Origin of the sequence: Blautia sp. MSJ-36, assembly GCF_018917985.1 — a bacterium.
GTDB lineage: Bacteria > Bacillota > Clostridia > Lachnospirales > Lachnospiraceae > Blautia_A.
On the sequence record NZ_JAHLPQ010000009.1, the window covers coordinates 57672 to 115342 of the forward strand.

A 57671-nucleotide genomic window follows, 5' to 3' on the forward strand; every position below is an offset into this window, starting at 1 on the left:
CTTTTCTGGCTGATTCCTATTATTATTGGCTAATATGTTTACGAACTATTTGTTCTAATTCATTATACCATATTTCAATACACAGAACAAGTGTTTTGATTCTGACAGAAAATAATAAATATATTTAAACACATTTAATATCTTTTTGTAATATATTCAGTTACTTGTATTTCAAGTTTGCCTTTCCGTCGGTGAGAATCACAAGAATTCCTGGTTCTTCCGGATTCTTCCGTTTTTCTGTTTCCAGAACCTCTATGGCTTTCCGGTTTTCAAACACCACCATACCGGCCCGTTCCCGTTCACTGTACACCCGCTCCAGAATGGACAGCACTGCGCTTTTTGCAAAAGTCTACTCACACAATACCTCTTTTGCCTGCGTACCATGCTTCCGGAAGGAATAACCGTAAAACAGATCCAGGATTGTCTGCTCATCCATTTCCGGATGGTCTTTTTGGAGTTTTTCGGCCATTTTTTCCGTATTTGCCGTAAAATAGTTCTGCTGCGGTGATTCCCCAAGAAGCAGGATCTGACGGAGCATGGCATTCAGATTGTCAATCAGGTATGGTTTCGCCCTGCCTTCTGTCCTCTCTCCCAGGCAGTCCTGGTTGGTATCAGTCTCGGGTCAAATTGCACCAGATTCCGGCCGGAAGGCAGGATGTCCGGATTTTTCACCACATCACCAGCTGTCCCCACCGGAACATATCTGCCGTTTAATCCATGGAGCAGCCCACTGATTTCTTCTTGGCTGATCTTATGAAGTCCGTCCGTAATCAGGCTGTTTTCATATTCATAGAGCTGTTCTTCCAGAAAATCCAGATCCTTCTCTGAGCAGCTTTCTCCTGCATTTCTTTTAAGAAAGCCACATTTTCCGGACTGCACCCCGATATTTTCCAGAAGATCCCCGCAGCGCTCCGGAGCACTCTGAAGGCTTTCCCGGTATTCTCCGATCATCTCTTTCAGCTCCTGAAAATCCCCGTACAGATCACTTTTTTTCAGTTCCGGCGCCCGGTAACTGATCAGGGTTGCCAGGGAACGGCGTTTGGCAATCATGGCCTCCGCCTCCTCACACCACTGTGGCAGATTGCAGTGTCCGCCTGTGACAAACAGCTCCTGAAGTTCTTCCCCGGAACGTTCCTCCGTATCATAACCGGCCTCTTTCAGCCCTTTTAACAGCTCCGCCGCCGATGCAAACGTATCCAGAAAAGCCCCTCCGAACACATTGCTCTCTCCCGGCGGATAATTATAGAACACAATGGCCAGATGTTTTTCACTGTTTTTCTTTTTCTGCAGAGCCAGAAGTCCAGAAAGTCTCCCATCCAGCGCCTGGATTCGCTCCGGAATGGGTACCATGCATGGAAGCAGAGGTCCTTTTTCCCCGTGGGTTCTATTTCCCATCACTCCTACAGGGAACGTCAGGGTTCCTCCATCCAGCTCCGGAAGAAGAATACTGATCAGGAACTCTCCTGGATTTACTCCGTCTGCCATCTGCCATTCTTCCCCGGAAACCCTGGTCAGGCAAAAAGGTTTCAGATATGGAACATCCAGTTCTTTCAGAATTTCCACGGCCTGATCCGCGTCACCGCCCATGGGACCTGCCCCAAGCCGGAAAGGCATCAGGCTGATCACTGCGGAAACCGTAATTCCCGGCTGGTTCAGAAAAGCTTTCAGTTTTTTCAGATCTCCGTCCTCATTCTGGGAAAAAGCCACCAGCAGAATATTATATTTTTCTCCCATTTTCTCTGCCACAGCCTGTACCACAGGGAGAAAATCATTGGGATAGGAATGGCCGTAAAAAAGAAGGGCTATGGTTTCCCGTTTCCGGTCATATTTTTTCTGTTTCCAGAACTTCGACGGATTATCCCAGGTTTCCAGAGAAAAAGGATCTTTCAGATAAATTCCGTATTCCATGGTACACGGCTTTTCTTTTGGAAGAAATTTCCGGCCGCCATACTACCTGAATCCCCCTGCATCCTGCTTTCTGTGCCAGGGGAAGCACCCGGCAGGACGAGGGGGAAAGTTAAACTTTATTTATTGGTTTTTCAGAAATTTATTTTACTTTTACAGTAACAAGAACGATCTTGCTTCCTGCATTGTACCTGGTGGTTGCTTTGGAATAAATTTTCACTTTGATCTTGTAAGTTCCTTTTTTCAGGCCCTTCTTCACGGTGATTTTTCCGTTTGTCCTGTTTACAGTGAAAGCGGAGCTTCCGGATGCTTTTGCATAAGTCAGGGTTCCTTTGCTGCTTGTGGAAGCGCCAAGTGTAAACACCTGGGATTTCTTACGCAGTGCGCTGTAGGAAATAGCCTTGGAAGTGATCTTTGTTTTCAGTACCGGAGTTGCCTTTGCAACCTTGATGGTTATGGTCTTTGTTGCTGCCTTGTAGCTTGTACTTGCCTTTGCGGTAATGGTAATCTTTACAGTTCCGACACCTTTGATGGTAACTTTACCTTTGCTGTCTACGGTAGCAATCTTTGTGTTGGAAGACTTGTAGGTCAGTCCTGTTTTTGCCTTTGCGCCAAGGTAGAATGCTTTGTCCCCGTATTTCTTGGAAACAACACCTTTGGTGTTCTTTACGGTAACAGTGATGGTCTGTGCTTTGATGGCTGACGGATCTGTCGGAGCTTTCTCTGTCTCTGCAAAATCCTTGTCATCTGCAGTTGTTTTCTTCAGTGTGGAGTAATCCAGTTTCAGGTAAACATTCTGCTTTCCGGTACCTGCGGTAATGGCATCCATAATCGGAACAAATACCTGCATCGGAACGTATTCCCCATTTTCTTCCGTCATAGCCTCCTGGCAGAGTGGGAATGTTACATCATTCGGATAATTGGTTCCGAAGTCATCTTTCAGAGTCTTTCCATTTGAGAACTTCTGAAGGGAATCTACCTGAACCGGAAGCAGTGTACCGCTTGGCTCACCGGTCTTGGAAACGGTGTATCCGGTTGCATAATAGTTCAGATCCTTCAGGTAACCTTTCAGGGAACCAACCGTCAGGCTGTTGAAGTTCATGCTGATGTATGGAAGTCCATCTTTCATTACCAGTTTTACATTGTGGTTGAAAGCATTGTTGCTCATGGACATATCCACTTTGTTTACCTTGACCATCTGGCCGTTTAATTTGTAAACGCCGTCGGAAAGTGTAGCAAGTTTGGCAGCGTTGGTACCCTCGGAAAGATTGTCAAGAGTATCCCAGTACAGGGTGATGGTAGAATTGATGTTAAATTTACCGTGGTCAAAGTTTACTCCGGAAACCTCGCCGTTGAGGTTTTTCATAGCTTCCACATAAAGGGATACGTTATTGACGTAAGTCTGGCTGATTCCGTCAAGGGGAACGGTGATATCTGTAACAACGGAGCAGTCACCGATGGTCGGTGCTGTCATCTTCTCTGTGGAATAAGTGACACCTTCCATGGAAAGAGCTTTGCTGATATCTCCGTTTGGATAGTATCCATTATAGCCCAGAACGTACAGCGGCTCGCCGGTTGTTCCGGAAACCATCTTGTAGGTCAGCCACATTTTTCCGGCATCATCTACACGAAGATATGCGCCGGCTTTTTTGCTCTCGCCTACCAGACCGTGGTCTACCACGTCAGTACGGTCTTTCATCTCAATGTAATAAAGTCCTGCAGCCGGTTTCTCAGACGGAGCATCCGGAATTACTTCCTGCTCGATCTTTACACCAAGTGCATTCATGGTTGCGTTTTTGATTGCGTTGGAAGAATAGGTAGCTCCGGTAACGGTATCCAGATCATTGAGTTTCTGGGCATCGTTCATGTAAAGGCCGGTAAGCTTCTCTTTCATTCCCTTTGTGCTTCCAAGGCCGTTGATTGCCTTGTTCAGGTACATCTGGTTATCATCTGCATGGGTTCCCTTGAAATCATTTCCTGCAAGAGCCACATCGGTAATTCGTCCGTCTTTTACTGTTACCTGGGAAGTTACGTTGTAGTTACCAAACTGCTCCACCTCTGCAGTGCTGACCTCGGTTGTAAAGTTCAGGGACGGATCGCCGGATTCTTTTTTTTCTGCATAATCAATCTGAAGGAAAGCGTCCGGCGCATAACCCATGGCATCTACATACATGCTTAAATACACGCCGTTATTGGAATAGGTATCTTTCGGGATGGTACCTGGGCAGCAAGCTGTTTCAGATAAGCCAGCACCTCCCGCCTGGTCATCTCCATCTGTCCACAGATCTCTGGGATGGTGATCTGTACACTTTTTTTCGCAAGAAAACAGAGCTCTTCCAGCATATCTTCCTCGGTTTCCCGCCGGGAAGAAGGCATACTGTGGCCCAGTTCTTCTGTAAACTCTTGATTCTTTTTCATTGTTTTTTCTTTTCTGAACTTCATTTATATTTGCGGATGTGTTAGTTCAGTCTAATTTATTATAGGAGATGGCCCACACCGCTGTCAAGAGGGTAAAAAAATCCCACCAGACAGATTACAGTGGAGGCTGTAATTTGACTGGTGGGTTTTTAATTATACTCTCGGCTTCACACCTTTGGTGTCTCTCTTGGCAAGTTTGACTTTATTCAGCACATACTGCTTGTCATGATAGGTAATAGCGTATTCCTGGCGGCTTTCCAGGAGGTAGGCGTGGTGGATACGGTCTTCGCCGGTAAGTTTCATGCCGCGGACGCCCATGGCGTTTTTCTTGGTAACGGAGATCTCGGTTTTCATGATGCGGAGGAAGTAGCCTTTTTCTGACTGGAATACTACCTGATCCATCTCGTCTGCCGCACCTACGAATACCAGGCGGTCATCTTCCATAAGCTTGGTGGAAACAATGGTACGTTTGGAAGCGCGGAACTCGTCACCTTTTACCAGCTTGCACATACCATTTTCTGTAACAAAAAGTACTGTGGAAGCTGCTACCTGGCTCAGCGGAGCCACATAGAGGATCTGCTCGGTAGTACTGTCATAATTACCCAGATTGTCCGCAGGAACTCCCTTGTCGCGGAAACGCACCAGCGGAATATCCTCTGCTTTCACTGTATGAAGCTTTCCGGTATCTGTAAAAATGCAGATCTTGTCTGTATTCATGCAGGTAAACACATACCGACTCTCTGCATGGGCAGCTTCTTTGTTTCGCTCATAGGCGTTCTTGTCAATGAGACGGATATATCCGAAACGGTCCATCAGGAAGCAGACTTCTGTCTCTTCCATCTTCTTCTCTTCGTAAACCGCTTCCTCTGCATTCTCTATGGAAGTCTTACGTTTGCTGCCGTATTCCTTCTTGATCTGATCCAGTTCTGTCATGATCACAGCTGCCATGGAATCATAATTGTTCAGAATATCCTCATACCTTGCAATATTCTTCATGGTCTCCTCATGCTCTTTCATCAGGGCATCGATTTCCAGTCCGATCAGTTTATAAAGGCGCATATCCAGAATGGCTGTGGCCTGCTTCTCTGTAAATTTCAGGGCTTTTGCCGCTTTTTCGGAGGTCTTGGTTTTAAATCTGATTCCCTCTGTAATACCATCTGTGAGACATTTTTTTACCTGGTCACGGCTCTTACTGCCGCGGAGAATCTCGATGATCAAGTCAATAACATCGCAGGCTTTGATAAGGCCTTCCTGGATTTCCCGTCTTTCCTGCTCCTTTGCAAGAAGCGTGGTATATTTCCTGGAATTGACTTCAAATACAAAGTCTACGTGATGGGCGATGATCTGCTTCAGTCCCAGTGTTTCCGGTCTTCCGCCTGCAACTGCCAGCATGTTGACACCAAAGGTATCCTCAAGCCTGGTCTTCTTGTAGAGCATGTTGGTAAGGTTCTCCACATCTGCGTCACGCTTCAGTTCCAGAACAATACGGATTCCCTCCTTGGATGACTGGTTGGAAATATCCACAATGTCCGTTGTCTTCTTGGCTTCTACAAGAGTTGCGATATCGTTGAGGAATTTTCCGATGTTGGCACCGATCATGGTGTAAGGGATCTCTGTGATCACCAGCTGCTGGCGGCCGCCTTTCAGCTTCTCCACTTCCACACGTCCGCGGATACGAAGCTTGCCGGTTCCGGATTCATAGATCTTTACAAGGTCGTCCTTGTTTACTACGATACCACCTGTCGGGAAATCCGGTCCTTTCAGATAGCGCATCAGGCCTCTGGTACTGATATCGTTATTTTTCATGTATGCCTTCACTGCATCCACCACCTCGCCCAGGTTGTGAGGCGGAATGCTGGTGGCCATACCTACGGCGATTCCGTCTGCTCCGTTTACAAGAAGGTTCGGGATACGCACCGGAAGTACCACAGGCTCTTTCTCTGTCTCGTCGAAGTTCGGCATAAAGTCCACAACGTTCTTATCCAGATCTTCCAGAAAGACTTCCTGTGTCAGCTTCTCCAAGCGGGCTTCTGTGTATCGCATGGCTGCGGCTCCGTCTCCCTCGATGGAACCGAAGTTTCCATGTCCGTCAACCAGTGTACGGCCTTTTTTGAATTCCTGTGCCATTACTACCAGGGCATCATAGATGGAACTGTCTCCATGTGGATGATATTTACCCATGGTATCTCCTACGATACGGGCACATTTACGGTAAGGGCGGTCGTACCGGATACCCAGCTCGTACATATCGTAAAGAGTACGGCGCTGCACCGGCTTCAGTCCGTCACGTACATCCGGCAGCGCTCTGGAAATGATAACGCTCATCGCGTAATCGATATATGATTTCTGCATGATCTCCGCATAGTCTGTGCGGATGATATTGTCCTGTTTCGTATTCATAGTTTATTCTCCCAATTTCTATCCGATCAGATATCCAGCTCTGCATCTGTAGCATGCTCGTAGATAAATGCCTTACGTGGCGGAACATCGCTTCCCATCAGGATTTCTGTCACATCAGAAGCCATGCGGGCATCTTCGATCTCCACACGTTTCATCATCCTGGTTTCCGGATTCAGAGTCGTCTCCCACAGCTGCTGGGCGTCCATCTCTCCCAGACCTTTATATCTCTGAAGGGTAAAACTTCCAGGTTTATGGCTCCGGCGGTATTTCTCCAGGGCCTTGTCATCGTAAAGATATTCCTCCTGTCCCTTCTTGGGCATTACTTTATAAAGAGGCGGCATGGCAATGTATACATGTCCCTCATAGATCAGTTCCGGCATAAAACGGTAGAATAATGTCAGAAGCAGCGTGGAGATATGTGCTCCGTCCACATCGGCATCGGCCATGATCACAATCTTATCGTAACGGAGTTTGGTAATATCGAAATCGTTTCCATATCCTTCGGAAAAGCCGCATCCAAAAGCGTTGATCATGGTCTTGATCTCCGCATTGGCCAGTACCTTGTCGATGGTGGCCTTCTCTACATTGAGGATCTTACCGCGGATAGGCAGGATAGCCTGATAGTTACGGTCTCTGGCAGTCTTGGCAGAACCGCCGGCGGAATCTCCCTCTACAATAAAGATCTCGCAGAGAGACGGATCTTTCTTCTCACAGTTGGCCAGCTTGCCGTTGGAATCAAAAGAGTATTTCTGCTTGGTGAGAAGATTGGTCTTGGCACGTTCTTCCGTCTTACGGATCTTGGCCGCTTTTTCCGCACAGGAAAGTACCGTCTTCAGTGTTTCCAGGTTTCGGTCAAAGAAGAGTACCAGCTGTTCCCCTGTCACTTTACCGGTGGCTCTGGACGCATCCTGGTTGTCCAGCTTGGTCTTGGTCTGGCCCTCAAAACGGGGTGCCGGATGTTTGATGGAGACAACGGCTGTCATACCATTTCGGATATCTGCTCCTGTAAAGTTGGAATCTTTATCTTTCAGTACACCGATCTCACGTGCGTAAGTGTTCATTACGGTTGTAAAGGTTGTCTTAAAACCGGTCAGATGTGTTCCGCCTTCTGCATTGTAGATATTGTTACAGAATCCAAGGACGTTCTCACGGAATTCATTGGTAAACTGAAAAGCTATCTCCACCTGGATTCCGTCTGCCTCTCCTTTAAAGTAGACCGGATCATGAAGTGGTTGTGCGTTCTTATTGAGATCACGGATAAATCCCACGATTCCCTCCGGCTCATGATACTGGATATCTTCGATCGTATCCCCTCTTCGGTCCTCAAAATGGATCGTAAGTTCCGGGTTCAGGTAAGCAGTCTCGTGAAGACGGCTCTTTACATCGGCTGCCCCGAATCTTGTTTTCTCAAAGATCTCCGGGTCCGGAAGGAAGTTCACACAGGTTCCGGTTCCTCTGGTTTTCCCCAGCTTCGGGAGAAGTCCTGCTTCCAGTTCAATGGTAGGGATTCCTCTCTCATAGTGGTCATGATGTACATAGCCGTCACGGCTGATCTTAATATCCAGATAGGTGGACAATGCATTTACAACCGAAGAGCCCACGCCATGAAGTCCACCGCTTGTCTTATATGCGGAATTATCAAACTTACCGCCTGCATGAAGAGTTGTAAAAACAAGTCGTTCCGCTGACACGCCCTTGGCATGCATATCTACCGGGATTCCTCGTCCGTTATCTTCTACTGTACAGGAACCGTCCTTCTCAAGAACTACATGGATCAGGCTGCAATATCCTGCAAGGTGCTCGTCTACCGCATTGTCTACGATCTCATATATCAGATGGTTCAGTCCCTTTCTGGATACGCTTCCGATGTACATACCGGGGCGCTTTCGTACGGCCTCGAGGCCTTCCAGGACAGAGATACTGTCCGCATCATAAGTGTCTTTTTTTGCCATTCCACTGATTCCTTTCTTTTTCTTTTCGAACATTTGTTTGTATTATATCAGAAATTTGCTTTTTCGTAAAGCAGACATTTATATTCCTACTATATTATATAGTTACTATATTGATTTCTGTAAAATATTCCTTTTTTCTTTTCACAGTATAGCAGCTCAGGAAATCTGTCTGTCCAGCAGGCAGATATTCGCACCCCCGCTGGGGACTTCTTTAATTCGGGTCAAGCAGGGGACTTACTTGATTTGGTTAAAAGACTGATTTCTTCAGCCGCCACAGCCTATCTATTCTATCAAACCCCCTTTAAAACTGCAAGTAAAATCCGGTTCCTGAAACTCCCCGAAAAATTTTTTAAAAAAAATGAAAAAAGTACTTGCATTTTGAAAAAAAGTGTTATATACTAACGAAGTCGGTTGAGGGAAACAATTTAAACGACAGAAACAAATGAATATGGCCAGTTGGTCAAGGGGCTAAGACGCCGCCCTCTCACGGCGGAAACACGGGTTCGATTCCCGTACTGGCTATCAGATGAAGCAGTTAGAAATCTTATTCTAACTGTTTTTTTCGTTGTTCCGGAAGTGATGAAAAACAGGGGTGTCATCAAAAGTGTAATCAACTATATGTTTTGATACTTTTTTGCATTTTTTTATTTTCTGTTTTATAATTTCCCCTGAAAAAAAACTTAAGATAAGGGGTGACTTCTCATGCATCACAAACTTTCTTTTCGCAGAAAGCTGCAGGCGTTTTTTCTTTCGCTGTTGCTTGTTCTGCTGACAACGGCAGGAGTTCCCTCTGCTGCTTATACAGCTGAGGCTGCTTCTGCTGACACGACGATGGCTGTCCATTTTCTGGATGTTGGACAAGGACTTTCCATCCTGGTCCAGTCGCGAGGTAAGAATCTTCTGTATGACGGCGGTGACCGGGGACATTCCAGTTTCGTGGTTTCGTATCTGCAGAAACAGAATATTTCCACCATCGATTATATGATCTCCTCCCATTATGACGAGGATCATGTGGCCGGTCTTGTTGGATGTCTGGACAGTTTTTCCATAAAAAACGTGATCGGTGCGGATTATGTGCAGGATACGAAGATCTATCAATCTTTCGAAAACAGCGTTGCCGCTCAGGGACTGACTGTGCAGCATCCGGAACCTGGAACGGATTTCTCTTTCGGAAGCGGGAAATTTACGGTTCTTTCTCCCCAGTCCATCAGCAGCAATGATAACGATAATTCTGTTGCGATCCGACTGGAAAACGGAAGCAATCATTTCCTGTTTACGGGAGATGCGGAGTCTGCCGGTGAGGAAGCGATCTGTAATCTGGGACTGGATCTTTCCTGCGATGTGATTGTTCCGGGGCATCATGGTTCTGCCACTGCTACTACCTGGGATCTGCTCCAGGAGACAGTTCCGGAATATGCAGTGATCAGCTGCGGCGCAGGTAATTCCTACGGGCATCCACATAAGGATACTATGGACAAACTTGCCGATATGGGAATCCAGGTGTTCCGTACGGATAAGCAAGGTACGGTGATCGCGGTCAGTGACGGAAATAACATTGAGTGGAACCAGAGTCCGTGTAATGATTATTCTGCGGGTGATGAATCAGATACTGGTACGCAGCCTTCTTCTGCTTATGATAATTCTGGTACATCCGGATATAGTTCTTCCAATGGGGCCGGGGATTCTCAGGCTGAAGTGCAGGCTGATCCGGAACCGGTCGGAGATATGGTATGGATCTCCGCTACCGGAAGCAAGTATCACCGGATCCCCAACTGCGGAAATATGAACCCGGATAATGCTACGGAGATGACCCGCGCACAGGCGGAAGCTGCGGGGTATGAGGCTTGTAAGAAGTGTTATTAGAAACGACAATGTATTTCAGGCCTGGTGAGTATTATGTCATGTTAACGTAATATGGATAATCTTTAAGAATATTATTTAAGGACAGCTGTATCATACATTGATATGATATGGCTGTCCTTTTCTTTATGTATCTTATTATTATCTCTTCTGTAGGGTCCTGGCTTATGCCTGGATAGATTCTGGCTGATTATTGTCTCTTATTCGAAGTTCAATTTCCAGCATTTCCTGATTGTCTTCAATTCTCGTTCCTACATTATTTTTCAATATCCTCCGCCGGCTCGGCCGGTACGAAGACTCTCTTCTTTTCTTTCTTCTCTTTTTTTGCGGCTTTGGCCCGCTCGGTGGCTTCCAGGCAGAATTCCATCTGAGAATTTATCAGGGTTTTTCCTCGTTTGTCCTGCTTCTCATAGAGACCGGAGGGATTAAGGATATGCGCTTTTACATTATCACGGAATTCCAGATCCAGCACATGTTTGATCTCGTCCTTGATTCCCTCATCTTCTACAGGGAAAACAATCTCCACACGACGGTCAAGATTACGTGGCATCCAGTCTGCACTTCCCATGTAGATCTCATCGGAACCACCATTGTGGAAATAGAAAATCCGGCTGTGCTCCAGGAAATTGCCGACAATGGAACGCACATGGATATTTTCACTGATACCCGGAATGCCCACTTTCAGACAGCAGATACCACGAACCAGAAGATCGATCTTTACACCGCAGGAAGAAGCGTAATACAGTGCCGCCATGATCGCAGGGTCACACAGGGAATTCATCTTCGCCACAATGTGGGCCTCTTCTCCGTCTTTCGCATGCTGTGCTTCTCTCTCGATCATTTTTACAAAACGGTCTTTCATCCAGATGGGCGCAACGATCAGACGATTCCAGCGTTTCGGCTCGGAATATCCGGAAAGCATGTTAAAGACAGCCGTTGCATCCTCACCAAACCGCTCATCACAGGTAAAAATACCGCAGTCTGTATAAAGTTTGGCTGTGGAATCATTATAGTTTCCAGTTGCCAGATGCACATATCTGCGGATTCCGTTTTCTTCTCTCCGCACAACAAGGGTGATCTTGCTGTGTGTCTTCAGTCCTACCAGACCATAAATTACATGGCAGCCTGCTTTTTCCAGCATTTTGGCCCAGACGATATTGTTTTCCTCGTCAAAACGTGCTTTCAGCTCTACAAGAACAGAAACCTGCTTGCCGTTTTCCGCAGCCTGAGCCAGCGCCGCAATAATAGGGGAATTGCCGCTGACACGATACAATGTCTGCTTGATTGCCAGTACATCCGGGTCTTTTGCCGCCTGGCGCACAAAATTCACCACCGGATCAAAACTCATATATGGGTGATGGAGGAACACATCCCCCTCCCGGATCACCTGGAAAATATCTTTATCATTCTGGAATGCCGGTACTGCCGCCGGTTTATACTTCGGCTCTTTAAACTGATCATATCCGTCAATACCGTAAACCTTCATCAGCATGGTCAGATCCAGCGGTCCGTTAATAAAAAAGATATCATCTCCATGAACCTGGAACTCCATCTTCAGGATATCCAGAAGCCTCGGGTCCATCTTATCTTCCACTTCCAGACGGATCACTTCGCCCCACTGACGCTTTTTCAGCTGTTTCTGGATCTCCACCAGAAGATCCTCCGCCTCATCCTCATCGATGGAAAGATCTGCATTACGCATGATCCGGTACGGATGTGCACAGATCACATCGTAGCTTAAAAACAGTTTGTCGATGTTCCGCTCAATGATCTGCTCCAGAAGCGTTACCGTTGTATGACCTTTTTTTTCGGAAGGGATGATCACCACTCTCGGAAGCACGGAAGGCACCTGCACGGTGGCAAAATCTATCTCTTCTTTTCCTTTTTTGGTATCTTTTCTGGAAAGAAGTGCTCCGATGTTCAGTGTCTTGTTACGGATCAGCGGAAATGGTCTGGAAGAATCCATTGCCATGGGTGTCAGAACCGGATATACATTATCCTCAAAATACCGGTCCACAAATTCTTTCTGTTTCTCGGAAAATACCTCATGCTCAAAGATCACATGAAGTCCTGCTTTTTCAAGGGCAGGAACCAGAGACCGGTTTAATGTACTGTACTGTACGTGAACCAGATCATGGGTCTGCTGGCTGATGGCTTTCAGCTGCTCTTTGGCTGTCATTCCCGCAATGTCCGTTTTTTTGTACCCTGCATGAACCTGGTCTTTCAGGGATGCTACACGGACCATATAAAATTCATCCAGATTGGATGAGGTAATACTCAAAAATTTCAGTCTCTCAAACAGAGGCAGATTTTTGTCCCTGGCCTCACTGAGTACGCGGTCGTCAAATTTGATCCAGCTCAGCTCTCTGTTTACAAAATATTCCGGTTTGTCAAATTCCTTAAATTTCATACAAAAACCTCCTCCGTTATCTTCTTCCTTTCCGTCTCATTACAAGCCGGATGCCAAACACCTCTTCAAAAAATTCCTTTTTATCCTTCAGAAGACCCAGTTCCAGGGAAACATCTTTCGCAGAATCCACTACCAGATAAAGAATTCTGTCCTTCAATGTTACATTGAGAGCTTTTACCTTCTGGTAATGGCTTCTGTCCATGGCATTGGCCAGACGGAGAATGGCTGTTAGCTTCGCTGTCAGGAGATAATTTTCCTTGTTCATGGAAGTTTCACGGTTGATTTCTTCGTAGCAGCCGAATTCTCTGGTATTATACCGCACCGCACTTGCGATCACCTGCCGTTCCTCTGTGGAAAGGCCTATGATCTCCGTCGCCATGATGATCCGGTAGGAACATTCTGCAACATCACTCATACTGATATATTTTCCGCAGTCATGAAGAAGAACCGCAATCTGCAGAAGAAGGCGTTCACGTTTTCCCATGCCATGGATTTTTTTTGTACTGTCAAAAATATCCAGTGCCAGATCGGTGGTTCCTGCAATATGATTCTTTCCACTGGAATACCTTTTGGCAATATTTGCGGACGCCACCAGGATATCATTTTCAAAATTGTGGGCGCTTTTCAGATATTTGTTTTTTTCCGCATAATCATAGGCAATTCCATCCAGAAGAGAAACACCGGGGATCCACAGCGCTTCTGCCTGAAAAATCTCTATGAAATTGCGGATGATAACCATGTTCGGCACGATCAGGGAAGCATATTCCGGTTCCAGCCCCATGGATTCTGCAAGATCATAGTCGGACATGTTTACGATAGTCTCGTATTTTTTCAGGAACTCTTCCTTTGTGATCATATTTTCCCCGGATCTGTCCTGAAAAATCGTATCTGTGAGAAAATCTCCCATCAGGATCAGATTGGAAATTTCTTTGTCCTTAAGATAAAGTCTCTGGAAACACATCAGGTCATTACGGATAAATTCCTCTACCAGCCGGTCATAATGTGGAGTCGTTTTCTCCAGTTCTTTCAGCCGTTCACGGATACGAAGACTTCCCATACGGATACTCTGAGTCAGTACGAGAGCATCTTTGTCAAAGAGAGAAATCTGCAGGTTTCCACCTCCGATGTCCAGAATTGCCGTGCCTTTCTGAATGGCTTTTTTGAAGCCGGATTCAATGGCCGCAATGGATTTATATCCCAGAAAATGCTGTTCCGCATTACTTAAGATCTCCACACGGATCCCGGTTCTCTGGAAAATCTGTTCCAGAATAATCACCGGATTCTCCAGTTCACGCAGGGAGCTTGTGGCACACGCACGCCAGCTTTCCACCCCAAAGTCAGCCATCATGCGTTTAAAATCATCAAGGATCCCACAGAGTTCATCCACAGTTTCCATCTCAAGCCGTCCAGCCGCATAAGTTCCCCGCCCCAGTTCCAGCTGGTAACGAACGTCATTAATCTCCCGGAAACCGGTCCGCTTTGACATTTCAAAAATCTTCATGCTGACTTCATAGGATCCTATATCAATTGCCGCAAAGGTTGTCACCGCCATAGTTCATCATCCTTTCCCCCAATACACAGGTGGACTATTTTCTCTTTTCTTCCTCTGTTCCCACAATATAATCAATAAACTGCTGTGCGGCACGTCCGGTCAGGCCACCATGAGAAAGTTCCCACTGGTTGGCTTTCAGAAGAAGCTCATCTTCCGGCATGGTAACGCCATAACGGGCTGCCAGTGTGCGGACGATCTCCTGGAACTGTTTTTTGTCCGGTTTGCCAAAATAGATACGGACTCCAAAACGATATACCAGGGAAAGTTTCTCCTGTACGGTATCGGAAGAATGCAGATCATCTTCATCTGCGATCTCCAGCTTGTCTGCCGCACGTTCACGCACAAGATTACGTCGGTTACTTGTTGCATAGATCAGGACATTGTCCGGTTTTTTCTCAAGACCGCCCTCGATCACTGCTTTCAGATATTTATATTCAATCTCAAATTCCTCAAAGGAAAGATCGTCCATATAAATAATAAAACGATAATTACGGTTTTTGATCTGGGCAATCACTTCATTGAGGTCCTGGAACTGATGCTTGTAGGCCTCAATGATACGGAGTCCCTGATCATAATACTGATTCAGGATACCCTTGATACTGGAAGATTTACCGGTTCCCGCATCACCGAAAAGAAGGCAATTGTTGGCCTTTCTTCCCTGGACAAACGCTTCTGTATTGTCGATGAGTTTTTTCTTGGCGATCTCATATCCTACCAGGTCATCGATCTTCACATGTGCGATCCTTGTGATAGGCTGGATCTCTACCTTGCCGTCCTCGTCATGACCAATACGGAATGCCTTGTGAAGGCCCAGCTTGCCAACGCCGAAATCTTTGTAGAAAGATACCATATCATCCATGAACTCTTCTGTTGTGGCAGCTGCTGCCAGAGTTTTGCTCATCTGGCAGATACGGTCACGGATCCTGGTATTAAAGAGCTTACTGTTCTCATCCGGTGTCTGATAGTCACAGATCACCTTGCAGCATGCTGTCCCGAACACTTTATCAAAGACTGTGATATCAAAATCGTACAGTTCCTTGAAGATCTGGAAATCATTTTTTGCCAGCTCATTGATGCTGCCTTTGATGGCTCCCCGGATCTCGCTTGCCATGCTGAAAGCGTTCTCATGATTTACCAGAAGGAATGTAAGATATGTATGCCAGATATTTCCGGAAAATCCATACATTCCTGCCAGTTCCACCAGCCCGTTGACACTTTTGAAAAACTGGTCTTCTTTTGCCTTGAGAGCTTCTTCATCAGATTCATAAAGATTGATAAGCTCTGTCATATCGTTCAGTATCTCACCGTTTGAAAAATTACGGTAAAGGATACATTCCTGAATTCTTGCTAACATAATAATAAAACTCCTCTGTATCTTAATAATTTCCAAGAACGCGGAGAACATTCGCCTCCGCCTCGATTCCTCTTAATGCATTCTCCACAGCGCTTTCGCCAAGTTTTCCTGTGAAGTCCACGAAGAAACGGTATTCCCAGGATTTTCCCGGGATCGGACGTGATTCGATCTTGGTCATGTTCAGTCCGTTGTAGATGATGTGGGAAAGCATGTTGTAAAGGGTTCCGCTTTCATGAGGCAGCTCAAAACAGATGCTGATCTTTCCGGCTTTTTCCTCGTACTCCGGCTTCCGGCTTACAATGATGAAGCGTGTGGAGTTTGCTTTTTCCCGGCAGATGTTTTCCGCAAGGACCTTAAGGCCGAATACCTCGCCTGCCTCACGGCTTGCGATGGCTGCCACACCTTTATCTCCCACTTCGCTGACCTTTTTGGCTGCGCCTGCGGTGTTTTCCACTTCTTTCTTTTTCCAGGACGGGTGCTCTTCCAGAAAGGCTTTGCACTGAGCAAGTCCCTGTGGATGGGAGCAGACTTCCCTGATATCTTCCACCGTTGCATCCGGCATTCCAAGAAGCACATGATCCACACGGATGATCTGCTCACCTACGATATAAAGTTTGTATTCCATGAGAAGGTCGTAGATATCAGCCACGATACCTGCGGTGGAATTCTCGATGGGAAGTACCGCATAGTCTGCTTTTCCGTGGGTTACATCTTCCATGGCTGTACGCCAGGTTTTTACGTGATAGCTTTCGATATTTTTTCCAAAGTACTGGCGCATGGCAGCATAGCTGTAGGCTCCCTCTACTCCCTGGAATACAACGGTTGCGTTTTCAAGGGGAACATGCTTTACAGTTGTAAAGTTACGTTCTCCGTAAATCCCATGTTCTGTAAGCAGCTGGTATTGTCTCTTGCGGCTGATAGCCATGATCTGGCGAAAAAGTTCCTGCACGCCAAGGCTGTTAAAGTCTCCGTGGGCTTTTTCTTTCAGGGTATGGATTTTCTGGCTCTCACGTGCCGGATCCAGTACCTGTTTGCCTGTTTTTATTTTGTATTCAGCGACTTCTTCACTCACCTTCATTCGTTTTTCAAAGAGACGTACGATCTCGCTGTCGATCTCATCGATCTCGTCTCTGTATCTTTCCAAATCTGTCATTCATTTCCTCCGTTATGTTTCCTGATAATTTCTGTAAGATCCCCCAAAAATGCCAGGGAACCAAAAGCAATGATCACATCCTCTTTTCCTGCCAGATGATAGGCCTCTGCCACTGCAGATTCGATGTCATCAAAAGGCCTTACATCGGAATGAAACTCCCGCACTGCGTCTGCCAGCTCCTGGGGCGTCAATGCCCTGGGGTTGTCCGGTGCCGCAATGGTGAGGATGGTATCTGCATATTTTTCTGTTTTCTGGATGACTTTGCGGTAATCTTTGTCACGGAACATTCCCATGATATAAATAATCCTTTTTCCCTTAAAATACCGCTCAATGGATGCAGCCAGCATGTCTGCCGCAGCCGGGTTATGAGCTCCGTCAACCACAAAATCCGGCTTTGTTCCAAGAAGTGCAAATCTTCCCGGCCAGGTAGTACGTTTCAGTCCATCCTGTCTCTGCTTTAGTGTGGTTGGGTATCCCTGCTCATTTAAGATCTCCAGTGCCCGAAGGGCTGCCACTGCATTTTCTTTCTGGTAAGCTCCTGCCAGGGATATCGTATATTTCTCTCCTTTATAAAGAAACGTCTGCCCTGTTATGGATGCTTCCAGTACTTTTGCACAGTCCCGGTCTGCTACTTCGTATGGTACATTCTGTTCTTCGCATACTCTTCGTATGACCGCTTCTGCCTCCGGCTGCTGTTTTACCGTCACCATATGGCTGTCCGGTTTGATGATGCCGGCCTTTTTTTCTGCTATCTCGCCCAGGGTATTTCCAAGAAATGCCGTATGATCCATACTGATGGATACCAGAATGGAAAGAACTGTGGTACGGATAATGTTGGTGGCATCCAGATCGCCACCCATACCAACTTCCATTAATACAAGATCGCATTTCTCATCCTGAAAATAAAGAAATGCGGCTGCTGTTTCAATTTCAAATACTGACGGATGCGGCTTGCCTTCTTTTACGATCTCATCGATCACTTCCGCGATCCTTGTCACATATGCTGCAAATTTCTCTCTGCTGACAGGCTCTCCGTTTACTTCCATCCTTTCTCTGTAGGAATAGACTGCCGGGGAAATATATCTTCCCACACGATAGCCCGCACCTGATAAAGCGGAATACAGATATGCGATCACAGACCCTTTTCCGTTGGTTCCCGCTACGTGAACGTACTTCAGTTCATCCTGGGGATTTCCAAGCCGCCTCATCAGCTCCCTCATATTTTCCAGTCCCAGAACAATCCCTTTTTTCAGTTCTGCGGCTCTGATGTAGGCACGACTTTCTTCATAATTCATCGTCTGTTTTCTCCTTCCGCATGTGTTGAAAATATAAATAATTTCGTTCATTATAACCCACGTGTATATTTTTTTCAAGGCAGGGGAGACTATTAAAGATGCTTTTCCACGTTAAATATATATAAAGTTAAACTTCCCATTTTCTGCTTTCGAAAAGAGAAGTTTTTTTGCTGATGAGAAGGAGCTTTGAGATGCAAAAGAAGGATTTTTTTCTGTGCGGTTTTACAGGCTGGTGTCTGGAAATTTTCTGGACAGGGCTGCACTCTCTTGTCACCGGCCATTTTACCATGATGGGCAAAACCTCTCTTCTGATGTTCCCGGTTTATGGTCTTGCGGCCCTGATCCGGCCGGCTTACCGTAAGCTCAAAGGTTTTCCGGTTATGGTACGGGGGATTTTTTACAGCTGCGGGATTTTTTTCGTGGAATTTTTAAGCGGATCTTTTTTTCAAAAGCTTCATATCTGTCCCTGGGACTATTCTCACGTTCCGCTCCAGTATAAAGGGGTGATCCGGCTGGACTATGCTCCCTTATGGTTTCTCACCGGTCTCTTTTTTGAATGGCTTCTTCGACAAAATCCTCGGAAAGTCTCTTGAAAATCTCACAGTTATATTATATGATAATTGGAAGGAATCTGATTTCCAGTAAATAATTGGAGGTACAACATGAGACATTTAATGAGTCCGTTGGATTTCTCGGTTGAAGAGCTCGAGAAGCTTCTGAATCTCGCCGATGACATCGGGAAAAATCCCAAAAAGTACGCGCATACCTGTGATGACAAAAGGCTTGCGACACTGTTTTACGAACCTAGTACACGTACACGTTTAAGTTTCGAGGCAGCCATGATGAATCTTGGAGGAAAGGTTCTTGGTTTTTCTTCCGCTGATTCCAGCTCCGCTTCCAAGGGCGAGAGCGTTGCCGATACCATTCGCGTTGTTTCCTGCTATGCAGATATCTGTGCTATGCGTCACCCGAAAGAAGGTGCTCCTCTTGTAGCTTCTATGGCATCCAATATCCCGGTGATCAATGCCGGTGACGGTGGCCACCAGCATCCTACTCAGACATTAACTGATCTTTTAACTATCCGTTCCCTGAAAGGCAGACTTGACAATATTACAATTGGTCTCTGCGGCGATCTGAAATTCGGACGTACTGTTCATTCTCTGATCGAAGCTCTGGTTCGCTATGAAAATGTGAAATTTGTCCTGATCTCTCCGGAGGAACTTCGTATTCCAAGCTATATCCGTGAGGATGTGCTGAAACGTAACAATGTGGAATTCGTTGAGGAGGAACGTCTGGAGGATGCTCTTCCGAGTCTGGATATCCTGTACATGACCCGTGTTCAGAAGGAGCGTTTCTTCAATGAAGAAGATTATGTCCGCATGAAAGATTTCTATGTTCTGGACAAACAGAAACTGGAACTTGCGCCAAAGGATATGTATATTCTTCATCCGCTTCCGCGTGTCAATGAGATCTCTGTTGAAGTGGATTCTGATCCGCGTGCCGCTTATTTCAAACAGGCCCAGTACGGCGTTTATGTACGTATGGCCCTGATTCTTACTTTACTGGAGGTGGAACTGCCATGTTAAACGTAGGTGCTCTTCGTGAAGGTTATGTTCTGGATCATATCAAAGCCGGCAAGGCTATGACTATTTATCATGACCTGAAACTGGATAAACTGGACTGTACCGTTGCCATTATCAAGAATGCCCGCAGCCAGAAAATGGGCAAAAAAGATATCATCAAGGTTGAATGCCCCATCGAGGATCTGGATCTGGATATTCTTGGTTTTATTGATCATAATATTACGGTAAATATTATTAAAGACGAAAAGATCGTTGCCAAAAAAGAGCTGAAACTTCCAAAGCAGGTTGTGAATGTGATCAAATGCAAGAATCCTCGCTGCATCACTTCCATCGAGCAGGGACTGGATCAGATTTTTGTTCTTGCTGATGAGGAAAAGGAAGTTTACCGGTGTAAGTATTGTGAGGAGAAATATAGCGGTAAACGGAATAAATAGATTTTTTTGACTGTATAACTGTATTAACGAACGGACGCGTCCGGTCCCCGGTTCGATATTCGGCTGTTTCGGAGTCTAGGAATACTACGGCTCCTGCAAAGGCCTGAATATCGAACCGGGGATCGGGCGCTGTTTTTTGGCTGTTGCATGGATGTTTGTATTTTAGCTCGTTCGACGTTTGGTTTTTTGGGTAATAATTGTATAGTGAAATGTATCAGTTTTATATCTTTGTCTTATGTCAAAATATTTTATTGTTGACTTTATGTGTTAGATATTTTATTCTGTTTGAAACAGATTTACATTTTCGAAAGGAATTGTCTGTATTACATTTTTAGTTTTCTATTTTTATTCTTATGTTCCACCGATTCTGGTATTTTTTCATTTTATCAAGTTTATATATACATAGCTGTTACGCAAAGGAAAATGTATTGTCTATTTTTATTTTTTCTGTTATATTGTAATCAGACAATTTCTTTCTTGTGTCTTTTTGCAGAAAGGATTTTTTATGACACGGAAAGAAATGATTACAAATGATAAAATCGGTTCTGCAACTGTAGTTCAGCATGAGGATGCGGTTTTAAAAATTGCCGCTCAGTTCTTTGCTAAGGAGTTGCTTCCTTATCTTGGTATTGATGGGAAGGTTATATCTTCTGCTCCTACAGAGTCCATTGTCCTCAATCTTAAGAAATTCTATGAAGATATCAATCTTATCCAAAAAGAACGATTTCTTCAGGCATTTTCTCTGACTGAAAATACAAAAGATATTCCATCGGAAGATCTTCAGAAAATCGAGGCAATGATCTATACCATGGCAGATAAGTTTCTTGAAAATGATGATTTTGAACATGTTAAGGAGGGAATTCGTATGACACGTTTGGGTCAGATGCTGTTTAATGATGGTTTTAATGACGGTTTCAATAATGGTTCCCAGAAAAAGCAGCTTGAGATTGCCAGAAATCTGATAGGGAAACTCAGTGATGCTTCTATTGCTGAAACTACAGGTTTGCCTTTGGATGTGATTCTGAAACTGAAAAAAGAACAAACTATGAAAGTATAAAGTTTCTGACGTTCTTTACCAAAAAAGCAACTGCTATTTCGCGGATCTATAAACTGGCCGCAAAATACAGTTGCTTTTATTATATGCTTATTTATTATACACAGTCAGACCGATAAGCCGGGTTATGTCGTTGAGTGATCATCTATCTAGGCCTTCCGTTGCCAGAAGGCTCCAGCGACCTACCTGAAAGCACGACGGGCCGCCGTATGGCTTTCTTCTCGGTCTTGCTTCGAATGGAGTTTACATGTGCCCGCTCTGTTACCACAGCGGCGGTAGTCTCTTACACTGCCTTTCCACCCTTACCCCGCAAAGGAGGCGGTTTATTTCTGTTGCACTGGTCTGGGAGTTACCTCCACCGGACGTTATCCGGCATCCTGCCCTGTGAAGCCCGGACTTTCCTCGTCTGGACCCTTTCGTCTGTCCAGCCGCGATCACCTGGCCTGGCTGCGCACCTGATATTTTAGCACAGGTACGCAAACTTGTAAAGTTTGATTTTTTTTACATTGCCATGTGGGCGGATGGCTACGCGGGTCGCATTTCAATGCGGTAAGTGCGAGGGAAGGCGATCTCAGAGTTCCGAAGCCCGAACGCCCTCCCTCGCGCTCCCACCCCGTTGGGCACGGAAGGAGTTCTTCGTTGTTGCAAGTGTATAGTTGCTGACTTTTGTCTGTATGCTACAGAATTCAGAGTGGAACGCTATGCCGAGCTAGCTCCTGGATTCTTCGGTATTTATGATGGAACGCTGTGCCGATACAGCCAAACTTTCACAATTCCAGGACAGGACACCCCGCGTCCGCTTCCGTCCCCGCCACGTATTTTATGTTTTTTCCTACCGGCCGGAAATGCCAGCCTGAGGGAGAGGATATCGGTTCGGGCTGTTGCGGAGGAGGGGGGATACAACTTAGGTTGCGGGAGGGGGCGTTATTGCGGCAGGGTCAGCTGTTTGAGCCAACGGCGAGTTCTGGCCCTGCCGCAATGGTTTTAGCCACCTTCCGGAATCTTAGTTGTATCCCCCGACGGAGTCCCTGCTCGGATCGATGCCTGCTCCCTCTGGCGTCCGGCTTTCCATCCACCTTCCGGAATCTTAGTAGTATCCCCCGACGGAGTCCTTGCCCGGATCGATATCCTCTCCCTCAGGCGTCCGGCTTTCCATCCACCTCACGAAACCAGCAGCATCCCCCGACGGAGTCCCTGCCCGAATCAATGCCAGCTCCCTCTGGCGTCCGGCTTCCTACCAAATCTCCAACGTCCACTCCCGTCTATCCACAACCTCACCGATCATTCCAGCCTCCAATCCAGCCTCACCCATTCTTTTCATAATCTCCGCTGCCTCTCTCTCCGGCACCGCCGCCAACAGTCCCCCGGAAGTCTGCGGATCAAACACCACATCCTCCCTCCAGAGCACCGCCTGGCTTTTCACACCAGTTTTTTCAGCAAACTCCCGATTCCGGTAAGCCCCACCCGGAATCAGGCCCATAGAAGCAAACTTCTCCACATCCGGAAGCACCGGCAACTTCTCCGTATCAATCACGATCGTCCGCTCACTGGCCACAGCCATCTCCGTGGCATGCCCTCCAAGACCAAACCCCGTTACATCCGTACAGGCATGAACCTCAAACTCTTTCAAAATCTCACAGGCATCCCGGTTCAACCTCTTCATGGAATCCAACACCGCCCTACGGGCACCTTCCGTCACCAGATCTGCCTTGATCGCCGTATTCACGATCCCCGCACCCAGCGGCTTCGTCAAAATCAGCTTATCCCCCGTCTGCGCCCCAAAATTCTTCCAAAACTTCCTCGGATCCACAAAACCCGTCACACTAAGCCCATACTTCGGCGTATCATCCTGGATCGTATGGCCACCGGCAAGAACCGCGCCAGCCTCCATCACCTTATCCGCACCACCACGCAAAATCTCCCCAAGGATCTCCACATCCATATCTTTGGGAAACGCCACAATATTCAAAGCCGTCTTCGGAGTTCCACCCATGGCATACACATCACTCAACGCATTCGCCGCCGCGATCTGACCGAAATCATAAGGATCATCCGCCACAGGCGTAAAAAAATCCAGTGTCTGAATCAGCGCCAGATCAGAGGACACCCGGTAAACCGCCGCATCATCCGAAGTATCCGTCCCCACCAGAAGATCCGGATCGCAGAACTTCGGCAGTCCGCCAAGAACCCCTGCCAGGGTTCCCGGTCCCACTTTTGCCGCACAGCCACAGTTTGGAGCCAATTTTGTCAGTTGCACTTTCTCTCTCATGATCATTTTCCCTTTCCTTTAAGTCCTGTAAACTCTAGCCGACATCTATACGCCGCAAAGAACTTTAACTTTTTTTGATCCACACCCAAAAGACTCCATACACCACAGATCCTACGCACAGAGAAAATCAGAACAATCCCATCTTTGCGCCAACCGATATCTGCACTGCACAGAGCCTTCTATCTACACATATCTTTATTTATTATACATTAAAACAGCTGCCACCGATAAACTCCCTCAGAAGCGAGTTAAACGGAACCCCCTCACAGGGCACCGGCACAAAATAATCCAGGAACTTCAGAAGCCTCTTCGCCTCCTGATACTCCGGCTCACTCTTATCAATTCCAAAAAGCAGTGGCTCCGCATAAACCTTCAGGCAGGCAAGCTCATACACAAGAGCGGAATTAAACATCACATCCGCCTCCTCCTGGAATGGAAAAATATTCTGCTCCTCACCACGCCGTACAGACGGCCATCTTGCAATGGTATCCTTTGCAGAAGTTCCTCGTGTACGCGCATCACGGACAATCCGGCGGATCAGCCTGCCATCTGTAGTCGGGATCCGGTTATGTTCATCAATATTCAGCTGTGTCAGAGCACTGATATAAATCTTAAACTTGCTCTCTTTTGGAAGGGCATAGCTCAGTTTGTCATTAAGCCCGTGGATTCCCTCGATCACCAGGATATCATCTTTTCCAAGCTGAAGTTGATCTCCCCGGTATTCCCTGTATCCGGTCTTAAAATTAAAAGTAGGAAGATCCACTTTCTTTCCAGCAAGAAGATTCAGCATATCCTCATTAAACTGCTTGATATCAATGGCTTCCAGGCACTCAAAATTCTTTTCCCCGAATTCATCAAGCGGGGTATGCTCCCGGTTCACGAAATAATTATCCACACCGATGGGGTGAGGCTTCAGGCCATGAGCTGCAAGCTGAATGGACAACCTGTGGGAAAAACTGGTCTTTCCTGAAGAAGAAGGACCTGCGATCATTACAAACTTCACATTTCCTCTTCTCTGGATCTCCTCGGCAATGGAAGAAATCTTCGCCTCGTGAAGCGCCTCTTGGATCAGCATCAGGCTCTGAACACCCTCTCTGGTGATCCGGTCATTGAGGTCCCCCACAGTGGCAACATCCAGCTTGTCGCCCCATTCTTCCGATTCCTTCTGCACATGAAAGATCTTATCCTGCGGCTCAAAATCCTCCAGAACATCCGGTGTTTTCTGACGCGGAAGGATCAGTACAAAACCTTCGTCATAAAGCTGCAGGTCAAAATACTGCACATAACTGGTATCCGGTGCCATAAAACCGTAAAAATAATCCTCAAAATTCTCCAGACTGTAAATATTTACCCTGGAAACACGGCGGTAACGGAACAGTTTTTCTTTGTCATACATATGATGCCTGCGAAACATGGAAATGGCATCATCCGTGCTGACACTGCGTTTGTAGATCGGAATTTTCTGATCTACCAGCTCCCGCATCCGCACTTTCACCTGGTCAAGAAGCTCCTGATCCAGGGTTGCACTGCCTTTCATGGTAAAATAAAGACCATTCCCCAGAGAATAATGGATTACCACATGATCCACATTTTCCTTTCCGGCCACATCAAAAATTGCTTTCAGAAGGATAAAGATCGCACTTCGCCGGTAGGTTTTACGGCCGGCACTGTCCTTTGTGGTTATAAATCCCAGGGTACAGTCATGCCGCAGCTTCTTGTGAAGTTCTCGGAGTTTTCCGTTCTCAGTTACAAGAATCACCGGATACTCTGTTTCTCCCTCATAATCCTTTACAATCTCGGAATATGGGGTCATCTTGGGGTATTCCCTTGTTTCTCCGTTTATGATCACTTTTATCATCGTCTGTTCCATAACACTCACCTCCACAGGCTTATACTTATAAAACAATATATGGATTTTTCACACTGGCGCAGGTCGTCTTAAGATCCGGGAACGCCTCATTCAGTTCCCTCTCCATGGCTTCCGCAAAAATATACTCCGTGCCATAATGTCCCGCATCTACGATCGCCAGTCCATCCGCCATGGTATCAATGGCAGTATGATAATCAATATCTCCGGTCACATACACATCCGCACCGGCTGCCATCACATCACGGATCATGCTCTTTCCGCTTCCTGTACAGATTGCCACAGTCTCGATCCTCTGATCCAGATCGCCGTAAACCCGCACATCTGGAAGGCAATTGCATTCTTTTACATATTTTCCAAACTCGCCAAGAGTCATGGCACGGGGAAGTTTTCCCACGCGGCCGAATCCCTCCGGCTGCTCCCCGGACTCATCGGTAACTGTAAGCACCTTTGTATCCTGAAGTTTCAGATAATCTGCGCTTAAATCTGCCATACCGATCACATCATAATTGGTATGCATGGCAAAGTACGGGATATCCTCCCGGATCAGCCGTAAGATCTTCCTTCCGGTAAAGGTATGATTGTTGATCTTCTTGATCCCGGAAAAGATCATGGGATGATGGGTAAGGATCATATCCGCACCAGCTGTCACTGCCTCATCCAGCACCGGTTCTGTGAGGTCCAGTGCAAGAAATACATGGGAGATTTCTTTCTGATCGTCTCCCACCAGAAGTCCCACATTATCCCATTCTTCCGCAAATTTCTGCGGATGATGTTCATTCAGCCATTCGATCAGTTCATATGCTTTCATATCGTCCAAGAGCTGACTTTATCAGCTCCATTTCCTCCTTTACTTCTGCAAGACGGTCTTTTGCAGAGGCAGATGAAGCCCCTGCCCCTGAAAGATCTGCTAGTATTTTTTCACGGATGGATGCCTCCCGGAGAAGATATTCCTTCAGAATTGGATGACATTTTTCCAGAAGGAGAGGCCCGAACCAGGCTTCCGCCTCTGTATACATGATCTTTTTACCGGTTTTATTTCGTACCGCTTTCATCATTGGATAAAACTTTCCGTCTTCTTTTATCATTTCCTCTCTTACGATCTCCCAGCCGATCTCAGAGAGAAAATGCCGGAAATGAGGAAGGTCCGACTGAGGCTGCAGGATCAGTTCCTGAAACCCCTCCCGGACCTTCGCTCCCTCATTTAATATCCTTTCCATCAGAGGACCGCCCATTCCCGCAATCACCAGGGTATCACCTTCCCCCGGCTCAAGCTTCGTAAGCCCATCACTTAAACGGGTCTCTATGTAATCTTCAAGACCATAGCGGGAAATATTCTCCCTAGCTCTTGAAAGCGGTCCCGGACGTACATCCATGGCAATAGCTGACGGAACTATTCTTTCCTCAACAAGATAGATGGACAGATAGCCATGGTCACATCCTACGTCTGCCAGCCGGTTTCCTTTTGTTACCATACCGGCAATGGCACAAAGACGCATGGAAAGCTGTACGGATATATTTTTATCAGTCAAGGTAATCCTTCAGCTTGCGGCTGCGGCTGGGATGACGCAGTTTACGCAGAGCTTTCGCTTCGATCTGACGGATACGCTCTCTTGTAACGTTAAACTCTTTACCAACTTCCTCCAGAGTTCTGGCACGTCCGTCGTCCAGACCGAAACGGAGGCGAAGAACTTTCTGCTCACGGTCAGTAAGAGTGCTCAAAACCTCTACCAGTTGCTCTTTCAGAAGTGTAAACGCAGCTGCATCTGCAGGTACCGGAACATTATCATCCTGGATGAAATCGCCAAGATGGCTGTCTTCCTCCTCACCGATCGGAGTTTCCAGAGATACCGGCTCCTGGGAGATCTTAAGGATCTCACGTACACGGTCTACCGGCATGTCCATCTCCTCAGCGATCTCTTCCGGCGTAGGTTCACGTCCAAGCTCCTGAAGCAGCTGACGGGAAACACGGATCAGCTTGTTGATCGTCTCAACCATATGCACCGGGATACGGATGGTACGTGCCTGGTCCGCAATGGCTCTTGTGATGGCCTGACGGATCCACCAGGTTGCATAGGTACTGAACTTGTAGCCCTTTCTGTAATCAAATTTCTCAACTGCCTTGATAAGACCAAGGTTACCTTCCTGGATCAGATCAAGGAACAGCATTCCACGTCCCACATAACGCTTGGCGATGCTGACAACAAGACGGAGGTTCGCTTCTGCCAGACGCTTCTTGGCAGCTTCATCACCTTTTTCCATTCTTTTTGCAAGCTCGATCTCCTCGTCTGCACTCAACAGGCTGACTTTACCGATTTCTTTCAGGTACATACGGACCGGGTCCTCGATGCTGACACCTTCCGGCACGGAGAGGTCGATCTTGTCAAGCTCTACCTCTTCTTCATCTTCGATCCCATCCATATCCATATCATTATCAAGGAGGAGTTCGTCACCGCTGTTGTCTGTGATACGGAGAACGTCCACACCGCTGGCCTCCAGGAAGTCAAAGACTTTCTCCATCTGATCTACTTCCAGTGGAGAGTCCTTGAAGAAGTCACTGATCTCCTGATATTCCAGCACATTCTTTTTCTTTTTCGCAAGTTCAAGAAGCTCTACAAGTTTCTCGCTGAATTTTGCCATATTCATTTCCATAGGTGCTCTATACCTCCATATAGTGTTTATATTTTATCCTTAATTGAAAGAAATATGCAGTTGCTGCCTCTTTCTTCCAAGGTCTTCCAGTTCTTTTTTTGCTTTTATCAGGTCCTGAAGCCCTGCCATGTCTGACGGGTCCCAGGTACGGTTTTTTTCTTTGAGGCTCTCTTCCTTGATCCGCAGCAGCGTATCAGAAAAAGCTCTCTGCTGTTCTCCTTCGTTTTCCAGATGGATGGTGGCATTAAAAAGTGATGCCACTTCTCTCTGTTCCTCGCTGTCTGTAAATGCATTGAGAAGTTTTCCCGGATTGGTCTCTCCCTCCTTATGCTGGTCAAACAGCATCTGGGCCACTTCTTTATACAGCGGCACCACAAAATCTGACGGTGAAATATATTTTTCCACCTGTTCAAAGATCCCCGGATAATTCACAAGCCAGGTAAGCATCAGCTTCTGGGCCTTATCTGCGGCGGATTCTTTTTTCTTTGTTTCCGGAGTCCCGGATTTCGGCTGAATCCGCTTCTCTGCAGGCGTTCCTTTCAGAGCCAGTGTGTTGACCCTTTTCCGGATATCCTCCGTGCCCACTCCGTAGCGGCCGTATTCCTTTACAATTGCTTCTATATAAAGATTCCTTTCCAGTTCGTCGGAAAGTTCCAGCAGCATTTCGGCGCACCGCTCAAAAAACTGATTCTGTCCCTGAGGTGCATCCATCGCAAATTCCTGCTCTGCAATATGCACACGGAACATAAAACTGTCCATCGCCTGGTTCAAACGCTCTTCAAAAGCCTCCGCGCCCTCATTCTTGATAAACTCGTCCGGATCCTTCCATGGCTTCAGGCTTACCACCCTGGACGTAACCCCTGCCTCCCGAAGGATCGGGATCGCACGGAGAGCCGCACGGATGCCTGCGCCGTCACTGTCGTAAAGAAGCAGGACTTCCTTGGTGTAACGTTTCACAAGGCTCGCATGTCCGGATGTCAGCGCGGTTCCAAGAGATGCCACCGCATTGGTAAAACCTGCCTGATGCATGGCGATCACATCCATATATCCCTCGCAGAGGATCAGATAATTCTTCCTGGTGGTCCTGGCCACATTCAGTCCGTAGAGATTCCTGCTCTTGTCAAAAATCTTCGTCTCCGGTGAGTTCAGGTACTTGGGCTTGCCATCTCCCATGACACGGCCTCCGAAACCAATGACCCGGTTATTTACATCCATGATCGGGAAGATCACACGGTTCCAGAACTTGTCATACATTCCCCGCCGTTCATCCACATTAAACAGCCCGGATTCCCGGAGAAGTTCATCACTGTAGCCTTTTCCCTTGAGATATTTGTACAGGTCATCGCTGTACTTGTCCGAATATCCAAGGCCGAATTTCCGGATGGTTTCCTCGGAAAGACCTCTGCCTGTCAGATAGCCGTAGGCAGTTTTTCCGCCTTCTCGCCGGAGCTGATAGTAAAAATACTGAGCTGCCAGCTTGTTGATTTCAAGAAGCGCCGCTCTCTGTTCTGCTTTTTCTCTTGCTTCTCTGGAATACTCGATCTTCGGAAGCTCCACCCCTGCCCGGTCAGCAAGATGGGATAATGCCTCGCCAAAAGAATAATTCTCATATTCCATGATAAAATTGTATACGTTTCCTCCTGCCCCGCAGCCAAAGCAGTAATACATCTGCTTGGATGGCGTCACGGAAAAAGAAGGAGTTTTCTCATTATGGAAGGGACACAGTCCGAAATAGGAACTTCCCTTCCGTGTCAGTTTCACATACTGGGATATCACGTCTACAATGTCATTTTTCATTCGGACTTCTTCTATGATGTCATCTGAATAACGCATGTTTATCCCTCTTTTCCATTTAATAGACCTCCCAGGACTTCGGTATGTAGATCTCCCTGAATTTCTCCATGGAGTACTGATCTGTCATTCCTGAAATGTAATCACAGACTGCCTGTTCCTTGGGTACTCCCCGATATTCCACCAGTTCTCTGTATTCCCTGGACATTGCCTCCGGGTGATCTGTATAATATTCGTACAGTTCCGTCAGCATCTTAATGGCTTTGTCTTCTTCCTTCTTGGCAACCGGATTCTCATAGACATTCCGGAACATCAGGGCCCGAAGTTCCATCATCGCCTCAAAAACATCAGGCGACATGGAGATGCTGTCTTTCTCCATACTGTTCTCTATAATATTATGTACGAAAGTATTCAGCCGTTCTCTCGTGGTATATCCGAGAAAAGTTCTCATTGTAACAGGAATGTCATCTTCTGTGATGATTCCCGCACGCTGAGCATCGTCCATATCGTGATGGATATAGGCGATCTTGTCAGAAAAACGCACAACCTGGCCTTCCAGAGTAGAAGGATTTCCACTGGTACGGTGATTCATGATCCCGTTACGGACTTCCCAGGTAAGATTCAGTCCGTTCCCGTTCTTCTCCAGTACTTCCACAACCCGGACGCTCTGTTTATAGTGGGCAAAACCTCCAGGATGTATCTGATCCAGCGCTCTTTCCCCGGCATGTCCAAAAGGCGTGTGTCCCAGATCATGTCCCAGAGCGATGGCTTCCACCAGATCTTCATTAAGCCGGAGTGCCTTGGCAATGGTACGGGCGATCTGTGATACCTCCAGTGTATGCGTCAACCTGGTACGGTAATGATCTCCCTGCGGTGCCAGAAACACCTGCGTTTTATCTTTCATGCGGCGAAAAGCCTTGCAGTGAAGGATCCTGTCCCTGTCCCGCTGATATGCGGTACGCACATCGCATTCCTCTTCCGGCCGGTCTCTGCCTCTGGTATCTGCGCTGTGAGACGCATAGGGACTTAACAGTTCCCGTTCTCTCTGTTCCATATTCTCTCTGATGTTCATAAGCACTTCCTCCACAGTCTGACAAACAGCGGCGATAAAATACCCTCTGTTAATTATATTCTACACAAAACCGCAAATTCCTCTTTTCTGAAAAAAAAATTCAAAAAATATTGGTTTTATCGTCTGTTCCAACCTGAAGGTGTCCAAAATTCTCATATTGTATATGAAACGAGAACAAATATGCAAACCGCTCCTCGATTTACTTTCATATAGCCAAAAACAGAGCTGCGATTCACAGCTCTGCCTTAAAGTCATGCGGAAGATGGGACTTGAACCCACACGAGCGCAATGCTCACAAGATCCTTAGTCTTGCTCGTCTGCCAGTTCCGACACTTCCGCATATCGCATTTCATGGAAATTTCCAATGCGGAAGATGGGACTTGAACCCACACGAGCGCAATGCTCACAAGATCCTTAGTCTTGCTCGTCTGCCAGTTCCGACACTTCCGCATGACCGCATTTCCTTGGGATTTTTTATTTTCTCCCTCGCGACAAGTGATAGTATAACAAAGTGTTCCCTGTATGTCAACACTTTTTTTCAAAAGTTTTTTCTTTTTTTCGTCAGCGAAATCTGACTGATTTTCGCTTATAAAACCGCACAAAAAAAGCGGAACTGCAATTCACAGCTCCGCCTTACAGTCATGCGGAAGATGGGACTTGAACCCACACGAGCGCAATGCTCACAAGATCCTTAGTCTTGCTTTCCACAAAAACAGCATTTTAACCTTTATAAACAACAGTTTCGTTGTATCTTTCAAAAAAACAGCACAAGACTTCTCTTTAATATAATACTATCCTTCAACCGCTCTGTCAATCCCTTAACTACTTTTTGTATACTCAATAATGCAAGTCAACTCACAACCACGCCAACTGTAACCTGCATCGACCATGATGCTGTCATATGATACTGTTGGTCGGATCAGATAATCCCTTAAATTACTAAGTGACGTTGCATTATAAAGATTTGTTCCCGTAAAACCTAAATCACCAATTGCCGACCTCATGCTATATCCTTGTGGAATACAGCGTAAGTCAACCAAATATTTAAAGTTTTCAATGCCATGCTTTACAGATGTAATGTCAGGAGTTCCAGATTTGATGGTTGTTTTGATTTTCATTATGACAACCTTCCTGTAGATTGTTGAGCCATCATACCATGTGCCTATAGGTGTTTCCTCGGTTGAATATACATCACCAGAAGATGAGCCACCACCACCAGCGCCACTAGCACCGTCCTTACCATTTAACACATCAAATGTCTTTGTACCGTTCTTATCAGTAATAGCCACGTTGTGACCGCCTGTGATTTCTGTGACCTCGACAGTAGGAGATACACCATCAATACCATTTATACCGTCTGTACCGTTCACTCCATCCTTGCCATTGATACCATCCTTACCGTCAGCACCTTTAGCACCGTCTTGTCCTGGATCACCTTTATCTCCCTTGTCACCTTTAGCACCACGCACATTTCCCAAGTTAATCTCTGTGCCATCTGTGAGAGTGACAATGAGTTCATAATTTACCAACTTGACCATCTGGATTCCTGTGCCATCCTTACCATTTGTACCTGTACCACCAGCAGGAAGATTATTTACTATAGTGTCAATTTCTTCCTTAGTATAATAATCTGACAGGTCAACATTACCGCCGGATGGAATTTTTTCTTTTAACTTCTCGATTAGATATTGCAGTCCGTCCTCGTCAAGATATTTGTCTTGTGTTCCTTCTGTAAATACCATAATCCACCCCCTTAAAACATATCATCAATTTCTTTTGGTGTGATGGTCTTAGCCCCGTAACGGCTAGGAGTATATTGTGGTTCTCTGGTAAACATCAGTGAGAAGCAACTGTAATCATCATCAGGATCGGGAATAGAAGCAATCTTGTCCTTTACTTGTGCAATACGTTTTTCAATATATTTGTATGCTGCCCCTGTGGTGTTAAACTCTGTCGTGATGGATTGCATGAGGTCAACATCATTTGCAACGGCTTCAAATACATCAAGCACCGTCAGCAGTAGTTGTTTGTACATAGTTTCTTTATTATAGGATTCTGTTGCTGTCAGATTATTTTCCATGAGAAATTGTGTGTACTGGTTGTCTGGAAAATACTCTTGGTTGGACAGTTCCATTTTTAATCTTGTTAATACGTCCATATGTGTCTCCTTTCCTAAATTTGTGCAATAAAATAGACCACTCAGGGTATCGGTGGTGTACCGACCCCTTTAGTGGTCTGTAATAAATTTATAGCAAATATTTCTTTTTTACTTCATCTAATGTTCCACCTAATTGATGTCTTGTATATTTATCAATCAGTTCTGACTGCTTTTTCGAGCATTCTTCTTCGGTTATAAATCCTGCTTCTTTTTTTCTTAACAATTCAGAAGTCACATTTACCAAATAACCATCTTCATCAATATTATGCTCCTCATCTACAAACGGAATATCTTTAGTAGAAGCTATTTTATAATTTTGTAAACTTGAAATTTTAGACTTAATGCTACCTTTTTCATATAAAAGAGATTGTAATTTCTCATTTGCAGATTTACGTTTTTTTGCACCTTCACCAAACAATTTATATTTATTTTGTGTAATAATATTTTGAGTATCTGCTATATCTATTTCAATAGCTTCAAGGTTACTTTTATGCAATCTTATTTCATTCTGATAAGATTCCACCTTTTCTAATTCTCTAATAATTGCATTATGATATTCTTTTACAAAATATTCCTTTAATTCTCCAATACTTGAACCAGAAAGAGCACATCTATTTAATAAATCACTTATTTCTTTTGGTTTTAAAATTTGGGGCATAACTTCTAACTGCCAGAATATAAATAATTTTTCAAAATACTTTGATATATTTTCCTCCAGATTTTCTTTATTACTCTTTAAGTAGGAGTACATTTCCTGAACTACAATTTGATCTGTAATCCCTACCTGAAACCTTTTTAATATATCTTCTGTTTCAGCAAGATATTTCCCCAAAACTTTTTTTCTAATATTATCTTCTGACTCAGCACTCAATAAATTAACGTATTTCATGTCTAAATTAAATCTGTCAATGTCTATTTCTCCACCAAGTATAATATTAGACAGTTGACCCGATAATTCTTGCAAAAGTGGTTCTGTCATTCCAAAATCTATTGCAAATTTTATTACATCCTCACTCAGACAATCTTCATCAACAATTTTTTCATATACTTTTTCATTAAATGGGTCAGCATTAATAGCTTCCAACAAAACTTTCTTTTTATCAGATGCAATGTCCAAATTTTTAATAATTGTATCTGATTTTTCTCTATTTATATTCTCATGTGTATCTTTATCAATTATTCCACATTTTATAAAATCTTCTGTAATCTGTTCAAAGAGTGCATCTGTGATTGACGGCAAAAGACCAAATAATCTTTCAGTATATTGGATAAATTCTTTTCCCCATTCATTATTAAACCATCTCTCTGAACTATTAGAAATACTATCTAATGCACTAGAATACTCTGAATTTGCTCTTTGTGTTGACTTCTTTATTCTATATTCATTTTCAATTCCATATAAAATACTTGCAGACACACTATTGGTAATAATTCCATATTGATTCCCTTGGACTTGACTATATGCATTTACATAAGCATCATCCGCTTGCATTTGATACATATCATTCATATGATCCCACATCAAGCATTTTAAATCATATTCCATATTAGTTAAATTGAGCAGAGAAACAACTCCACTATTACTATGGGAATATTGTGTTTCTTCTTTATCATAAACACCATGATTTACAAGAATTTGTATGTATTTCTTCATATGGTCATCTATATTGTGAACAATTTCATTTAACTGACGATACATATATTCGTAATATTTATGTTCCCCATGATACATATCCATAACACGAGACTTATTTTCTTCATGGAAATCACCGACTACTTTTGCTAATTCTTCACCGTATTCGTCAAATTCTTTTTTCAGTTTTCCGTATTCTAAAACTCTGGAATCAAATGTCAAATTACCGTCTAATATTTTATATGTTATACTGTTGCCCATACCTTTTTTCTCCTTCGTTTATGCCTATTTTTTAACTTAATAATGCAACCAGTATTAGAATAAACAATCCAATACCTAAACAATATCCTAATGTATACATACCCATTCTCCTGCGTTACGTCTCAACTAAAAGTCAAACCCCATATACTCAGCAACCTCAGTCAGCGTATAATAGCGTTCAAAGTTCTGTTTCCAGTCCTCATCGTTTACAATCATATAGCGTCTGTTGCCTAATGGGTCTTTGGCTTCAACCAATCTCAGTCCCTTTTTTTCTTTCATATACCGCCTGAGCAGGAATTTAGAAATAATAGGCACTGAATCCGTTGCATTATCGCCGTCCGGCTCGAAATCAACAATGTCGTCACGTTCCGGCACTGGTAGACCATCAATATCGTATCTGCTGATAGTGTACTCTTTACCATCATCGGCTGTGATGATTCCTGCGCATTTCTGCCTATTGTAACTTGTAACTACTCCACGCATTACTTTCTCCTTCCTAATCGTACCACATTGTTGTTATTTAAAATAATTATAGTCGCAGTACGACTATTTTTCAATAGTCTTGTCACGACTTTCATATAATAAAGACAAATTATTTATGAGGTATGGACATGACATTTGAGAACATTCGTAATTTGCGTGAAGATGCTGATAAGACGCAGACAGAAATTGCTGAATATTTGAACATCAAGCAAACCACCTACTCCAAGTATGAGTTGGGAAAAATCAATGTTCCGATAGAAATGTTAATTAAGATCGCTGATTATTATGACGTATCTCTTGATTATCTCGTTGGACGAAAAAGAAAACATAAGAAGTAAAGGATCGGTTACGGTAAATTTACCAGAACCGATTTTTTTATTGAGCGTTTCCCGTTTTGGAATCGCTGCATCTCAAATTTGAGACTCAGGACAGTTGTTGAAGAAATCTGCGAAAACTGTTCACTAATAGGGTTTACCAATTTTGGTAAAGGCTTTGGACTTGTGGTACTTTTACCGTAAGTCCACTTATCAAGGTCTGGTAATTTTACCATACCTTGTTTTTCAGTCAATCGGGTTTACCAATTTTGGTAAAAGCGATTTGTCCCAATCAACTTCCACCAGAATTGGTGTAACTGATTCTATCCGAATGGGTAATTTTACCACATCGGTTGTCACTTGGTGACAATATTTCAAGGTAAACCAATTTTGGTAAACCTTGATTTTTTGCTGTGGGGTAAAAAGTGATACCATACGCACCATTTTCAAGAGCAGGGGTAACGGCTCGTTATGTCACAAAACTGTACAGAAAACACTCTCTAATTTCATACAAAATCACGAAAATATTCTTTGTATATCTTGCACAATGCTTCTAACAACGGCTGCATCTGGCACTGATCCGATGATTTTCTGACAATTACCCATCCCATACCATCTTTTCAGCCCATATTGTCCTAAAATTATGTATAAGATTAGGAATCTTATGCGGATTCTGGCATGAAATTTTGGTTTCATCTACAAAAAAGTCAAGTTTTGTTATTTCTTGACATTATCCAGTCACATTTTTATTGGAAGTGTAATTACTTTAGTGTAGTAAAGCATTGACGTAAATCATCTATATTTCAATCCCTAGTATATCACTATGAATTAGATAAAATGCTCAATTCTATAGAACCAAATTTTTTGATTGTACTTCACCACACTAAAGCACTAAGTACCTACACCCGCAGTATCATCCTCATTCAATTCCTACTGCATTACTAGGAATTACAACACTTTTCTCATTTTTCAATCTAACCTTCTCAACCTCAGGATCACTCACAAGGTCTACTTTCTCCATGATTGTATCAACTGACACTGCTCCCATTTCCTGTAATGCTTTTAAATTAGAAATCATTTCCGATCCTGCAACTGGCATAGCCACGTTATAAACAACATCAACGTCACATCCAACACTGATACCTTGCATATTCAAAATCTTCTGGAACGTTTTAAATCTTTGCTTAAATCCAGTGTTCAGCCACTTCTTACATTCATTAGCATTGACCTCAGCCATAGCGAATAAGATTTTCATGGCTACTTCTGAGATATTAGCAATCGAAGTAGAACTACCTAAAACTGACGGAATGCAAGCAATATCATTCAACATCTGTTTGAGATTATCAAGTAAGAGTTTAATAGAATTGTAGTCCATATTACAAGAAGCATACTTGAAATCTCCATTGTCAAGATTAAGCACATATCCTGTAGCATCAGCAGGAATTGAAGATTCAATATATTGTCCCGTAGCAATTGGTAGCACATTCATGGTGTTTGTATAGATACTGTCGGAGAACTTACTTAATAAATCCTCTAATTCGTCCATAATGGGCTTAATATCCGTAAGCATTGACTCGCCAAAATTATAATCTTTATCAGAGAAATTATGGTAATGGATAGGCAGTCCAATACTCATGGTGGTACTCACTAAATGCTCATCCCCACCGTCATTTGACCAACACTCTACATATGTAGGATAGTAAACATTCCAGTAAGCAACATGAGTATAAACATCTGTCCAATGTTCAATAAATGCAACATATTCCCCTTTATCATCGTAAACAGGATAGCAGCAAGCACTGTCCAGCACCTTAGATTTAATCACACTGTCCTCGACATAAATAACCTCATAAGAATCACCAAATTTATTGACTCTATCAATAATCTGATAGTCAACTGTCTCGTATTGACCTAATTTGTAAATATCATTAAATGTCTTTAGTGTTTCACTGTCCTGACAGGATAAACTGACAGGATTTCCAAGCAGAAATGTGTCATGGAATCGAATCACTGTTTTAGCGTAATTCAGTATCGTTTTTCTTGTAATGTACTTCTTACCTTTATAATAAGAGTCCTCACGATTTAATACCTTGTGTCGTCCCGCAAGATAGTCACGATTAGCAACAACATCAGCGATTCTTGCAGCATGATTGTGTTGGTTGACTTCCTCCATGAACCACTTCGGATTATTTCCGTATTGTTTTTGTATATAATCTGAAATCATCTTAACTCCTTTCTTCTAAAATGGATACCAAAAGCCGTTCTTCATGCCTTGAATGCACAGCCAGAATCCTGATACCAAGTCATCATGTGACCCAATTACGGCGTTAAAAGCACCGTTGTCCTGAGCCACAAACGTTTTCATTTCTTCTAATAAATTATTACTCTTGATAGCAATAAGACCTTTCTCGAACCACTCACGGGCATCATTAACCGCAATGCTTTTTGTCTTATTATTGGTGCTAAATCCAACCTGCCAAACAGTGCGATTATATTCGTCATACGTCTTATATTTTGTCATGTTCATATAATGCTTGTCATATCTGAGTCTTTCAATTACTGAGTGACCACCACTTGCTTTTTCAACTGTCAGCAGAGCCTTGTTGTACCATCTGCCGACTGCATCACAAACATCGGCAAAAATGTATGGTTTTATCTTATTGTTTCTAAATTCCAGTACCTGTTTACCATCAGCATTCACCATAAATATAGTAGAATAGTCATGTTTTCCACCAAGTCCCTCAGATACATCAATTCCTGCGTAATATTTAACTCCATACTTCGGAACATCCCATATAAGCAAGGATTTATTCTGCACATAGGGTCTTAATAACTGTGGTAATCCCACAATCTTATCAAGTGACAGCGGTTTGATTTTCTTCTCCGTAAGTGCCTGCTGAATCCTTATAACACGACTGTTGTCAAAGACACTACTTCCCGTTACAATACAAGATTCCTCAAATGTTGATGGAAATTCCTCGTGAAAAGCATCCAGAGAAGATTCTGCAATCTTTCCCCTGCGCCATACGGCTTGATCTGGTGTCATGCCTAATTTTGCTAGATATTTTTCCTCGTCATCGTATTCATCCTCAGTGAGCATCTTTCCACCATGCCTTGCCTTATAATACTTAACAGATTGCTTATACTGATTCTCAAATAACGCACGACCATTGATGAAATTAAAAAAGAACGACTTGAAATCGTTCTCATTGTTTACTGCCTGCATATATAACTCTGTAAATTTATTAAATCCTTTTGTAGTGGACTCAATAATAATTTGCGCTGATTCTGTGCTTGCTTGCATAAGAGATTGTAACTGTCCGTCTTGATTCTTCCACAGCGCATATTCACTCATATGTAAAATTCCGTTTATTGTGTCACCACGGCACAAGTCCTTATTACCTGCTGTCTGGCAAGAGATTCTACTGCCATTTGTGAAGGTTAATTCTTGCCTGTTATTAGTCAACAAATCAGGACGCAACCAATCGGGAAGAGAGTAGAATTGTTGCTTTAATTTAGCAAATACTTTGTTTGTAGACTCCTGAGAGTGAGAGATAAGCACACAAGTTGTGTTGTCCTGCACGATGCACTTTCTGATACTCAATGCGGCACAAACAACTGATAACCCCAACTGCCTTGATTTAGAAATGATATTCTTGTGTTCCAGTCCAGAGACAAATGCTCTTTGCTCATCAGTCAGGATGAACGGAACAATTTTTCCCTCTTTATCTGCAATTTTCAAAAAAGTTTCAATCCATTCAATCTTATTCTCGTCAGCCCACAACCATCTTAATTTTTCCATATTTTGTCTTGAGAGTGCCATTACAATCACCCCCTAGTTTTCTTTAATTTTGGAATATTTACTGTATTAAGGAAGTCATTGATTTCATCCTGTTCATCCTCGAAGAACTTACTTGCATGGAAGTCTTGTATATACTTAGCCGCCTGTACATCACCAGAAAGAGCCTTATCAAGCATCTTCTGATAAATCTTCATGGTGTTGACTGTCTGCATATGTTTCATGTAAATCTTAATGGCTGCTTGTGCGTCCTCACGAACCAACCAGTTCTCTTTGCAGAATTTTTCTGTTCTATTTTCACCAGATTTATTTTGGAAATGATTATCGCATTTGCATAAGTCATCCCATGATTGCCTTTCATCTGGTGGAGTAAGATACCACTCCACATACTTCCCGACATAGTAAGGACAAACTTTTGTCATTTTGGCGATTAATGTTGTAGGATTTGGATTTTCTGATTTATATGCTGGCATTTTATCTCACTCCTTTCAAGATTTCTAATGATTTATTACACGTTTCTGTCATCTTATCGAGATAGTCCCGCATTTGAAGCATCAACTCGAAACTCCTTTTCTTCATTTCAAATTTTTCATTTTCCCATTTAATTTCTTGTTCTGTCATTTTTTTGCTCCTTTTTTATGTATAAAAATAACGGAAGTCTTATAAAAAAGACCTCCGTCCTATCTATAGAAGTAAACTAAATATTACTTCCGTTCGTTTCTGTTTCTAAACCGAAGCTATCGGTCAATTTAGCGTTCTAAACCGACAGCATTTATATTTTGGGTGCGGTTCCAGCAGAACCCCCGTTAAAATCCCATTACATCTGGAAGTCCCCAATTCTCAGTCCATAGTTCTGGTTTACCGTTCTCATCCAGTACAACCAGATCATAATCTGCATTTTCATTCACAAGACCATCCAACAGACCATTTTTAAACAGCAGATGTTCCGTAACAACCATATCCTGCATATCCTCAAAAGTATCATATTTTCTGTTGCGTTTGTCTTGGAAAAATGATTTTCGGCTCTTATTCACAACAATATGACATATCTTTTTCGCAAGATTCCATACTTCATTATCTGTAAGTGTGAGTTTTTCCATATCGTTAATACTCACTGCTCTGTAATAAGAAATAAGTGGTCTATCCTCATCTATGTACTGAATACTAAAACTAAATTGATATGTTTCTTCAATCACACCATTTAAGTCTCTGATAGCATCCTCATGTTTCATCAGTTCAGCACATTTTTCTCTGTCAAATTGTTCCCGTAATGCTTTTGACGCATATATCTTCCTCAGTAACTGTCGTCCTTTCATCTTAGAGGACAAATTGTGTTTTTCATTAAATTCTTCACAAATTTTTCTTTCAACCTCAATGACTTCATCATTAATATAATCAGAAAAAATATTACCAAGAATACGATCATCTGACTTTGCCATCTTGTAGTAAAAGATATATCCATCCTCATATTCAGCAAGATTCTTTTTGCCTAATGCCGTAATCGCATTTAAAGTGATTTCTTTTAAAACTTTTTTGATGGTAGCGGAATAAGCCTTGAATAAATTTGGATTATAGATATAATTTCTTTGGCAATAATTCAAAAGTTCATCATCTTCGGCATATCCTTTTTCGTAGCAACTTTTTCTCATAAATTTCATGACATTGCAAAACAAATTTGTCATCGTAAATGGTTGTTCATGCAACCTCTCATCAGAGAATATTACTCTAAGGTACTCCATCATAGGTGAAATATTTTTATCATTATGACATCCACCATTATTTTTTACCGATGGTTTTTGTAACTCCCGAAGCATTTCTGTAAAAATATATGATTTCTTGGGTTTATGTGTTTTCTTATTTTCTGGGTGGAAAAACTTATAAGCAGATTCTATCTCTCTGATTTGTGCTTTCTTTGAATTTCCATCTGAAACTTTCCATTTTAATTCCTCACAAATTTCTTTGTAAGTGTATTCCTTGTTTAATTCTAGCATTTTTTATGACTCCTTTTTTGTACAATTGGATTCGGGCATACAGATTGATGCAAAGTGCATTCGCTCATTCGCTTGCGCTCATTCTCTCACACACTTTGTGAAGGAAATCTCACTTTTTTCTTTCACTTGTGCTTTCATTTACCTGTACCTTCGTTCTTTTTCCATTTTTTGACAGTTGAAACGTACTTTAGTGTTCTTTAATCTGTATTTCTCAACTGTCCAGTTTTGGAAATGTTCATGTGAATCACAAGACATTTGATCTGTGCAGCATTAGCGGAACAGTCAAATGGATTGCATCAATCTGTAAGCACCTATTTATTTTTTCTCTTTTTTGTTGGGAAATTTTTCAGCAGAAATGAATTAGATAAAATCATTAATTCTATCATCGTACTTAAATACGAAAACTGATTGTTTCTTTGTAGGATCATCATGATGTGGCTTGATGTCAATAATCTGAAATCCATTCTTTAGTAGTTCTCGTGCCTTACTTGCTGAAAAAATTACAATTGTTTTTCTCATTTTTTTGATTCCTTTCCTATGTAAATTTATTTCAAGTCCGAAAGTTTCGGATTTGCTTTTCTCACTCCACAATTTCACGGTCGAAATAACCATTAGATAAGTCGAAAAGATGACCGTGAGATAGAGCCGGATTTACGGTTTATCCCCTGTTTTCTTGTAAGAATTTCGGTTGTATTCACGGCGTGAGCGAAAAGTTTTCGTTGACAACGGGAATGACGAAACATGACACCCTAGATTTAATCTAGGCTTGCAAAAATTTCACTATCATTTGGTCGTGTGAGTTCATCCACATCCTGCACAATACATTCATCATTTGCAAAGATAAATACTGTCTTAATCTTATTTCTCCTGTCTGGCATGACCTTCACGATCCTGTGACCTCGCCGGAGTAGTTCATTTGCAATTTTGCCGGAGTAAATTATTATGCTACTTGTTTCTGTATATCGCATTTTTCCTCAATCCTTTCTGAATAATTTACTGTGTATTTATTGGTTAAAGCATACGAAAATACATCATCAGAAAACTTGCTTATACTTCTGGTAGAATCATCAATACTTCTCATACAATCTCTGTAAATTGCTTTCTTTTTGAATCCATCTGTAGGTAATTCAACCACAATATCTGTGTCCCATCCCAGTACATCATTAACTCTTTCTATATCTATATCTGTACTGAGATAACCATTTTTCAATGTGATTTTTCCATAGCCTTTATGGATGTTATATTTTTTCTGAATTTCCTTAAATTCATCTTTAGTATGACGCTTTTCACACTCATAAAACTCTGGTAGGTCAAGTACATCTACCAGCCAATGTTTATGAATCCATACATATTTTTCTTCTGTATAAAATCCTTGGAATGAGCCATCAATTGCTATAAGCAACATCATTAATTCATCTGACAGTTTCTCTTTTGGCAGGTCATATAAAGACCATAAAAGCAGGACAGTAGAGAGGTTATATTTTCTGTAATATTTATCTCTGGAAATTCCTGCAATCCTGTTAAGGTTAATACTTTCTGGATTACTTGTGCCATTCCATTTGAATTGAGTCAGATGATTGTCAAAACATTTTCCATTTGTAAGTGCTAAATCAACGCCAATTGCTTCATGTGTGGCGTTCTTGGTTATACCATGTGCATCAAAATTTTGATTCTTGTCATACTTAAAAATCATCACCTGCTCAACGTCCCATCCTTTTACCTGTTTGAGGATGGAGCAGGATAGAAGTGAGTCCAAATCATCAGTGAGAATTAATCCGTATTCATCTGATCCGTCAATCCATTTATTTCCTTGTAATAATAATTTTCTGTAATTCGCTTTCATTCTTGTCACCATATGGGTGAAATAAATCACTCATACGGCAAACAAAAATAAAGGCGAAATAGTTGCATTTAAGCAATTTATTTCACCTTACCTTTCTACCGTTATTTGGTTAATTTTTGCATTTATTATAAGTTTTCATAGTGGCTTATAAATTTATTGAGTTGTTCCATCAGATGTGGCAGTAACTCAATCTGACCTTTTTCAAACCTACAAATGGTGCTTTTATGACATTTGCAAAAATCTGCGACCATCTGCTGCGTATATTCTTTATTTCTTCGCCACTTTCTAAACTCAGCACCATTCATATCTGATACTTCCTTTATGCCTTATTTTTTGTTGTCCGTCTCTTGGATGGACTTTTTGAACCCGTACTTTTCGGTACAGGTTGAGATTCCTGCGTTGATTTTTCTCTTTTTAGCGGCTCACCAATGCCATAAATGCAATTGAGCCACGCTTCGTAAACTTCCTGCGAAGGATTATATTCATTGCGCTCAACTCCCTTAACGAAGCGCAGGTTGACATCACACCAATCCGCAACTTGTTTTTGCGTTTTCCCGTGCATATATCGCAGGAATTTAAGTTTTCCTCCGTCTAGCATTTTGCTTGCTCCTTTCCTGTAGGGAGACACAAATTTGCGTCCCCCTTATCTATGCCCCAAAACAGGGGAGCCCTCTATCAGCCGATTACGTTCTTTGCGTATACAACGGCGGTATCGTCAGTCAGTGCCATTGCATAAAAATCAGATGTAAAGATGGTGCTAAGTCGTTTAGAAGCGTCCCTTGCAACCTCTGTGAATGGAGATTCTTTTGGAAGTAAGGACAGAGCATTTTTCTTCATCATGAGGATGAAACCTTCCTGAGAAGTTGTGTCATAAAGTCTATCGCTCAGCACAATGGGAATATCTAAAAAGTAGCCGATAACACCATTTACTGCGATACCATTGCCATCTTTTGTCATAGTTTTTTCACGACTTACAAACATATCCATAGCATAGAAACTTGGTGCAAATGCACTATGAATTACAATGGCATCAAAATCTGCGGAGTCTCTATCATCCCCGTAAAGACCAAGCATTGCAATAAGTTCATCCTGTGTTACAGTGTTCTTTGCTGCAAGTTTCTTCTTTAATGGAGAAGTAAGACAAGCATCAATCGCATCTGTGTCCATCTTTCTGGCGATAGAAACGGCTTGCTGAGAAGCGGCTTCATTAATTTGCTGACCCATCGCAACCGCATCATCGTAATCATAAATATTTACGCCTGGTGCTGCGATTGCTTTAATTGTTGCGGATGTAGTTGTTTGTTCCAGTTCTCCGGCTGTCATAGCAGTACCGATTGTCCAATCGGAAGCATCGCCCACATATTTATAAGCAGGGAATTTAACTGTTTCTCCGGCTTGACCCATGAGATTACCTTTTGTCACGGCGAACTGTGCCACCTTGCATTTTCCTGTAATTTTTTCTCTTACTAAAGCAGAATAAACCTCTGGAACGATTAATTTTGTGTTAATTGTACTCATATTCATTTACCTCAATCTTTCTTAATAGTTGATTGTTTAATTTCAGTTACATCGTGTTTGATAGTTTCTAAGTCAGATTTGTATGTGTTCAAGACATCTACAAAATCTGAATTTGTCTTTGTTAATTGTTCATTAAGCACATTGGCTTTTCCTAAAAATTCATATAGTTTTTCTTCTCGGTTCTGGTTCTGATCCTGTTGTTGATTCCAAATCTTCCAGATAAACCAAGCCAGAAAAATTACACAAGCAATAGGAAATCCAAATGTGCTAATGGCTTGTTGGATTCCATTTAAGTCCATGTTTCAGTCCTTTCTGCATAAAAAAAGAACTGAATAAATCAGTCCTTAGTTACTAAGTGCCTTATACAATTCATTATTTTCTTGAAAAAGTTTTGCCCTTTCTGCGTAGGACATTTTCTTAAAATCTTCCTTTGTGAGTCCTCTGTTTGTCTGATGGTTGGAAGGCTTGTTACTCCCGTTGAGAAAGTAGTTGCCTAATGATGCACCTACCTTATCAATAGCTCCATCAATGTCCTCACCTACGTTTAGATACTGTGCCAGTGTCTCCGGCAGTCCTTTCGCTTTTAACTTAGAAGCAATCTGCATTGATCGTTCCTTGTCGGCAATTTCTTTTTCCTTGGCTTCAAGAGCAGATAATCTTGCTTCGAGAGCCTTTTCAGAATCAGATTTTTCAGCAGGTTTGTACTTGGCAAGTTCCTCACTTGCAGTCCTCAGGCGAGTACTGTAGTCGGTGCGAACCTTGTCTGTTTCACTCTGGATGAGTTTGTTTACCTGTTCCATCTGTTCTGGTGTTAATCCTTCAATTTTTAGTTCCATTTTGTAATCCTTTCCTTGTTGCGGCTAGACTCCCTACCCCTAAGTTTAACTTAGCCCTAGTTAGTATCACCGTCCCAATGTGATTTTTATTTTAAGCATTCCCCAATCTGGGAACGCTCATTATCCTGTGATAGTAATAATCTGTTCAGCAAGTATTGTTCCATTTGAATCTAATACTTGCAGCGTAAATATTTTATCAATTGCTTTTCCGTCTGAGCATTCTAATTTTATTTTATTACCTGTAATTGTTTGGGTCACCGTAAAATTTGATATAACATTCCAACTAAAATCTGTTTTCTCTACAGTTGTACCAGTATAATCTGTGAAAGTAACAGTCCATGTTTTTGCTCTGCCGTAACGGAGAGTGTCACCGCCTGTAATTGTAACGTTCACCTTATTCGGATCAGGTGCGTCACCTGTCAGAGTAAATTCTGTGATGCACTCCACATCTTTCTCGATCCACGTTGCTGTGATGGTAACTGTTCCTGCTTGTCGGAAAATGAGCATACCTGTGTCAGATACAGTTGCAATGTCTGGCGCAGATGTTACATATGTCAGTATCGGATCATTAACGACATTACCATTTGTCTTGGCTTCATATGTCAACTGATATGCTCCTGTAGATGTATCAAGTTCTGTCAAGCCCGTATAGGTTAATGTATTTGTCTCTTTGGCTGTGCGTTTTAAATAATAGTAAATCAATCCACCCCGAATAAATGAGTTCTTGATCTCATAGGTGCCACCAAAAACATTATAAGTTCCTGCCATGTCTTTAGTTGCTTCTGTAAGCCCCGTATAAGCGATTATAGAGCCATCAATGATGCTAATGGTGGAATTTTCAGATACGTCATAAACTTCGCTTGAAAGCACAAATGGGACGCTCACAAGGGTATTATTGTACTTGACCTTGAATATCTCATCACAGCGGATTGCTAATGAAGTATAGTAAACGCTGTTCTCATCAGAGTCCTGTGACACAACCAAATATTTTCCTTTATTATATAAAGAGAAAATCGTGCCAATTTTGATGTTTGTTGTGCAAGGGTAAAATAGTCTCACCTTACCTTGCGGAGTGGTGCTACGGTCGTTCTTTCTAAAGAATACATTGTAAATTTCAGATGTATAGTAGTTTGTTATCTCAATCTTTTCGTGGTTGAGTGTTCTGTTAAATAATCGCTTGGTTGTGTTAGTGCTGTTCAATCTATCACCGTCCTTTCTGCGAAACAAAGTTGCATAAAAAAATGTTGCTCTCCATATTGCTACAAATGAAGTCCCGAAAACCGCATAAATACGTTGCCCGAATCCCGAAAACCCTTGTGGTTATTGGATTTTTCAATCGGTCTGAATTTTGTATTTTCGGCTGTTTTTCTCCATATTAGACCCATTGTCAGAATCTCTGAAAGCCTTAATCATACCAACTTTTTGACAATTCTTAACATAGTTACTAAGTAAAAATATCGTTCTCCATATAGCCACAAATGAAAAAATATTTTCGCCCATGCGCAATGGGTGTTCCTGATTTGGAGATAATTTTTTCGTCCATGTATAATGGGCGTTTTTGGTCTGTCCACGCATCCTCTCCATAGCAACTTAAATTTCGCTCTAAATTTAGGGCGAAATCACCCATTTATTTGCGAATTTACCTGTTTTTTTGTAATTTTAAAACTTCCCTCTCCATATATAAACATTTCAAAAAAAATTTTCTCCCATTATTTATGGGTGTTTTTGATTTAAAGTTAATTTTCCATACATTGATTTTCAACCATGGATGATGGGCGTTTTCCTCAATTTTTCAACTGGTGGGACATAGCGTTACATTTTAGCAGCCCTCCATAGTAACTTAAAAAACGCCCTAGATTTAAGGGCGAAATGACTCATTTTTGCATGAATTTGTCTCCATTTTTGCAAATCCTCTCCATAGTAACTTAAATTTCAACACTCATATGAGAGTTAAAATCTCTCGTTTTTGCATGAATTAACTCGTTTTTTTGTAAATCGCTCTCCATATATAAACATTTCAAGTCCGGGAAACCGCATAACTTCGTTGACATGATCCGAATTTCGCCCATAGTGCATGGTTGAAATTTGCTGCATCGACATTACACATTTTGCTCGTCCCCCTTAGTCCGTTTTCTCTATTTTTAAGATGTTGTAATAAAAGTCCGAAAACCCTTGATTTTATTGAGTTTTTGACATATTTTACAAAAATATATGGTAGACCATCTCATATTTTTATGCAATGTTAGTTTGAACCAGATACCTGAATCAGGTATGAGGTACTTTCTCCTCATAAGGTTGGATTAACAAAAGTCCGAAAACCCTTGTAAAATATAACTATTTCGACTATGAAATTTGCTAGGTATGTACAAAAAACGGTCATTTTTCAATACTTTTTTCTTTCTCCTCATAAGGGGATATTTCGTCATGTTCGGAAACTCAATGATACCAAGGCTTTCAAGGTTATCAAAGTAATTAAGTCTATGCAAAAAACGGTCATTTTTAACAGTTTTTCGTATATATCTATTACATAATAAGAAAATTGGTAATAGTGCCTGAACCCCCTGCAAATACTGGGTTTGCGGACATTTAAAAAAGTCTAGTGTAACGGATGACAGTTTTACTTCCCTTCCGTATACATCTACACAATAAGAAAATCGGACATCCCCTCTGAAACCCTTATGAATACAGCATATTCTGGCTGTTAAAAAAGTGGTTGACTTTGCAACGCCGTAGGCGCATCATCCGTCAAGGAGTAGGAAACATTCGTATCAGAGGACAGAGTTTTCCTGTGTGCTAAAAAGAAACTCTGTCCCTGCTTAATCCGCCTTATCGTGAGGTTTCCTCTTCTGTAGAGCAGTGTAACAATCTATGAGTGCATTTCTGCATTGGCTTTTCATGGTGGTCTGCCATGCCCTCACCACACACCGTTTCCAATGTTTGCCAATTTCCGCAGTGTTGAAACTGCCATGGTTCATGTGTTCCCTAAGTACGTCTAGGCTCACAATTAGCCCCCGTATGCTTCTTAACCAATGTACAAACCATCCGTACCAATAGGCGGTCTGGTTAGGCTTATTGAGGTCTTGCACACGCTTTAACCCCTGTGGTAGGGACTCAGTGATAGACGCACCGAGTCCACCCCGACAATTTACTGTTTATGCTTGCCGAAACAATGTTCTATTTATACAGATGTAACATTAGATTCCTGTCCAATTCTTTAAAAAAGGGTGACTTTAATAGACCAAGCATATATTTATACTTGACAGATGAGTTCAGTTCCTCTAAGATAGAATTGAATATCACATATTTAATTATGCTTCGGTCGTACTGGTAATACGCCGGAGATAGGCAGTCACGTTTGCGGCGTGGCTGCTTTTACTTTTTCATGGTAATTTTTTCTTTCTTTTCGTTGGCTCTCAGGTTATCCAGAGGATTGAAACGCTCAAAGTCCATCTGTAAATCCTGTCCAAACATATTGACATATTCTCTTGTTACTGACAGATCACTGTGACCCAGAATCTTTTGCAGACGGAACACATCACCACCGTTTAAAATCCAATGCTTTGCGAATGTATGACGAAACGCATGGCATGAGGTCTTGATTACTCCACGCCTATGATTGTAATTTGCTACATTGTCTTGAAATGTGCGAGTAGCCGCCTTTTCGCCACAAGCACCACAAAACAGGTAATCGTCTGGATTGCCGCCACGCACATCAATATATTCAACAAGGATTTCAGAGAGAGTATGGGACAATGGAATTAATTGTTGTTTACGGTTTTTTGTCTTAGCAAGCCGAATTACACCATTTTCCAAATCAACATCCTGAATCTTGACATTTAAAGCCGTAGAAATTCTATTCCCTGTTGCAAGCAGATAGTTCTCAAATACCCAAGTTTTGTATTCTGTGAAGTTACAGTAAGCCAAATTTGGTTTCTTTAATAAAAGTTCTAACTCCGAATCCGAGTAAGTTTCTTTAATTTTCTTCTCTGCCTTAATGAGTTGAATTTTAAATTCTGGCATCATCTTCATACTCATGCAGTAGTAGAGAAACGCTCTGAGACTTCTCAGATGGGAATTAATAGTTACATCCTGCCAATTATACGAATCTCTGAGAAAAAGGATATAATCATCTACTATCTGAGGTTTTATGTTGCGAATTGGTTGAGATTCATGTGCAAATTTAGCAAAAATCTTAAAATGGTCGTTGTAAGTTTTAATTGTAGTTTCGGATAAATTTTTGACAGCACATTTCTTCAAAAATTGTTCATGTGCCTCTTGAATTGATAGATTGCTCTGACTAGACATCTGGATTCTTTTACGCATCTTTTATTCCTCCTAATCGCCAAAAATTGCATAAGATTTTGTACTACATCAGAGAAATTTGTGCTGATTTTTTCCAGATTTTTTTGAAATAAAAAAAGTGAAAACCCTATGTTTATAAGGCTTTCACTCTCAATCATGCGGAAGATGGGACTTGAACCCACACGAGCGCAATGCTCACAAGATCCTTAGTCTTGCTCGTCTGCCAGTTCCGACACTTCCGCATATCGCATTTCGCATTTCTTTGGAATTTTTTATTTTCTCCCTCGCGACAAGTGATAGTATAGCAAAGGCTTCTCTATCTGTCAATACTTTTTTCTAAAAAAAATGAAAAATATTTTTTATTTATACAATTGGCACATTTCGTTCAATTAAAAGAGGCAGCCCTCCAAAAAAGCCGCCCCTTGTCACACTTCTGTTTCTTCTATTTCATCTATATGGATCAGTCAAAAATGATCAGTGCCATAAATACAAGATCTGTCTCTCCTGTATTTGTAAGGCCGTGTCCTTTTCCATCTGGTGTGATGGTGATGTCGCCGGCTTTTACCGGGCGTTTCACACCGTTATCATCGTACTCGCCTTCACCGCTTAAGATATAGTAGGTTTCTGTCTCACCATGATGCTCATGGTATCCGAGGGAACAGCCCTTCTCGATGGTAACCTGTGCGTAAAGTCCACATTTTCCTTTCAGCTCGTCTCCCTCAAGAATGTCTTTGATGATCACATGGCCTTTACCGCCGCACATATTTTCTACTCTTCTGATACCCATGATAAAATCCCCTTTCGTGATTGCGTAAATTTGTGAATTTTTATGAAACCAGGCTCTCTGTGGTCTGCGCTTCACTTCCTGTACAATTATAAACGATATGATGAATTTTCGCAATCCTCATTATTATTTTCCTAAATTTACTTAAAAAATCCTTCCTTAGCAGAAAAGAAATCGGAGCAGATCCCTGAAGACCCGCTCCGCCCTTTTTATTACAGATTTTTAATTCTCTCAATCGCTTCCAGTGTATTCTCATAGCTTCCGAATGCAGTCAGACGGAAGTATCCCTCACCGTGTGCACCAAAGCCTGAACCTGGGGTTCCTACGATATGTGCTTTTTCAAGGAGATAGTCAAAGAACTCCCAGGAAGTCATCTGATCTGGTGTTTTCAGCCAGATATAAGGAGCATTTTTTCCACCGGATACGGAAAATCCTGCTGCGGAAAGTCCCTCAAGGATTGTCTTCGCATTACGCATATAGTAAGCAACCTGCTCTTTCAACTGTGCTTTTCCCTCCGGAGAATAAACAGCCTCGCCTGCTCTCTGAACAATATACGGAGCACCGTTAAACTTGGTTCCGTGACGTCTTGCCCAGAGGCTGTGAAGCTCTACGCCGTCACGTACCAGTTCCTTCGGAACTACGGTAAATCCAAGACGAACGCCTGTGAAACCTGCATTCTTGGAAAAGCTTCGAAGCTCGATGGCACAGGTTCTTGCACCCTCACACTCATAAATGCTGTGTGGAACATCTTCCTCAGAAATATATGCCTCATATGCTGCATCATAGATGATCACGCAGCCGTTTTTGTTTGCGTAGTCAACCCACTCCTGAAGAGCAGCTTTTGTGATGGCACCACCAGTCGGGTTGTTCGGGAAGCAGAGATAGATCAGATCCGGTACTTCATCTGCCGGGATCTCCGGAAGGAAACCGTTCTCCTCTTTACACGGCATGTAGATCACACCGTCAAAGTTCTCGCGCTCTTTGTTATAAAGGCCTGTACGTCCGGCCATAACGTTGGTATCTACGTATACAGGATAAACCGGATCGCAGACTGCAACCTTGTTATCCAGTCCGAAGATCTCCTGGATGTTTCCGGAATCACTCTTAGCTCCGTCGGAAACAAAGATCTCATCTGCGCTGATGTCGCATCCTCTGGACTGATAATCATTTTTTGCAATGGCACTTCTTAAGAACTCATATCCAAGATCCGGTGCATATCCGTGGAAAGTCTCCGCATGAGCCATCTCATCTACAGATTTATGAAGGGCATCAATGATCGCCGGTGCAAGTGGCTGTGTCACATCACCGATTCCAAGGCTGATCACGGAATCCTTAAATTCCGGATTGGCCTCCTTGTATGCCTTTACTTTCTTTGCAATATTGGAAAACAGATAGCTTCCCGGAAGTTTTAAATAGTTCTGATTTACTGTAACCATAGTGTTTTATCTCCTTCTCTCAATTTCCTCTGCCAGTGCTTTTCTGACGCTGTCAGGATTTGCCTTGCCTTTCAGCTCTCTCATCAGCTGTCCTACGAAAAATCCCATAACCTTATCCTTGCCGCCAAGAAGTTCAGCCAGCGGTCCGGGGTTGGCATCTACGATCTTTTTCACAGTTTCGGTGAGAAGGCCTGTGTCTTCTACGATCTTAAGACCTTTTTCTTCTATATATACAACTGGATCAATATCCTCGTCAAATACTTTTTCAAATACTTTTTTTGCATTCTGTGCACTGACCTCTTTTTTCTCCACCATGGAAAGAAGATCTGCCAGATGCTTCGGTGTAAAGTTTACTTTTTCCGGATCAAGACCTTTGTCCTTTGTCAGACGGAGAACTTCCACCATAAACCAGTTGGCTGCTTTTTTCGGATTTCCCAGAAGAACGGCTGTCTCCTCAAAAAGTCCTGCCAGATGTCTGGATTCCGTAAGGATTCCCGCATCATAAGCCGGAAGCTCATACTCTTTCTGATAACGTTCCATCTTGGCTTCACGAAGTTCCGGAATGGAAGCACGCAGCTCTTCGATCCATGCATCGGAAATGTGGATCGGTGGAAGATCCGGGTCCGGGAAATAACGGTAATCCTTGGCATCCTCTTTGGAACGCATGGCATGGGAAGACTCTTTGTTGTCATCCCATCTTCTTGTTTCCTGGACAACGGCTCTGCCTTCTTCCAGAAGCTCGATCTGACGCTCTCTCTCTCCCTCGATGGCTCTTGCAATAGCTTTAAAAGAGTTCAGGTTCTTCATCTCGGTTCTTGTTCCGAATGTCTCACTTCCTACCTCACGGACAGAAAGGTTAACGTCGGCACGCATGGAGCCTTCCTGAAGTTTGCAGTCAGAAACTCCAAGATACTGCATGGTGCAGCGAAGTTTTTCCAGGTATGCGATAACCTCCTCGGAGCTTCTCATATCCGGCTCAGATACGATCTCGATAAGCGGCACGCCACTTCGGTTGTAGTCAACCAGGGAGCAGTCTTCCCACTCATCATGAATCAGCTTACCTGCATCCTCCTCCATATGCATCTCGTGGATACGTACGATCTTTTTGCCTGCGGAAGTCTCGATCTCAACGGCTCCGTCATAGCAGATCGGCAGATACAGCTGAGAGATCTGGTAGTTCTGAGGATTATCCGGGTAAAAATAGTTCTTACGGTCAAACTTGCAGTACTGATGGATATGGCAGTTTGCCGCAAGACCTGCCTTGATGGCAAACTCTACCACTTTTTTATTGAGGACCGGAAGAGATCCCGGCATACCGGTGCAGACCGGGCAGGTATGTGTATTTGGTGCACCTCCGAACTCTGTGGAGCATCCGCAGAAGATCTTTGTTTTTGTGGCAAGCTCCACATGCACCTCAAGTCCTATGACTGTCTCATACTGTTTCATGCCTTTTCTCCCCCTTCCATTGCTGTTCCGAAATCGCCGCGTTTTTTCTCATATGCGTGTGCCGCACGGAACAGATTGTTTTCTTTGAAGCAGTCACCGATCATCTGGATTCCGATGGGAAGTCCGGCTGCGTCTTTTCCACATGGAACTGTGATTCCGGGAAGTCCGCACAGGTTTACTGCTACCGTGTAAATATCGCCAAGATACATGGCAAGCGGGTCTTTCAGGCTCTCTCCAAGCTTCGGCGCGGTAAACGGAGATGCCGGAGCAAGAAGGACATCATATTTGGAAAAGGCCTGGTCGAATTCTTTTTTGATGAGGGCTTTTGTGCGAAGTGCTTTCAGGTAGTAAGCATCGTAGTAACCGGAGCTTAATACGAAAGATCCCAGCATGATACGACGTTTTACTTCCTCGCCGAAACCTTCGGTTCTTGTCTTTTTGTACATATCATGAAGTCCCTCGTACTCTTTTGCACGGAAACCGTACTTCACGCCGTCAAAACGCTCCAGGTTGGAGCTGGCCTCTGCGCTGGCGATGATGTAGTAGGCAGGGATCATATATTCTGTTGTCTTCATGGAGAAAAATTCTACCACTGCACCCATCTCGGTAAGGCTTTTCAGTGTATTCATAAATGCCTCTTTTACCTCAGGGTTCAGGCCTTCGGAAAGATATTCCTTGGGCACACCGAATTTCATTCCCACGATCTTATCTGTCATGGAAGAGGAGAAATCAAGATCCTCTCTCTTCATGGAAGTGCTGTCTTTTGCATCGTGTCCGGCAATGATCTCAAGAAGTGCCGCACAGTCCGCAACGTCTTTTCCAACCGGTCCAATCTGGTCCAGAGAGGATGCATAGGCAACCAGTCCGTAACGAGATACGGTACCGTAGGTTGGCTTGATTCCGGTAACACCACAGTAGGAACTTGGCTGACGGATAGAACCGCCGGTATCAGAACCAAGTGCCAGGTAAGTTTCCCCTGCTGCCACTGCCGCACAGGAACCACCGGAAGATCCTCCCGGAACGTGTTCCAGATCCCACGGGTTTCTGGTCACGCCATAGGCAGAAGTCTCTGTAGTACTTCCCATGGCAAACTCATCCATATTTGTTTTTCCGATAATTACAAGTCCTGCTTCTTCCAGACGGTCAATGACTTCTGCATTGTACTGTGGAACGAAGTTTTCAAGGATCTTTGATGCACAGGTGGTTGTTTTTCCCTTGATGCAGATATTATCCTTGATAGCGATGGGTACACCGGCAAGAGGTCCGGTATAAGTTCCGTCCTCAATGCCTTTCTGTACTTCTTTTGCTCTTGCATAGGCTTCTTTTTTATAGGTATCAAGATAAGCGTGGACTTTGTCCTCTTTTGCCTCGATCTGGTCAAATACGTATTTCACACCGTCCAGGACGCTTATCTGATGCTGTTTGATCTTTTCCGCAAGCTGTAATGCGGTTAATTTTCCCAAATCCATGTCCTGTCTCCTGTCTTATCCAATTGTTTTCGGAACCTGATACTGATCTTCTTTCTGCTTCGGCGCGTTGGCAAGCATTGCCTCATGGTTGTCGCCGTTTGTCACAACGTCTTCACGGAATACGTTTTCGTCCTCAAAAATATGGGACATAGGCTCTACGGAAGAAGTGTCAAGCTCGTTTAACTTATCTACATAGTCCAGCATCTTCTGCATATCCTCTTTTGCCTTTTCCTTCTCGTCCTCTGTCAGAGAAAGCTTCGCCAGGATGCAGACATTTTCCATTGTTTCATCATCGATTATCTTTGCCATCTTTTTTCTCCTTATTACGGCTCAAGTCTGTTCATATCACGTGGGAACAGGCAGGTCTCACGAACATTTTCCTCTCCCAGGATCTGCATGGTAAGACGTTCCAGTCCGATTCCAAGTCCTCCGTGAGGCGGCATTCCATGTTTGAAAGTATCCAGGTACTGCTCCATACCTTCCTCGTCCATGCCACGGGCTGCGATCTTGTCTTTCAGCATCTGATAATCATGGATACGCTGTCCGCCTGTGGTGACCTCAAGTCCTTTGAACAGAAGGTCAAAACTTAATGTAAATTTCTCATCTGCCGGATCATCCATTGCGTAGAACGGACGTTTCTTGGACGGATAATGTGTGACAAAAACGAAATCCGCATCGTACTCTTCTTTGAAATATCTTCCGATCAGCGCTTCTTCTTCCGGCTCCAGATCGTATGGGTTGCGGATCTTACGTTTGTATTTCTCAGCCACCAGCTCTTTTGCTTTGTCAAAACGTACAGCCGGGATCTTGTCTACTTTCGGAAGTTCCACTTTCAGAATGGAAAGTTCATGAGCGTAGTCTTTCTTCAGAAGCTCGACTGCATACTGAAGAAATCCGGTTTCCATTTCCATGATATCTTCAAATCCGTTGATATAGCCCATCTCAAAATCAAGGCTTGTATATTCATTCAGATGACGTTTGGTGTTATGTTTCTCTGCACGGAATACAGGACCGGTCTCAAATACGCGGTCAAAAACACCTACCATCATCTGTTTGTAAAACTGTGGGCTCTGTGCCAGGACGGCCGGTTTGTGGAAGTAGCTCAGCTTGAACAGGTTTGCGCCACCCTCTGCACCTCTAGCTCCAATCTTCGGTGTGTGGATCTCAGTGAATCCTTTTTCATAAAGATAATCACGGAATGCACGCACCAGCGCTTCCTGGATCTTGAATTTTGCACGCTCCTGCACGTTACGCAGAGCGATGGGACGATAGTTCAGTTTTGCCTCCAGAGAAGTGTTCAGTTTCCATTTGTCGATTGCCAGGGGAAGTGGCTCTGCCGGTGAGGAAAGGATCTCCACATGGCTGATGCGAAGCTCTCTTCCGTGAGGTGCTCTTTCTTCCTCGTGAAGAGTTCCTGTGAGGCGGACACACATTGCCTCTTTCAGATCATGAATGGAAACATTTGTCTTGTCGTTCTCATATACTGTCTGAAAAAGTCCCTCTTTTTTTCGAAGTATCACAAATGCCACATCACCCATATTACGGATGCTGTGTATTGCTCCTTCCACTGTCGCTTCCTGATCTTTCATGCTTTCAGCAAGAAGCACGTCCCAGGCACATTCTCTAGTCTTACAGATTCCATCCATAAATTCCATTCCCTCATCCTCCAATTCCGGTGCAAAAAACATTCGGCATTCAGCCTTTTTTCTTTGCGCCTGTATTTTGATAAGCGGGTCTTACGAACCCGCTCTGCCACTTTTTTCTGTCATTTTACTTTTTTCTTTTATACGGAATCGTATAAAAGCATCAGAACCATCTGGGCTGTCTCCACCATATTGGTTCCGGAATCCATACTGCATTTCTGAATATAACGGTATGCGTCTTCCTCACTCAGATGATTTCTTTCCATTAAAAGCATCTTTGCATTTGAAATATAATTCTGCTCTTTCCATGAACGCTGCTTCGGTTTTTTCTTATCTTTTTTCCAGCGCCTTTCGATCTGGGAAAGGATCATGCTTACTGTATTTACCAGATCTCCGGCTTTCAGAGGCATTCCCACACACAAAACAGAAGGTGGTGCTTCACTGATCACTCCCTGCGAAGCCATAAGCAGCATTTCAAAATAATCCGGCATATAGTCCAGAAGATCACGGTAATACATATCCTGAAGATGATAGCCGCAAAGCAGGACACCACCATCAAGTTCCGAGATACTGGCAAGGGCATTTGCACCCGAATTGCATACCGCCGCCACCGTGAATCCATATCGGTTAAGGACTGTGCGGATCTTTTTTGCATCTTCTATTTTCGGTAATGCAATCACGATACTCGTGTTCATAAGCCGCCACTCTCTTTCGTCCCATTATGCCTCAATCAT

General features: G+C 43.2%; 51 protein-coding genes, 4 tRNA genes and 1 other RNA gene (1 of these 56 only partly in view). 7 read left to right on the forward strand and 49 right to left on the reverse strand.

Features of this window, described 5'->3' with window-relative positions:
* Window positions 1-160 precede the first annotated feature (160 nt).
* The 7 genes from KQI39_RS17565 to KQI39_RS08665 all read right to left on the reverse strand — a co-directional run bounded on the left by KQI39_RS17565 (window position 161) and on the right by KQI39_RS08665 (window position 8675).
* Entirely contained in the window at window positions 161-283 is a 123-nt protein-coding gene (locus tag KQI39_RS17565) for a hypothetical protein (protein ID WP_256443732.1), read from the reverse strand.
* A 66-nt stretch (window positions 284-349) separates the two neighbouring features.
* Window positions 350-538, reverse strand: a complete 189-nt coding sequence (locus KQI39_RS08640) for a hypothetical protein (protein ID WP_216417811.1) — start codon at window positions 536-538, stop codon at window positions 350-352.
* A gap of 17 nt (window positions 539-555) precedes the next feature.
* Window positions 556-1908: a cobaltochelatase subunit CobN gene (locus KQI39_RS08645; RefSeq protein WP_216417813.1), complete on the reverse strand. Its 1353-nt coding sequence runs from the start codon at window positions 1906-1908 to the stop codon at window positions 556-558.
* A gap of 139 nt (window positions 1909-2047) precedes the next feature.
* Complete coding sequence (locus KQI39_RS08650) at window positions 2048-4078, reverse strand: NEAT domain-containing protein (protein WP_216417816.1); 2031 nt, start codon at window positions 4076-4078, stop codon at window positions 2048-2050.
* Window positions 4079-4080: 2 nt separating this feature from the next.
* A complete protein-coding gene (locus KQI39_RS08655) occupies window positions 4081-4323 on the reverse strand; it encodes a hypothetical protein (protein ID WP_216417817.1) in 243 nt (80 codons plus the stop codon).
* 153 nt (window positions 4324-4476) lie between these two features.
* Window positions 4477-6723, reverse strand: a complete 2247-nt coding sequence (locus tag KQI39_RS08660) for a DNA gyrase/topoisomerase IV subunit A (RefSeq protein ID WP_216417819.1) — start codon at window positions 6721-6723, stop codon at window positions 4477-4479.
* 26 nt (window positions 6724-6749) lie between these two features.
* Window positions 6750-8675 carry a DNA gyrase/topoisomerase IV subunit B gene (locus KQI39_RS08665; protein WP_118170294.1) on the reverse strand — a complete coding sequence of 642 codons (1926 nt, stop codon included), beginning with the start codon at window positions 8673-8675 and terminating at the stop codon, window positions 6750-6752.
* 450 nt (window positions 8676-9125) lie between these two features.
* On the opposite strand from KQI39_RS08665, the gene KQI39_RS08670 reads away from it, so the two are divergent.
* Window positions 9126-9197, forward strand: a tRNA-Glu gene (locus KQI39_RS08670).
* 180 nt (window positions 9198-9377) lie between these two features.
* The gene (locus KQI39_RS08675; RefSeq protein ID WP_216417821.1) at window positions 9378-10538 is read left to right on the forward strand and encodes a ComEC/Rec2 family competence protein; all 1161 of its coding nucleotides are present in this window, start codon (window positions 9378-9380) and stop codon (window positions 10536-10538) included.
* Between the two features lie 253 nt (window positions 10539-10791).
* On the opposite strand, the gene KQI39_RS08680 is transcribed toward KQI39_RS08675, so the two are convergent.
* The 5 genes from KQI39_RS08680 to KQI39_RS08700 are packed head-to-tail and all read right to left on the reverse strand — an operon-like array spanning window position 10792 to window position 18299.
* A complete protein-coding gene (locus KQI39_RS08680; RefSeq protein ID WP_216417823.1) occupies window positions 10792-12945 on the reverse strand; it encodes an RNA degradosome polyphosphate kinase in 2154 nt (717 codons plus the stop codon).
* Window positions 12946-12961: 16 nt separating this feature from the next.
* The gene (locus KQI39_RS08685; protein WP_216417825.1) at window positions 12962-14497 is read right to left on the reverse strand and encodes a Ppx/GppA phosphatase family protein; all 1536 of its coding nucleotides are present in this window, start codon (window positions 14495-14497) and stop codon (window positions 12962-12964) included.
* A 34-nt stretch (window positions 14498-14531) separates the two neighbouring features.
* Window positions 14532-15851, reverse strand: a complete 1320-nt coding sequence (locus KQI39_RS08690) for an ATP-binding protein (protein ID WP_216417827.1) — start codon at window positions 15849-15851, stop codon at window positions 14532-14534.
* 22 nt (window positions 15852-15873) lie between these two features.
* Window positions 15874-17004 carry a prephenate dehydratase gene (gene pheA, locus KQI39_RS08695; protein ID WP_148447589.1) on the reverse strand — a complete coding sequence of 377 codons (1131 nt, stop codon included), beginning with the start codon at window positions 17002-17004 and terminating at the stop codon, window positions 15874-15876.
* On the reverse strand, window positions 17001-18299 hold the full coding sequence (locus tag KQI39_RS08700) for a bifunctional folylpolyglutamate synthase/dihydrofolate synthase (RefSeq protein WP_216417829.1): 1299 nt from the start codon (window positions 18297-18299) through the stop codon (window positions 17001-17003). Before KQI39_RS08700 ends, pheA begins: the two co-directional genes overlap by 4 nt.
* 191 nt (window positions 18300-18490) lie before the next feature.
* Between KQI39_RS08700 and KQI39_RS08705 the strand changes: the two genes are divergently transcribed.
* The 4 genes from KQI39_RS08705 to KQI39_RS08720 all read left to right on the forward strand — a co-directional run bounded on the left by KQI39_RS08705 (window position 18491) and on the right by KQI39_RS08720 (window position 21373).
* A complete protein-coding gene (locus KQI39_RS08705) occupies window positions 18491-18892 on the forward strand; it encodes a putative ABC transporter permease (protein WP_216417831.1) in 402 nt (133 codons plus the stop codon).
* Window positions 18893-18961: 69 nt separating this feature from the next.
* On the forward strand, window positions 18962-19885 hold the full coding sequence (gene pyrB / locus KQI39_RS08710) for an aspartate carbamoyltransferase (RefSeq protein ID WP_216417833.1): 924 nt from the start codon (window positions 18962-18964) through the stop codon (window positions 19883-19885).
* Window positions 19879-20316 carry an aspartate carbamoyltransferase regulatory subunit gene (locus KQI39_RS08715; RefSeq protein ID WP_021977931.1) on the forward strand — a complete coding sequence of 146 codons (438 nt, stop codon included), beginning with the start codon at window positions 19879-19881 and terminating at the stop codon, window positions 20314-20316. The genes pyrB and KQI39_RS08715 overlap by 7 nt, the downstream gene beginning before the upstream one ends.
* A gap of 505 nt (window positions 20317-20821) precedes the next feature.
* Window positions 20822-21373: a hypothetical protein gene (locus tag KQI39_RS08720; protein WP_253293125.1), complete on the forward strand. Its 552-nt coding sequence runs from the start codon at window positions 20822-20824 to the stop codon at window positions 21371-21373.
* A gap of 97 nt (window positions 21374-21470) precedes the next feature.
* Here KQI39_RS08720 and rnpB read toward each other — a convergent pair.
* From rnpB to KQI39_RS08790, 14 genes are all read right to left on the reverse strand, one after another.
* An RNA gene (gene rnpB, locus KQI39_RS08725) (RNase P RNA component class A) lies at window positions 21471-21820 on the reverse strand.
* 784 nt (window positions 21821-22604) lie between these two features.
* Window positions 22605-23639, reverse strand: coding sequence for a selenide, water dikinase SelD (gene selD, locus KQI39_RS08730; protein ID WP_330627644.1), 1035 nt, complete (start codon window positions 23637-23639; stop codon window positions 22605-22607).
* Window positions 23640-23841: 202 nt separating this feature from the next.
* On the reverse strand, window positions 23842-25509 hold the full coding sequence (locus tag KQI39_RS08735) for a nucleoside kinase (protein ID WP_216417835.1): 1668 nt from the start codon (window positions 25507-25509) through the stop codon (window positions 23842-23844).
* Window positions 25510-25534: 25 nt separating this feature from the next.
* On the reverse strand, window positions 25535-26317 hold the full coding sequence (locus KQI39_RS08740; RefSeq protein ID WP_173763204.1) for a Nif3-like dinuclear metal center hexameric protein: 783 nt from the start codon (window positions 26315-26317) through the stop codon (window positions 25535-25537).
* On the reverse strand, window positions 26304-27038 hold the full coding sequence (locus KQI39_RS08745; protein WP_253293126.1) for a tRNA (adenine(22)-N(1))-methyltransferase: 735 nt from the start codon (window positions 27036-27038) through the stop codon (window positions 26304-26306). The genes KQI39_RS08740 and KQI39_RS08745 overlap by 14 nt, the downstream gene beginning before the upstream one ends.
* Window positions 27031-28158, reverse strand: a complete 1128-nt coding sequence (gene rpoD / locus KQI39_RS08750; protein ID WP_148447579.1) for an RNA polymerase sigma factor RpoD — start codon at window positions 28156-28158, stop codon at window positions 27031-27033. Before rpoD ends, KQI39_RS08745 begins: the two co-directional genes overlap by 8 nt.
* Before the next feature lie 39 nt (window positions 28159-28197).
* Complete coding sequence (gene dnaG / locus KQI39_RS08755; protein WP_216417837.1) at window positions 28198-29991, reverse strand: DNA primase; 1794 nt, start codon at window positions 29989-29991, stop codon at window positions 28198-28200.
* A gap of 19 nt (window positions 29992-30010) precedes the next feature.
* A complete protein-coding gene (locus KQI39_RS08760; protein ID WP_216417839.1) occupies window positions 30011-31021 on the reverse strand; it encodes a deoxyguanosinetriphosphate triphosphohydrolase in 1011 nt (336 codons plus the stop codon).
* 254 nt (window positions 31022-31275) lie between these two features.
* Window positions 31276-31360, reverse strand: a tRNA-Leu gene (locus KQI39_RS08765).
* A 26-nt stretch (window positions 31361-31386) separates the two neighbouring features.
* Window positions 31387-31471, reverse strand: a tRNA-Leu gene (locus KQI39_RS08770).
* 368 nt (window positions 31472-31839) lie between these two features.
* Complete coding sequence (locus KQI39_RS08775) at window positions 31840-32763, reverse strand: collagen-like protein (protein WP_216417841.1); 924 nt, start codon at window positions 32761-32763, stop codon at window positions 31840-31842.
* Window positions 32764-32774: 11 nt separating this feature from the next.
* Window positions 32775-33179, reverse strand: coding sequence for a hypothetical protein (locus tag KQI39_RS08780; protein ID WP_216417842.1), 405 nt, complete (start codon window positions 33177-33179; stop codon window positions 32775-32777).
* 88 nt (window positions 33180-33267) lie between these two features.
* Window positions 33268-35073, reverse strand: a complete 1806-nt coding sequence (locus KQI39_RS08785; protein ID WP_216417844.1) for a hypothetical protein — start codon at window positions 35071-35073, stop codon at window positions 33268-33270.
* Window positions 35074-35199: 126 nt separating this feature from the next.
* A complete protein-coding gene (locus tag KQI39_RS08790; RefSeq protein WP_216417846.1) occupies window positions 35200-35556 on the reverse strand; it encodes a hypothetical protein in 357 nt (118 codons plus the stop codon).
* Window positions 35557-35684: 128 nt separating this feature from the next.
* Between KQI39_RS08790 and KQI39_RS08795 the strand changes: the two genes are divergently transcribed.
* Window positions 35685-35894: a helix-turn-helix domain-containing protein gene (locus KQI39_RS08795; RefSeq protein ID WP_216417848.1), complete on the forward strand. Its 210-nt coding sequence runs from the start codon at window positions 35685-35687 to the stop codon at window positions 35892-35894.
* 895 nt (window positions 35895-36789) lie between these two features.
* On the opposite strand, the gene KQI39_RS08800 is transcribed toward KQI39_RS08795, so the two are convergent.
* From KQI39_RS08800 to glnA, 23 genes are all read right to left on the reverse strand, one after another.
* Window positions 36790-38094, reverse strand: a complete 1305-nt coding sequence (locus KQI39_RS08800) for a phage portal protein (protein ID WP_216417850.1) — start codon at window positions 38092-38094, stop codon at window positions 36790-36792.
* A 15-nt stretch (window positions 38095-38109) separates the two neighbouring features.
* The gene (locus KQI39_RS08805) at window positions 38110-39693 is read right to left on the reverse strand and encodes a phage terminase large subunit family protein (RefSeq protein WP_216417852.1); all 1584 of its coding nucleotides are present in this window, start codon (window positions 39691-39693) and stop codon (window positions 38110-38112) included.
* 5 nt (window positions 39694-39698) lie between these two features.
* Entirely contained in the window at window positions 39699-40142 is a 444-nt protein-coding gene (locus tag KQI39_RS08810) for a hypothetical protein (protein WP_216417855.1), read from the reverse strand.
* Window position 40143: 1 nt separating this feature from the next.
* On the reverse strand, window positions 40144-40290 hold the full coding sequence (locus tag KQI39_RS08815; RefSeq protein WP_216417857.1) for a hypothetical protein: 147 nt from the start codon (window positions 40288-40290) through the stop codon (window positions 40144-40146).
* A 185-nt stretch (window positions 40291-40475) separates the two neighbouring features.
* Window positions 40476-41660: a hypothetical protein gene (locus KQI39_RS08820; protein WP_216417859.1), complete on the reverse strand. Its 1185-nt coding sequence runs from the start codon at window positions 41658-41660 to the stop codon at window positions 40476-40478.
* Between the two features lie 360 nt (window positions 41661-42020).
* Window positions 42021-42272, reverse strand: coding sequence for a DUF5659 domain-containing protein (locus KQI39_RS18020; RefSeq protein ID WP_442860758.1), 252 nt, complete (start codon window positions 42270-42272; stop codon window positions 42021-42023).
* Window positions 42273-42600: 328 nt separating this feature from the next.
* Window positions 42601-43503, reverse strand: a complete 903-nt coding sequence (locus KQI39_RS08825) for a hypothetical protein (protein ID WP_216417861.1) — start codon at window positions 43501-43503, stop codon at window positions 42601-42603.
* A gap of 125 nt (window positions 43504-43628) precedes the next feature.
* A complete protein-coding gene (locus tag KQI39_RS08830; RefSeq protein ID WP_216417863.1) occupies window positions 43629-43808 on the reverse strand; it encodes a helix-turn-helix domain-containing protein in 180 nt (59 codons plus the stop codon).
* 14 nt (window positions 43809-43822) lie between these two features.
* The gene (locus KQI39_RS08835; RefSeq protein WP_216417865.1) at window positions 43823-44101 is read right to left on the reverse strand and encodes a helix-turn-helix transcriptional regulator; all 279 of its coding nucleotides are present in this window, start codon (window positions 44099-44101) and stop codon (window positions 43823-43825) included.
* A gap of 77 nt (window positions 44102-44178) precedes the next feature.
* Window positions 44179-45021 carry a hypothetical protein gene (locus KQI39_RS08840; RefSeq protein WP_216417867.1) on the reverse strand — a complete coding sequence of 281 codons (843 nt, stop codon included), beginning with the start codon at window positions 45019-45021 and terminating at the stop codon, window positions 44179-44181.
* Between the two features lie 11 nt (window positions 45022-45032).
* Entirely contained in the window at window positions 45033-45320 is a 288-nt protein-coding gene (locus KQI39_RS08845; RefSeq protein ID WP_216417869.1) for a hypothetical protein, read from the reverse strand.
* Window positions 45321-45365: 45 nt separating this feature from the next.
* Window positions 45366-45857, reverse strand: coding sequence for a hypothetical protein (locus tag KQI39_RS08850; RefSeq protein ID WP_216417871.1), 492 nt, complete (start codon window positions 45855-45857; stop codon window positions 45366-45368).
* Between the two features lie 120 nt (window positions 45858-45977).
* The gene (locus KQI39_RS08855) at window positions 45978-47057 is read right to left on the reverse strand and encodes a hypothetical protein (RefSeq protein ID WP_216417873.1); all 1080 of its coding nucleotides are present in this window, start codon (window positions 47055-47057) and stop codon (window positions 45978-45980) included.
* A 2172-nt stretch (window positions 47058-49229) separates the two neighbouring features.
* Window positions 49230-50180, reverse strand: coding sequence for a tyrosine-type recombinase/integrase (locus KQI39_RS08860; protein WP_216417875.1), 951 nt, complete (start codon window positions 50178-50180; stop codon window positions 49230-49232).
* Between the two features lie 136 nt (window positions 50181-50316).
* A tRNA-Leu gene (locus KQI39_RS08865) sits at window positions 50317-50401 on the reverse strand.
* Between the two features lie 218 nt (window positions 50402-50619).
* A complete protein-coding gene (locus KQI39_RS08870) occupies window positions 50620-50946 on the reverse strand; it encodes a cupin domain-containing protein (RefSeq protein ID WP_118062612.1) in 327 nt (108 codons plus the stop codon).
* A 209-nt stretch (window positions 50947-51155) separates the two neighbouring features.
* A complete protein-coding gene (locus KQI39_RS08875; RefSeq protein ID WP_216417877.1) occupies window positions 51156-52379 on the reverse strand; it encodes an LL-diaminopimelate aminotransferase in 1224 nt (407 codons plus the stop codon).
* Between the two features lie 6 nt (window positions 52380-52385).
* Window positions 52386-53825: an Asp-tRNA(Asn)/Glu-tRNA(Gln) amidotransferase subunit GatB gene (gene gatB / locus KQI39_RS08880; protein ID WP_216417879.1), complete on the reverse strand. Its 1440-nt coding sequence runs from the start codon at window positions 53823-53825 to the stop codon at window positions 52386-52388.
* Window positions 53822-55294 (reverse strand): Asp-tRNA(Asn)/Glu-tRNA(Gln) amidotransferase subunit GatA, encoded by a 1473-nt coding sequence (gene gatA, locus KQI39_RS08885; RefSeq protein ID WP_119247985.1) that lies wholly within the window; start codon window positions 55292-55294, stop codon window positions 53822-53824. The genes gatB and gatA overlap by 4 nt, the downstream gene beginning before the upstream one ends.
* 15 nt (window positions 55295-55309) lie before the next feature.
* Window positions 55310-55603, reverse strand: a complete 294-nt coding sequence (gatC, locus tag KQI39_RS08890; protein WP_216417881.1) for an Asp-tRNA(Asn)/Glu-tRNA(Gln) amidotransferase subunit GatC — start codon at window positions 55601-55603, stop codon at window positions 55310-55312.
* 14 nt (window positions 55604-55617) lie between these two features.
* Window positions 55618-56949: an aspartate--tRNA(Asn) ligase gene (gene aspS, locus KQI39_RS08895; protein ID WP_216417883.1), complete on the reverse strand. Its 1332-nt coding sequence runs from the start codon at window positions 56947-56949 to the stop codon at window positions 55618-55620.
* Window positions 56950-57077: 128 nt separating this feature from the next.
* On the reverse strand, window positions 57078-57632 hold the full coding sequence (locus KQI39_RS08900; protein ID WP_021977859.1) for an ANTAR domain-containing response regulator: 555 nt from the start codon (window positions 57630-57632) through the stop codon (window positions 57078-57080).
* Window positions 57633-57670: 38 nt separating this feature from the next.
* On the reverse strand, window position 57671 holds a 1-nt sliver of the coding sequence (gene glnA / locus KQI39_RS08905; RefSeq protein WP_118062616.1) for a type I glutamate--ammonia ligase. It continues 1322 nt past the right edge of the window; only 1 of the gene's 1323 nt is visible here; the start codon falls outside the window, past its right edge — the gene reads right to left on this strand; the stop codon is cut by the window's right edge — 1 of its three bases falls inside, at window position 57671.

Excerpts from the sequence above, each read along its gene's own strand:
- KQI39_RS17565 (WP_256443732.1), bottom strand. The coding sequence starts at position 283 with ATGGTGGTGTTTGAAAACCGGAAAGCCATAGAGGTTCTGGAAACAGAA.
- KQI39_RS08640 (WP_216417811.1), bottom strand. The coding sequence starts at position 538 with ATGCTCCGTCAGATCCTGCTTCTTGGGGAATCACCGCAGCAGAACTAT.
- KQI39_RS08645 (WP_216417813.1), bottom strand. The coding sequence starts at position 1,908 with ATGGAATACGGAATTTATCTGAAAGATCCTTTTTCTCTGGAAACCTGG.
- KQI39_RS08650 (WP_216417816.1), bottom strand. The coding sequence starts at position 4,078 with ATGTATGTAGATGCCATGGGTTATGCGCCGGACGCTTTCCTTCAGATT.
- KQI39_RS08655 (WP_216417817.1), bottom strand. The coding sequence starts at position 4,323 with ATGAAAAAGAATCAAGAGTTTACAGAAGAACTGGGCCACAGTATGCCT.
- KQI39_RS08660 (WP_216417819.1), bottom strand. The coding sequence starts at position 6,723 with ATGAATACGAAACAGGACAATATCATCCGCACAGACTATGCGGAGATC.
- KQI39_RS08665 (WP_118170294.1), bottom strand. The coding sequence starts at position 8,675 with ATGGCAAAAAAAGACACTTATGATGCGGACAGTATCTCTGTCCTGGAA.
- KQI39_RS08675 (WP_216417821.1), top strand. The coding sequence starts at position 9,378 with ATGCATCACAAACTTTCTTTTCGCAGAAAGCTGCAGGCGTTTTTTCTT.
- KQI39_RS08680 (WP_216417823.1), bottom strand. The coding sequence starts at position 12,945 with ATGAAATTTAAGGAATTTGACAAACCGGAATATTTTGTAAACAGAGAG.
- KQI39_RS08685 (WP_216417825.1), bottom strand. The coding sequence starts at position 14,497 with ATGGCGGTGACAACCTTTGCGGCAATTGATATAGGATCCTATGAAGTC.
- KQI39_RS08690 (WP_216417827.1), bottom strand. The coding sequence starts at position 15,851 with ATGTTAGCAAGAATTCAGGAATGTATCCTTTACCGTAATTTTTCAAAC.
- pheA (WP_148447589.1), bottom strand. The coding sequence starts at position 17,004 with ATGACAGATTTGGAAAGATACAGAGACGAGATCGATGAGATCGACAGC.
- KQI39_RS08700 (WP_216417829.1), bottom strand. The coding sequence starts at position 18,299 with ATGAATTATGAAGAAAGTCGTGCCTACATCAGAGCCGCAGAACTGAAA.
- KQI39_RS08705 (WP_216417831.1), top strand. The coding sequence starts at position 18,491 with ATGCAAAAGAAGGATTTTTTTCTGTGCGGTTTTACAGGCTGGTGTCTG.
- pyrB (WP_216417833.1), top strand. The coding sequence starts at position 18,962 with ATGAGACATTTAATGAGTCCGTTGGATTTCTCGGTTGAAGAGCTCGAG.
- KQI39_RS08715 (WP_021977931.1), top strand. The coding sequence starts at position 19,879 with ATGTTAAACGTAGGTGCTCTTCGTGAAGGTTATGTTCTGGATCATATC.
- KQI39_RS08720 (WP_253293125.1), top strand. The coding sequence starts at position 20,822 with ATGACACGGAAAGAAATGATTACAAATGATAAAATCGGTTCTGCAACT.
- selD (WP_330627644.1), bottom strand. The coding sequence starts at position 23,639 with ATGAGAGAGAAAGTGCAACTGACAAAATTGGCTCCAAACTGTGGCTGT.
- KQI39_RS08735 (WP_216417835.1), bottom strand. The coding sequence starts at position 25,509 with ATGGAACAGACGATGATAAAAGTGATCATAAACGGAGAAACAAGGGAA.
- KQI39_RS08740 (WP_173763204.1), bottom strand. The coding sequence starts at position 26,317 with ATGAAAGCATATGAACTGATCGAATGGCTGAATGAACATCATCCGCAG.
- rpoD (WP_148447579.1), bottom strand. The coding sequence starts at position 28,158 with ATGGAAATGAATATGGCAAAATTCAGCGAGAAACTTGTAGAGCTTCTT.
- dnaG (WP_216417837.1), bottom strand. The coding sequence starts at position 29,991 with ATGCGTTATTCAGATGACATCATAGAAGAAGTCCGAATGAAAAATGAC.
- KQI39_RS08760 (WP_216417839.1), bottom strand. The coding sequence starts at position 31,021 with ATGAACATCAGAGAGAATATGGAACAGAGAGAACGGGAACTGTTAAGT.
- KQI39_RS08775 (WP_216417841.1), bottom strand. The coding sequence starts at position 32,763 with ATGGTATTTACAGAAGGAACACAAGACAAATATCTTGACGAGGACGGA.
- KQI39_RS08780 (WP_216417842.1), bottom strand. The coding sequence starts at position 33,179 with ATGGACGTATTAACAAGATTAAAAATGGAACTGTCCAACCAAGAGTAT.
- KQI39_RS08785 (WP_216417844.1), bottom strand. The coding sequence starts at position 35,073 with ATGGGCAACAGTATAACATATAAAATATTAGACGGTAATTTGACATTT.
- KQI39_RS08790 (WP_216417846.1), bottom strand. The coding sequence starts at position 35,556 with ATGCGTGGAGTAGTTACAAGTTACAATAGGCAGAAATGCGCAGGAATC.
- KQI39_RS08795 (WP_216417848.1), top strand. The coding sequence starts at position 35,685 with ATGACATTTGAGAACATTCGTAATTTGCGTGAAGATGCTGATAAGACG.
- KQI39_RS08800 (WP_216417850.1), bottom strand. The coding sequence starts at position 38,094 with ATGATTTCAGATTATATACAAAAACAATACGGAAATAATCCGAAGTGG.
- KQI39_RS08805 (WP_216417852.1), bottom strand. The coding sequence starts at position 39,693 with ATGGCACTCTCAAGACAAAATATGGAAAAATTAAGATGGTTGTGGGCT.
- KQI39_RS08810 (WP_216417855.1), bottom strand. The coding sequence starts at position 40,142 with ATGCCAGCATATAAATCAGAAAATCCAAATCCTACAACATTAATCGCC.
- KQI39_RS08815 (WP_216417857.1), bottom strand. The coding sequence starts at position 40,290 with ATGACAGAACAAGAAATTAAATGGGAAAATGAAAAATTTGAAATGAAG.
- KQI39_RS08820 (WP_216417859.1), bottom strand. The coding sequence starts at position 41,660 with ATGCTAGAATTAAACAAGGAATACACTTACAAAGAAATTTGTGAGGAA.
- KQI39_RS18020 (WP_442860758.1), bottom strand. The coding sequence starts at position 42,272 with ATGGTTATTTCGACCGTGAAATTGTGGAGTGAGAAAAGCAAATCCGAA.
- KQI39_RS08825 (WP_216417861.1), bottom strand. The coding sequence starts at position 43,503 with ATGAAAGCGAATTACAGAAAATTATTATTACAAGGAAATAAATGGATT.
- KQI39_RS08830 (WP_216417863.1), bottom strand. The coding sequence starts at position 43,808 with ATGAATGGTGCTGAGTTTAGAAAGTGGCGAAGAAATAAAGAATATACG.
- KQI39_RS08835 (WP_216417865.1), bottom strand. The coding sequence starts at position 44,101 with ATGCTAGACGGAGGAAAACTTAAATTCCTGCGATATATGCACGGGAAA.
- KQI39_RS08840 (WP_216417867.1), bottom strand. The coding sequence starts at position 45,021 with ATGAGTACAATTAACACAAAATTAATCGTTCCAGAGGTTTATTCTGCT.
- KQI39_RS08845 (WP_216417869.1), bottom strand. The coding sequence starts at position 45,320 with ATGGACTTAAATGGAATCCAACAAGCCATTAGCACATTTGGATTTCCT.
- KQI39_RS08850 (WP_216417871.1), bottom strand. The coding sequence starts at position 45,857 with ATGGAACTAAAAATTGAAGGATTAACACCAGAACAGATGGAACAGGTA.
- KQI39_RS08860 (WP_216417875.1), bottom strand. The coding sequence starts at position 50,180 with ATGCGTAAAAGAATCCAGATGTCTAGTCAGAGCAATCTATCAATTCAA.
- KQI39_RS08870 (WP_118062612.1), bottom strand. The coding sequence starts at position 50,946 with ATGGGTATCAGAAGAGTAGAAAATATGTGCGGCGGTAAAGGCCATGTG.
- KQI39_RS08875 (WP_216417877.1), bottom strand. The coding sequence starts at position 52,379 with ATGGTTACAGTAAATCAGAACTATTTAAAACTTCCGGGAAGCTATCTG.
- gatB (WP_216417879.1), bottom strand. The coding sequence starts at position 53,825 with ATGAAACAGTATGAGACAGTCATAGGACTTGAGGTGCATGTGGAGCTT.
- gatA (WP_119247985.1), bottom strand. The coding sequence starts at position 55,294 with ATGGATTTGGGAAAATTAACCGCATTACAGCTTGCGGAAAAGATCAAA.
- gatC (WP_216417881.1), bottom strand. The coding sequence starts at position 55,603 with ATGGCAAAGATAATCGATGATGAAACAATGGAAAATGTCTGCATCCTG.
- aspS (WP_216417883.1), bottom strand. The coding sequence starts at position 56,949 with ATGGAATTTATGGATGGAATCTGTAAGACTAGAGAATGTGCCTGGGAC.
- KQI39_RS08900 (WP_021977859.1), bottom strand. The coding sequence starts at position 57,632 with ATGAACACGAGTATCGTGATTGCATTACCGAAAATAGAAGATGCAAAA.